Source organism: Halomonas denitrificans (assembly GCA_019800895.1).
Classification (GTDB): Bacteria; Pseudomonadota; Gammaproteobacteria; order Xanthomonadales; family Wenzhouxiangellaceae.
Genome location: JAHVKF010000001.1, coordinates 288,358 through 346,028, shown reverse-complemented (window position 1 = coordinate 346,028; position 57,671 = coordinate 288,358). Strand labels below are relative to the sequence as shown.

General features: G+C 65.7%; 51 protein-coding genes (1 of these 51 running past the window's edge). 30 read left to right on the top strand and 21 right to left on the bottom strand.

The annotated features are described in order from the left end of the window. The first annotated feature begins 164 nt into the window (after positions 1-164). The 5 genes from KUV67_01495 to KUV67_01475 all read left to right on the top strand — a co-directional run bounded on the left by KUV67_01495 (position 165) and on the right by KUV67_01475 (position 6,011). Positions 165-2,309 (top strand): adenosylcobalamin-dependent ribonucleoside-diphosphate reductase, encoded by a 2,145-nt coding sequence (locus tag KUV67_01495; protein MBY6203542.1) that lies wholly within the window; start codon positions 165-167, stop codon positions 2,307-2,309. A gap of 426 nt (positions 2,310-2,735) precedes the next feature. Further along, on the top strand, positions 2,736-2,888 hold the full coding sequence (locus KUV67_01490; protein ID MBY6203541.1) for a hypothetical protein: 153 nt from the start codon (positions 2,736-2,738) through the stop codon (positions 2,886-2,888). Between the two features lie 261 nt (positions 2,889-3,149). Continuing rightward, positions 3,150-3,905, top strand: coding sequence for an NrdJb (locus KUV67_01485; GenBank protein ID MBY6203540.1), 756 nt, complete (start codon positions 3,150-3,152; stop codon positions 3,903-3,905). Between the two features lie 15 nt (positions 3,906-3,920). Further along, positions 3,921-5,108, top strand: a complete 1,188-nt coding sequence (locus KUV67_01480) for a DNA cytosine methyltransferase (GenBank protein MBY6203539.1) — start codon at positions 3,921-3,923, stop codon at positions 5,106-5,108. 6 nt (positions 5,109-5,114) lie between these two features. Then, a complete protein-coding gene (locus tag KUV67_01475) occupies positions 5,115-6,011 on the top strand; it encodes a XamI family restriction endonuclease (GenBank protein ID MBY6203538.1) in 897 nt (298 codons plus the stop codon). Positions 6,012-6,137: 126 nt separating this feature from the next. Here the strand turns inward: KUV67_01475 and KUV67_01470 are convergent, their stop codons facing one another. The 4 genes from KUV67_01470 to KUV67_01455 all read right to left on the bottom strand — a co-directional run bounded on the left by KUV67_01470 (position 6,138) and on the right by KUV67_01455 (position 9,642). After that, on the bottom strand, positions 6,138-6,731 hold the full coding sequence (locus KUV67_01470) for a hypothetical protein (protein ID MBY6203537.1): 594 nt from the start codon (positions 6,729-6,731) through the stop codon (positions 6,138-6,140). A gap of 120 nt (positions 6,732-6,851) precedes the next feature. Further along, on the bottom strand, positions 6,852-6,992 hold the full coding sequence (locus KUV67_01465) for a hypothetical protein (protein MBY6203536.1): 141 nt from the start codon (positions 6,990-6,992) through the stop codon (positions 6,852-6,854). 233 nt (positions 6,993-7,225) lie between these two features. Further along, positions 7,226-8,596, bottom strand: coding sequence for a right-handed parallel beta-helix repeat-containing protein (locus KUV67_01460; GenBank protein ID MBY6203535.1), 1,371 nt, complete (start codon positions 8,594-8,596; stop codon positions 7,226-7,228). Positions 8,597-8,820: 224 nt separating this feature from the next. Beyond that, entirely contained in the window at positions 8,821-9,642 is an 822-nt protein-coding gene (locus tag KUV67_01455) for a class I SAM-dependent methyltransferase (protein MBY6203534.1), read from the bottom strand. Between the two features lie 183 nt (positions 9,643-9,825). Here KUV67_01455 and KUV67_01450 point away from each other — a divergent pair, with 183 nt between their 5' ends. Further along, on the top strand, positions 9,826-10,413 hold the full coding sequence (locus KUV67_01450) for a cold shock and DUF1294 domain-containing protein (GenBank protein MBY6203533.1): 588 nt from the start codon (positions 9,826-9,828) through the stop codon (positions 10,411-10,413). Positions 10,414-10,491: 78 nt separating this feature from the next. Further along, a complete protein-coding gene (locus KUV67_01445; protein MBY6203532.1) occupies positions 10,492-11,868 on the top strand; it encodes a TIGR00366 family protein in 1,377 nt (458 codons plus the stop codon). A gap of 36 nt (positions 11,869-11,904) precedes the next feature. On the opposite strand, the gene KUV67_01440 is transcribed toward KUV67_01445, so the two are convergent. Both KUV67_01440 and KUV67_01435 read right to left on the bottom strand, forming a co-directional pair. Further along, positions 11,905-12,198 carry a hypothetical protein gene (locus KUV67_01440; GenBank protein MBY6203531.1) on the bottom strand — a complete coding sequence of 98 codons (294 nt, stop codon included), beginning with the start codon at positions 12,196-12,198 and terminating at the stop codon, positions 11,905-11,907. Then, positions 12,195-13,838: a tail fiber domain-containing protein gene (locus KUV67_01435; protein MBY6203530.1), complete on the bottom strand. Its 1,644-nt coding sequence runs from the start codon at positions 13,836-13,838 to the stop codon at positions 12,195-12,197. Before KUV67_01435 ends, KUV67_01440 begins: the two co-directional genes overlap by 4 nt. Positions 13,839-14,049: 211 nt before the next feature. Here KUV67_01435 and KUV67_01430 point away from each other — a divergent pair, with 211 nt between their 5' ends. Next, on the top strand, positions 14,050-15,132 hold the full coding sequence (locus tag KUV67_01430) for an alpha/beta hydrolase (protein ID MBY6203529.1): 1,083 nt from the start codon (positions 14,050-14,052) through the stop codon (positions 15,130-15,132). Between the two features lie 54 nt (positions 15,133-15,186). Here the strand turns inward: KUV67_01430 and KUV67_01425 are convergent, their stop codons facing one another. The 4 genes from KUV67_01425 to KUV67_01410 all read right to left on the bottom strand — a co-directional run bounded on the left by KUV67_01425 (position 15,187) and on the right by KUV67_01410 (position 18,882). Continuing rightward, positions 15,187-16,107: a DUF808 domain-containing protein gene (locus tag KUV67_01425; protein MBY6203528.1), complete on the bottom strand. Its 921-nt coding sequence runs from the start codon at positions 16,105-16,107 to the stop codon at positions 15,187-15,189. Between the two features lie 71 nt (positions 16,108-16,178). Further along, the gene (locus tag KUV67_01420) at positions 16,179-16,583 is read right to left on the bottom strand and encodes a DUF1499 domain-containing protein (protein MBY6203527.1); all 405 of its coding nucleotides are present in this window, start codon (positions 16,581-16,583) and stop codon (positions 16,179-16,181) included. A 376-nt stretch (positions 16,584-16,959) separates the two neighbouring features. Next, a complete protein-coding gene (locus KUV67_01415) occupies positions 16,960-17,613 on the bottom strand; it encodes a hypothetical protein (protein ID MBY6203526.1) in 654 nt (217 codons plus the stop codon). Positions 17,614-17,868: 255 nt separating this feature from the next. Beyond that, a complete protein-coding gene (locus KUV67_01410) occupies positions 17,869-18,882 on the bottom strand; it encodes an endonuclease/exonuclease/phosphatase family protein (protein ID MBY6203525.1) in 1,014 nt (337 codons plus the stop codon). A 298-nt stretch (positions 18,883-19,180) separates the two neighbouring features. Here KUV67_01410 and KUV67_01405 point away from each other — a divergent pair, with 298 nt between their 5' ends. Further along, entirely contained in the window at positions 19,181-19,681 is a 501-nt protein-coding gene (locus KUV67_01405) for a hypothetical protein (GenBank protein ID MBY6203524.1), read from the top strand. A gap of 114 nt (positions 19,682-19,795) precedes the next feature. On the opposite strand, the gene KUV67_01400 is transcribed toward KUV67_01405, so the two are convergent. Beyond that, a complete protein-coding gene (locus KUV67_01400; protein ID MBY6203523.1) occupies positions 19,796-20,359 on the bottom strand; it encodes a high-potential iron-sulfur protein in 564 nt (187 codons plus the stop codon). A gap of 327 nt (positions 20,360-20,686) precedes the next feature. Beyond that, positions 20,687-23,518 (bottom strand): thrombospondin type 3 repeat-containing protein, encoded by a 2,832-nt coding sequence (locus KUV67_01395; GenBank protein MBY6203522.1) that lies wholly within the window; start codon positions 23,516-23,518, stop codon positions 20,687-20,689. A gap of 408 nt (positions 23,519-23,926) precedes the next feature. Here KUV67_01395 and KUV67_01390 point away from each other — a divergent pair, with 408 nt between their 5' ends. Together KUV67_01390 and KUV67_01385 are read left to right on the top strand one after the other, a co-directional pair. Next, entirely contained in the window at positions 23,927-24,196 is a 270-nt protein-coding gene (locus KUV67_01390) for a DUF4398 domain-containing protein (GenBank protein ID MBY6203521.1), read from the top strand. A 71-nt stretch (positions 24,197-24,267) separates the two neighbouring features. After that, entirely contained in the window at positions 24,268-25,275 is a 1,008-nt protein-coding gene (locus KUV67_01385; protein MBY6203520.1) for an OmpA family protein, read from the top strand. 166 nt (positions 25,276-25,441) lie between these two features. On the opposite strand, the gene KUV67_01380 is transcribed toward KUV67_01385, so the two are convergent. Then, positions 25,442-25,954 (bottom strand): hypothetical protein, encoded by a 513-nt coding sequence (locus tag KUV67_01380; protein MBY6203519.1) that lies wholly within the window; start codon positions 25,952-25,954, stop codon positions 25,442-25,444. 226 nt (positions 25,955-26,180) lie between these two features. On the opposite strand from KUV67_01380, the gene KUV67_01375 reads away from it, so the two are divergent. Both KUV67_01375 and KUV67_01370 read left to right on the top strand, forming a co-directional pair. Further along, positions 26,181-27,164 (top strand): hypothetical protein, encoded by a 984-nt coding sequence (locus tag KUV67_01375; GenBank protein MBY6203518.1) that lies wholly within the window; start codon positions 26,181-26,183, stop codon positions 27,162-27,164. A 196-nt stretch (positions 27,165-27,360) separates the two neighbouring features. After that, positions 27,361-29,091, top strand: coding sequence for a serine hydrolase (locus KUV67_01370; protein ID MBY6203517.1), 1,731 nt, complete (start codon positions 27,361-27,363; stop codon positions 29,089-29,091). Between the two features lie 84 nt (positions 29,092-29,175). Here KUV67_01370 and KUV67_01365 read toward each other — a convergent pair whose 3' ends face one another. Then, complete coding sequence (locus KUV67_01365; GenBank protein MBY6203516.1) at positions 29,176-30,840, bottom strand: PQQ-dependent sugar dehydrogenase; 1,665 nt, start codon at positions 30,838-30,840, stop codon at positions 29,176-29,178. Between the two features lie 275 nt (positions 30,841-31,115). Here KUV67_01365 and KUV67_01360 point away from each other — a divergent pair, with 275 nt between their 5' ends. From KUV67_01360 to KUV67_01330, 7 genes are all read left to right on the top strand, one after another. Next, positions 31,116-31,856, top strand: a complete 741-nt coding sequence (locus tag KUV67_01360) for a hypothetical protein (GenBank protein MBY6203515.1) — start codon at positions 31,116-31,118, stop codon at positions 31,854-31,856. Between the two features lie 65 nt (positions 31,857-31,921). Further along, entirely contained in the window at positions 31,922-33,040 is a 1,119-nt protein-coding gene (locus tag KUV67_01355) for a hypothetical protein (protein MBY6203514.1), read from the top strand. A 521-nt stretch (positions 33,041-33,561) separates the two neighbouring features. Beyond that, positions 33,562-34,275, top strand: coding sequence for a right-handed parallel beta-helix repeat-containing protein (locus tag KUV67_01350; protein MBY6203513.1), 714 nt, complete (start codon positions 33,562-33,564; stop codon positions 34,273-34,275). Continuing rightward, the gene (locus KUV67_01345; protein ID MBY6203512.1) at positions 34,272-34,994 is read left to right on the top strand and encodes a hypothetical protein; all 723 of its coding nucleotides are present in this window, start codon (positions 34,272-34,274) and stop codon (positions 34,992-34,994) included. The genes KUV67_01350 and KUV67_01345 overlap by 4 nt, the downstream gene beginning before the upstream one ends. Positions 34,995-35,145: 151 nt before the next feature. Continuing rightward, positions 35,146-35,841, top strand: a complete 696-nt coding sequence (locus KUV67_01340; GenBank protein ID MBY6203511.1) for a hypothetical protein — start codon at positions 35,146-35,148, stop codon at positions 35,839-35,841. Beyond that, complete coding sequence (locus tag KUV67_01335) at positions 35,841-36,962, top strand: hypothetical protein (GenBank protein ID MBY6203510.1); 1,122 nt, start codon at positions 35,841-35,843, stop codon at positions 36,960-36,962. Before KUV67_01340 ends, KUV67_01335 begins: the two co-directional genes overlap by 1 nt. A gap of 409 nt (positions 36,963-37,371) precedes the next feature. Continuing rightward, positions 37,372-38,703, top strand: a complete 1,332-nt coding sequence (locus KUV67_01330) for a GGDEF domain-containing protein (GenBank protein ID MBY6203509.1) — start codon at positions 37,372-37,374, stop codon at positions 38,701-38,703. Positions 38,704-38,721: 18 nt separating this feature from the next. Here the strand turns inward: KUV67_01330 and KUV67_01325 are convergent, their stop codons facing one another. Continuing rightward, a complete protein-coding gene (locus KUV67_01325; protein MBY6203508.1) occupies positions 38,722-39,813 on the bottom strand; it encodes a PA0069 family radical SAM protein in 1,092 nt (363 codons plus the stop codon). A gap of 196 nt (positions 39,814-40,009) precedes the next feature. On the opposite strand from KUV67_01325, the gene KUV67_01320 reads away from it, so the two are divergent. Next, positions 40,010-42,355 carry a hypothetical protein gene (locus KUV67_01320; protein MBY6203507.1) on the top strand — a complete coding sequence of 782 codons (2,346 nt, stop codon included), beginning with the start codon at positions 40,010-40,012 and terminating at the stop codon, positions 42,353-42,355. A gap of 4 nt (positions 42,356-42,359) precedes the next feature. Here KUV67_01320 and KUV67_01315 read toward each other — a convergent pair whose 3' ends face one another. The 3 genes from KUV67_01315 to KUV67_01305 all read right to left on the bottom strand — a co-directional run bounded on the left by KUV67_01315 (position 42,360) and on the right by KUV67_01305 (position 46,424). Beyond that, positions 42,360-44,663: a winged helix-turn-helix domain-containing protein gene (locus tag KUV67_01315; GenBank protein MBY6203506.1), complete on the bottom strand. Its 2,304-nt coding sequence runs from the start codon at positions 44,661-44,663 to the stop codon at positions 42,360-42,362. A gap of 88 nt (positions 44,664-44,751) precedes the next feature. Next, complete coding sequence (locus KUV67_01310) at positions 44,752-45,477, bottom strand: pseudouridylate synthase (protein MBY6203505.1); 726 nt, start codon at positions 45,475-45,477, stop codon at positions 44,752-44,754. Continuing rightward, positions 45,474-46,424, bottom strand: coding sequence for a polysaccharide deacetylase family protein (locus KUV67_01305; GenBank protein ID MBY6203504.1), 951 nt, complete (start codon positions 46,422-46,424; stop codon positions 45,474-45,476). The genes KUV67_01310 and KUV67_01305 overlap by 4 nt, the downstream gene beginning before the upstream one ends. A gap of 84 nt (positions 46,425-46,508) precedes the next feature. Here KUV67_01305 and KUV67_01300 point away from each other — a divergent pair, with 84 nt between their 5' ends. From KUV67_01300 to KUV67_01290, 3 genes are all read left to right on the top strand, one after another. Continuing rightward, the gene (locus tag KUV67_01300) at positions 46,509-47,369 is read left to right on the top strand and encodes a hypothetical protein (GenBank protein MBY6203503.1); all 861 of its coding nucleotides are present in this window, start codon (positions 46,509-46,511) and stop codon (positions 47,367-47,369) included. A gap of 94 nt (positions 47,370-47,463) precedes the next feature. After that, positions 47,464-48,159: an SDR family oxidoreductase gene (locus tag KUV67_01295; protein MBY6203502.1), complete on the top strand. Its 696-nt coding sequence runs from the start codon at positions 47,464-47,466 to the stop codon at positions 48,157-48,159. A gap of 193 nt (positions 48,160-48,352) precedes the next feature. After that, positions 48,353-49,915 (top strand): hydroxymethylglutaryl-CoA reductase, encoded by a 1,563-nt coding sequence (locus KUV67_01290; protein MBY6203501.1) that lies wholly within the window; start codon positions 48,353-48,355, stop codon positions 49,913-49,915. 39 nt (positions 49,916-49,954) lie between these two features. On the opposite strand, the gene KUV67_01285 is transcribed toward KUV67_01290, so the two are convergent. Beyond that, the gene (locus KUV67_01285; GenBank protein MBY6203500.1) at positions 49,955-50,344 is read right to left on the bottom strand and encodes a PAS domain-containing protein; all 390 of its coding nucleotides are present in this window, start codon (positions 50,342-50,344) and stop codon (positions 49,955-49,957) included. Between the two features lie 111 nt (positions 50,345-50,455). On the opposite strand from KUV67_01285, the gene KUV67_01280 reads away from it, so the two are divergent. Further along, on the top strand, positions 50,456-50,914 hold the full coding sequence (locus tag KUV67_01280) for a DUF2721 domain-containing protein (protein ID MBY6203499.1): 459 nt from the start codon (positions 50,456-50,458) through the stop codon (positions 50,912-50,914). Between the two features lie 61 nt (positions 50,915-50,975). Here the strand turns inward: KUV67_01280 and KUV67_01275 are convergent, their stop codons facing one another. Next, on the bottom strand, positions 50,976-51,869 hold the full coding sequence (locus KUV67_01275; protein ID MBY6203498.1) for a hypothetical protein: 894 nt from the start codon (positions 51,867-51,869) through the stop codon (positions 50,976-50,978). Between the two features lie 79 nt (positions 51,870-51,948). Continuing rightward, positions 51,949-52,896, bottom strand: coding sequence for a glutaminase (locus tag KUV67_01270; GenBank protein MBY6203497.1), 948 nt, complete (start codon positions 52,894-52,896; stop codon positions 51,949-51,951). A 107-nt stretch (positions 52,897-53,003) separates the two neighbouring features. On the opposite strand from KUV67_01270, the gene KUV67_01265 reads away from it, so the two are divergent. The 5 genes from KUV67_01265 to KUV67_01245 all read left to right on the top strand — a co-directional run. Further along, positions 53,004-53,669: a DUF2959 domain-containing protein gene (locus tag KUV67_01265; GenBank protein ID MBY6203496.1), complete on the top strand. Its 666-nt coding sequence runs from the start codon at positions 53,004-53,006 to the stop codon at positions 53,667-53,669. A 126-nt stretch (positions 53,670-53,795) separates the two neighbouring features. Then, a complete protein-coding gene (locus tag KUV67_01260; protein ID MBY6203495.1) occupies positions 53,796-55,055 on the top strand; it encodes a lytic murein transglycosylase in 1,260 nt (419 codons plus the stop codon). Then, the gene (locus KUV67_01255; GenBank protein MBY6203494.1) at positions 55,052-55,888 is read left to right on the top strand and encodes a glucosaminidase domain-containing protein; all 837 of its coding nucleotides are present in this window, start codon (positions 55,052-55,054) and stop codon (positions 55,886-55,888) included. Before KUV67_01260 ends, KUV67_01255 begins: the two co-directional genes overlap by 4 nt. Then, entirely contained in the window at positions 55,885-57,015 is a 1,131-nt protein-coding gene (locus KUV67_01250; protein MBY6203493.1) for a polysaccharide deacetylase family protein, read from the top strand. Before KUV67_01255 ends, KUV67_01250 begins: the two co-directional genes overlap by 4 nt. A 66-nt stretch (positions 57,016-57,081) precedes the next feature. After that, positions 57,082-57,671, top strand: partial view of a zinc metallopeptidase gene (locus KUV67_01245; GenBank protein ID MBY6203492.1) — the 5' portion only. Its footprint extends 268 nt past the window's final position; the window shows 590 of its 858 coding nt (coding positions 1-590); it begins with the start codon at positions 57,082-57,084; its stop codon lies off the right edge, out of view.

Here is a 57,671-nt window from a genome sequence, read left to right as displayed (position 1 = left end):
TGAAAGTGTGAACCGGAGCGCGTATCGTCGTAGCCCTGAAACACAACATCTTGTGTGCAAATTTTGCCCAGCGCACAAGGGTTTGTGGATAAAACGGCTCACAAGCTGTGGATAAGTCTTCGGCGCAAGGCCGGGGTAGAGAACAATTCCAAGAGGTTGCAGGCATGAGTGTATCGGCTGAAGCACTGAACGCAGCGCTCCCGGAGATCGAATTCCAGGAAGCGTCGCTGGACATCTGGGACAAGAAATATCGTCTCAAGTCCAAGTCGGGAGAAATCATCGACGAGACGATCGATGACACCTACAAGCGGGTTGCGCGGGCGCTGGCCGATGCGGAAGAGGGGACCGACGCCAAGGAGACCTGGTACCGGGAGTTCCTGTGGGCGCTGCGCCGCGGCGTGATCCCGGCCGGGCGGATCACGTCCAACGCCGGAGCCCAGGCCTACAAGCCGGCCACCTCGACCATCAACTGCACCGTGTCGGGCACGATCGGCGACTCGATGAACGACATTCTCGGCAAGGTCCACGAGGCCGGGCTGACGCTGAAGGCCGGCTGCGGCATCGGCTACGAGTTCTCGACCCTGCGGCCGAAGGGCGCCTACGTGTCCGGCGCCGGCGCCTACACTTCGGGCCCGATGTCGTTCATGGACATCTACGACAAGATGTGCTTCACCGTGAGCTCTGCCGGCGGCCGGCGCGGCGCGCAGATGGCCACTTTCGATGTCTCGCACCCGGACGTCATGGACTTCATCCGTGCCAAGCGCGAGAACGGCGTCCTGCGCCAGTTCAACTGCTCGCTGCTGATCACCGACGACTTCATCCGCGCCGTGCAGGACGAGGCCGACTGGCCGCTGGTCTTCCCGGTGCTCGAAACCGAAGCCGACGAGCTGGACCTGGACGACCCGAAGCAGGTGATCTGGCGCGAGTGGCCGATCCAGTCGGGCTACGTGTCCAACGAGGAAGGCCTGGTCGCCTGCAAGGTCTACAAGACCGTCCCGGCCAAGCGCCTGTGGAACATGATCATGTCGTCGACCTACGACTACGCCGAGCCGGGCTTCATCCTGGTCGACCGGATCAACGAGCAGAACAACAACTGGTTCGTCGAGACCATCCGCGCGACCAACCCCTGCGGCGAGCAGCCGCTGCCGCCCTACGGCGCCTGCCTGCTGGGCTCGGTCAACCTGACCCGCTTCGTCGAAAAACCCTTTACCGACGAGGCCTCGTTCAACTGGGACGAGTACCGCAAGGCGGTCAAGATCTTCACCCGCATGCTGGACAACGTGGTCGAAGTCAACGGCCTGCCGCTGGGCCAGCAGCGCCGCGAAATCGAATACAAGCGCCGCCACGGCATGGGCTTCCTGGGCCTGGGCTCGACGCTGACCATGCTGTGCAAGAAGTACGGCGACCCCGATTCCCTGGACTTTACCGAGAAGGTGGCCCGCGAGATGGCCGTGGCCGGTTGGGAGGCCGGCCTGGAGCTTGCGCAGGAGAAGGGACCGGCGCCGATCATGCTCGACGAGTTCGAGGTGACCGCCGAGATGCTGCGCAAGCGCCCCGAGATGGCGAAGGACGGCTACAAGGTCGGCGATCGCGTGCCCGGCAAGGTGCTGCACGCGCGCTACAGCCGCTACATGCAGAAGGTGGCCGAAGTGGCCCCCGAGCTGGTCGACCGCCTCGCCGAGACCGGCGCGCGCTTCACCCACCACACCTCGATCGCGCCGACCGGCACCATTTCGCTCTCGCTGGCCAACAACGCCTCGAACGGCATCGAGCCGAGCTTCGCGCACCACTACAACCGCAACGTGATCCGCGAGGGCCGCAAGTCGAAGGAAAAGGTCAGCGTCTATTCCTACGAACTGCTGGCCTACCGCACGCTGGTCAACCCGAAGGCCATGCCGTTCTCCGACGACCCGGAAGAACAGCTGCCGGACTACTTCCTGACCGCCGAGACGATCACGCCGAAGGAGCACGTCTCGATCCAGGCCGCGGCGCAGAAGTGGGTGGACTCGAGCATCTCCAAGACCGCCAACGTGCCGACCGACTATCCCTACGAGGACTTCAAGGACATCTACCTGTTCGCGTGGGAGCAGGGCCTGAAGGGCTGCACCACCTTCCGCTTCAACCCGGAAGCCTTCCAGGGCGTGCTCGTCACGGAGAAGGACCTGGAGAACACCACCTACGTGTTCGAGCTGGAGGGCGGCGAGCAGATCGAGCTGAAGGGCAACGAAGAGGTCGAGTACGACGGCGAGATGCATACGGCGGCCAACCTGTTTGATGCGCTCAAGGAAGGCTACTACGGCAAGTTTTAACTGCGTGGCGTCGCCAGGCGCCCGCATGCGGCGTTTTGCTTCGCCACCGGCATCCTCACGCACTTCAGTGCGCTCCGGTGTCCGATGACTTGCAAAGCCTTGCCTGCGAACGCCTGACTGTGCCACGCAGCCAAAACTGGGTCCCGATGGGGAAAGATAAAAACGACGCTGAGCAGGACCGTTCAGAGCAAGGTCCCGGTGCGAGTATTTTTCTGTCATCCCGGCCTTGAGCCGGGACCCAGCGACTTTGAACTGAAGGGTTGAACAGAAAAAAGGAACGCAGAGCAGGATCGTGTGCAACGTGAGCCCGGGAAAGGTTTATCTGTCGTCCCGGGCTTGACCCGGGATCCAGTGTCTTTGATTTGAGAGCAGGAGCAAGAGCAGGATCGTGTGCAACGTGAGCCCGGAACCGGGCGGGAGCGGTGGTTGAGCGATCGAGCGAAGTCCCGGCAGAAGCGGATCAAGCGGAGCCGGGCGGACAAGTGCAAGGAGTGGGGCCCCTCGGGGCGTGGCATCGGCGGACTTCGGATCATCGAGGTCGACCGCGAACGCAAGCCGGAAGAACAGACCCGGCACTAGGAGACTGGATCCAACGTCCCGGACTCGGTCCGGGATCCAGACAAAAGGCCTGTCGTCCCGGACTTGATCCGGGATCCAGTGACCTTCTTGCCGGTTTCCACTGAAGCCAGCAAGCACCCCCGGAACGCCGCGCGCCTCCGGGAGCAGCAGAGTCGCCGTCGGGAACGCTACGGATTCCCGCCGGCACGAAACGAATTCAACGAGGCGCACCAGGCGCCGAATCAGCGGAACGGGCAGAGACCCGGGGTAGGAGAACGCAGAATGACGGTCAAGATCAGCAAGAAGATCGTGGGGTACCAGGTCAAGGACAAGAGCAAGGCCGAAGAGGCCCCGCCCGCCGAGGCGGTCAAGGAGGACGGTGGTCGCGCCGGTCGCGGCAAGTCCGCTGACATCATCCGGATGCACGAGAAGCTCGAGCGCCCGGAAGGCATGGAGTGCCTCGAAGGCGCCACCTACAAGATCCGGACCCCGCTCGACGACCACGCGATGTACGTCACGATCAACGACATCGTGCTCAACGCCGGCACCGAGCACGAGCAGCGCCGGCCCTTCGAGATCTTCATCAACTCCAAGAACATGGACCACTTCCAGTGGATCGTGGCCCTGACCCGCGTCATGTCCGCCGTGTTCCGGAAGGGCGGTGACGTCACCTTCCTGTGCGAGGAGCTCCAGGCCGTGTTCGACCCCAAGGGCGGCTACTTCAAGCCCGGCGGCCGCTTCGTCCCCTCCATCGTCGCCGACATCGGCGCCGTGGTCGAAGTCCACCTCAAGCGCATCGGCCTGCTCGAGCCGGACGAGCTGTCCGAGCAGCAGCAGCTGATGCTGAAGGAAAAGCGCGCCGAACTCGAAGCGCGCGAAAGCGGCGGCGCAGTCGTCGACGCCTCGGCACCCGCAACCGCCGACGGCGAAGACTACCCGGCCTCCGCGACGCTGTGCCACAAGTGCAATACGAAGGCGCTGGTGCTGCTGGATGGGTGTCAAACCTGCTTGGCCTGCGGCTATTCGAAATGTGGATGAACTGGCAGCGTTCTGGTGGCTGAAGTGTTCAAAGCAGTATCTTTGTTTTCTGGTGCAGGTGGACTTGACATTGGTCTTGAGCAGGCAGGCTTTGAGTTGATTCGAGCCTCCGATTTTGATGGGTCGTGTGTCGAGACGCTGCGAGCTAATCAACTTGCTGGCATACGAATCAACGCGAAGCGAAAACGCCGGTATTTGGAAGGCGCAACGATTGGTCACGAAGATATTTCGGGCCTATCGTTAAAAGAAGAGCTTGGCGAGTCTCCTGATATTCTTGTTGGAGGGCCTCCCTGCCAACCATTTAGCTCCGCGGGTGCTCAGCGGTCTGTTGCTGACTCTAGGGGACGCTTGTTTGAAGACTTTGTGAGAATCGCTGACGAGATTAAGCCTCGTAGGATACTGTTCGAAAACGTCCGCGGACTGGTCACTGCCCGGGGGCCCGGTGGAATCCCAGGGGAGGCCCTTAATTTGGTGCGCTTGTCGTTTGAGCGTATAGGATACCGCACAAATTTTTCGGTGCTTAACGCGGCCGACTTTGGCGTACCTCAGAGAAGAGTTCGCCTTTTCATGCTTGCTTCTCTTGAAGAGCCACCTCCTGAGTTTCCCACGCCTTCGCACTCTAAGGACGAACGTGATGGTCTTCCGCCGTGGGTCACGATGGCGGCTGCACTCCAAGACATCATGGAGCCCGAGAACGAAATGCTAGTCCAACCTAGCGCCTCACTATTTAAGCAGCTTTCAGAGCTTAAACCCGGAACTGGACTTAAGAGTAGAGGGGTCAAAGAGCCGACACGGCCTGGGGGGCATTGGGGCTACAAGCAGGGCGCATTTGTGGCAGATCAAAATCTGCCGGCCCGAACTGTGACTGCGTCTTCGTCGCAAGATTGGATCTGGGATACTCGAAATCGATTGCGTCGAATTACCGTAGCAGAGGCCGCTGCATTACAGGGTTTTCCGAGTGAATGGGTTTTTACAGGTAGTAGAGCTGCACGGTATAGACAAATTGGCAATGCCGTCCCACCTCCGTTGGGGAAAGTGCTGGGGCGAGCTTTGATCGACTCACTGAGTGGAGCCCACGAAGGCGAAAACGTGTCAAAGCCATTTCCCGATTATATGACCGCAGCGGTCAGATATACGGAGAAAGAAGACAAGAGGAATGGTTCAGTAAGGGTTCGATCCCCCTACTACGCAGCTGGTAGGTGATTCTTCATGGTTGAAGAGGCAGCGAAATATTGTGAAGAAGCTAAAGCAATCTACATAGACTCGCAGATCAATGACTCTGCAGTAGACAGTTGGTATTCCGCCAAGCGCGCTGAGCGGCGACAAATTAGCGAAGCTCTACGTTTGTCCAATGGGCTTCTGAGTATTCCTCTTGCACTTGAAACAGATGGCCGGACGATGAGAGTGTTCCGTCATCTTTGTGCCCCTCCGATAAGCCAGGATCAGTTCCTCTTACTGTGTCCAACATGGAGCAAGGCAAGTGAAAAATCTGGTGTTGGACTTCAGCCTGATGTCGCGAAGGCTGCGGAATCAGTATTAATTCGAATTCTAGATAAGAGCCTCTGCCCGTGGGTGGAGCCGGGAATTGATCCCTCTTGGTCACAATTGAAGCGATTACAAGAAGTGGTTTGTGCATTGATGGCTAGTCAGTCAGTTGCTACCGAAAGGAGGAAGGCGTTGGCAAGTGAGCAGGAGCAGCTTGTTATTGAGGCGCTTATGGAGCTTGGTTGGTCTCAAATCCCCAGTAAGAAAATTGAGTCAAGAGGCGACGTGGATGCGAAAAAGTTCATGCACAAGACAAGATTTGCAACCAAAACCAGGCCCAAAGAAGTGGATGTTGCATGTGGGCTTGGAAACACTAAGATGCTCGCGCTTGAATGCAAAGTCACAAACGATGCTACCAATTCAGTCAAACGAATAAATGATGTGCTAACAAAGGCAACTTCTTGGAGAGAGCACTGGGGAAGTTTTGTTGTTACCGGCGCATTTTTGCAAGGTGTGATATCTGAGAAGGACGTTGAGAGGCTCGTCGAGGCGGACGTAGTGGTTTTTTGGTCACATCGCCTCCAAGAGTTTCGCGATTGGGTCGGCGAGAACTGCGAGTAAGATTCGCGTCTACTCTGCTGAACTTGACAAACGCCTATTCAATAGGCGCGGAGAGATGTGGGTAGGTCATGGTTCTTGCGCGAGAATCAATTCGCCTCTTTATTTGCTTTCGACTCGATCCTGACCCTAGCATCTGAGTTCTCGGAAGTCATCCGCTAGATCTCCGAGCCGATTGCGCATTCGTTTGATCTGGCGGTCGTCGGCAAGCTCGTAGACGTCGATCAGTGTGTCCAACATGTTGGCCCGGTTGTGGGGCGTGGCGCGTTGGGCGGGGCCGGACTCCCGTCGCGAGTCGAGCTGTGCGAGTTCGAACAGAACCTTCATCCGCCGTTCGAATTCCGCGGTATCGTTGCGCACGGCCAGGGCTTGAATGAACCGCTGGTGGCGGAGTTCGCGCCATTCTCGCTCGAATGCCGAATCGGGTTGGCGTGCTTGGGCCCATTGTCCGAGGCGTGCGCGTTGGTCGGCGTCAAGACGGCCCAGTAGTCTGCGGAGGCTCTGTTCCATGTCATCCATCATCGCTGCTTGCCGTTCTTCGGGGCTAAGCGCTTCGCTGTCCTTCTCGAGTTCTTCGTTTCGTTCCCGAATGTTATCGATGAGGTTTTCGACCTGCTGGTCGTCGAGGCTCGCCAGGAATTCGATGATCGTGGGCTGTGCGCGGTCCAGCAGGCGTGGGCCGAATTCGCCGATCTCCCGGCCGTAGCCGTCCAGGGCGTCCACGGTGATGTGGCCGGTTGCAACGTCCTGGTCGATGCGTTCGATCAGTGCAATGTAGTCCGGCAGCTCGTTCTCGCAGTGACAGGCCAGCTTGCGTTCGATGGCGCTCCGGGCCTGCAGCTCCTATTCTGCGCTGAGGTCGACTTGAGAATTCACCCAGCGAATGGCCAGCCAATCGAGGTTGTTGTAGGTGATGCGCACACCGCAGCCGGTCAACAGCGCGGCGAGGCAGGCGAGGACGAACGCGCGAATGCATGCATTCATGGGGAAAGAATACCTGCCGGAAATGGCTCCTTGACGAAGCCAATGCCCCGCTGGATACTCGCGACCAGTCCGCGCCCGACTCGCCCAGATTAACGAGAGTCCCACATGCGGAAGACAGCTAAATCAGCTGCTTAGGTTTCTCTCGGGGCCTCGTCGGAACGCGAGCGCCGCGCCAGGCTGCTCGGCAGTACTCTGATCCAATCGCCCGTCGCTTTCGTTTGCCCGGGTGCGATTCAGGCCTCAAATCCATCCGCGAACAGCACGTCGTCGGCCTCGTAAGCGCCGATATCGACGGCCGGGCCGAAGATGCGGGTTCGGCCGGCGAGGTCGATGGGGCCGAGGCCGCCGGGTGGGGTGTTGTCGCCGGCGTCGATGGCGGCGGAGCCGGGCGCGAGGCGGTAGTCGCCGATCAGCGGATCGATGAACAGGCCGGAGTCGTTGGTGAACAGGTTGCTGCCCTCGGTGACGGTGGGGTCGAGCTGGGCGTTGACGCCGTTGTTCACGGAAATGGAGTTGTACACCGAAAGCTGGCCGCCGCCGCTGGTGCCTGCGAGGATGCCGCGTTCCGTGAAATGGCCGGCGACCGTGAGGTTGGTGGCGCGCAGGGTGGCGCCGCTGTTGGCGTTGAGCTGCACACCGCGCGCGTTGCCGTCGACGACCAGGGTGTCGCTGAGGACCGCGGTGCCCGCGAAGGTGCTGAAGAAGGCTTGGGACCCGAAGCCGTTCGCGCTGTCGTCGATGTTGTTGGCGACCCGGTTCCGGCGGGCCACCCAGTTCGTGCCGCTGAGCATGAGCCCCGTGCCGGTGACGCCGCTGGCGTCGATCCGGTTGCCCCGGAATTCGTTGTCCGTCAGTTCGAAGAATGACCCGGCCTCGAACTGGATGATGTCCGCGCCGGCGCCGAGCCCGGCGCCGCTGCCGGCCACGGTGACGACGTTGTCCCGGATGCGGTTGCCGATGATGCGGGCGGTCGAGGTGTTGTTGAGTTCGACCGTCAAACCGCCGCCGCGTCCGTCGACGGTGCCGGTCGAGGTCACCGTGTTGTCGAGCAGGTCGCAATCGCGGACTTCGAGGTCGGCGCTGCCGATCAGGACCGCGTACAGGCCGCCCGAGGACGCCCGATCGGCGATCGCCAGGTTGTCGCGAATGGTCAGGTTGTAGAGCTCGACCGAGCTGGTGTCGCGCGCGAAGACCGCGACCCCGGCGCGCAGCGTGTCCTCGCCGTTGGCCAGCTCCATCCCGTGCAGCACGAACCGGTCGCTGCCCTCGGTCTGGATCTCGAACACCTTGCCCAGGCCGCCGCCGTCGATGACGGTGGTCCGGGCATCGCTGGCGCTCGTGAAGGTGGCATCCCAGCCGCCGCTCATTTCGATGAGATCACCGCTGCCGTCCAGGTCGACGAACAGGTTTTCCGGGAACACGCCGAAGCGGACCCGCACCTCGTCGTCGCCGGGGAGGGCGACGGCCGCGTCGAGGGCGTCCTGGACCGTCGCGTAGGTGCCGCCCGGGCCGGCCGTGAGCACGGCGCCCTGGGCTGCGCCGGCCAGGGCCAGCAGCATCAGCGAGGGCCCGGCGGCCCGTAGCGTGCGAATGGTGTGCGTCATGTTCCGTCCCCGTGCTGAAGTGTCGATGGGCCGCTAATGGCCTCCTTCTCCATCAATCGTAGTCCGGGCGCAAACCCCGCCATCGGGGGCTGTTCCCCGTTCAACGAAATCTTCTAGAGGCGCAATGAGAAAACGTGCGGGACACCCGATTGCGTAAAGGGGACAAGCGGCGATCGGGAAACCGGGTGGTTGGGGCGTTCGGAGCCCTGTTCGACCGACGTCGTTCAGGTGTGGCGCGATTCCAACGGCATGAACGCGCGCTGGTCTCGCTTCGGATCGCGCGGGTTCGAGGTCCAGCGTTTGCCGTATGTTTTGAAATCGAGAATTCGCCACCCGGTACGCTCGACGATCCGCTTCAGCCCGGCTTCAGAGAAGATCCAGTAGTTGGTCGAGTCGTTGTTGAATTCATCGGGTTCGAGCAGGTAGGCGATCGGGCGGTTCCTGATGCGACCTCGAAACTGCCACGGCCAGGGCCCCGAGTGCATCCAGGCGGCGACTCGGGTGCTGAGAATGCAGTACCGACTGGTATGTGCGAGCGTTTCCAGGGCGAGGTAGGGGTTCTGCAGGTGATAAAGAATGCCGAGAAAGATCACGGCGTCATAGCGATGAGGCAACTCGAACTGGCCGTTGATGTCGATCTCGTGGATCGGAACGCTTGAATCGAGCGCTTCTTTCAGTCGGTAGGCGGCTTCGAGCTGATTGAAATTGTAAGCGGCGAAATCCACGATCTCGGGGCGGAAGCCTTTCGTCTCGAGAAAGAACGAGAGGTCGCCGTCGGCTGCGCCGATGTCGGCGATTCGCCCTCCGGACAGTCTGCCGAACAAGTCGCGATTGCCGCCGGTCAGTAGCCCGCCGATTGCGTCGATGTTGCCGAGAATGTCGCCGAAGAACCAATCGACGTCCGGGCTTTCCTGCTTGATGCGGTCCAGATGAGTGCGAAACTCGCGTGCCGCCTGCTGCAGTTCCTCGATACGCATAAGCACCAACTGATCAATTCTTGCCCATTCCCCGATGCGAGGAAGAATACAGCAAGCCGAGCCCGCCATGGTGGCAGGGGTTCGAGGCACCCAGTTTCCCTCCGGCTCTGCGCCGTTACTTGGGTGCACCGCCCCATCGCGCGCGGACTTGGGGGCGCTGCGGAGCCGCGCTGTGAAACCTGCTGGAATCCGAGGCCACTCTACCGATTCGGTCCCCTATGATCGTGATCGAGCGCAGGCGGAGGTGCCGGAATGCGGGTGCAGGGCATAGTGGTGCAGTGGAACGACGCGCGGGGGTTCGGGTTCGTCGAGCCGCATGACGGTGGCGAGAGGGCGTTCGTCCACATCTCGGCGCTGGCGTTCGGAGCGCGGCGGCCAGCGACGGGTGACCTGGTCACGTATTCGCTCGAAAAGGACCCGAAGGGCCGGTGGCAGGCGTGCGATGTGCGTCCCATCGGAACGCGACGTGCCGGCGTTGAGGCTCCCGCAGCCGTTAGCGTGAGCCCGTTCGAGCGATTGTTTCTGTTTATCTTCATCGGGGTGTTGTTCGCAGCGTCCATCGAAGGCGCGCTCCACATCGCGATTCCGTTCATTGTCCTGCTGCTGTCGGTGGTGACGTTCATCGCCTACGGACTGGACAAGAGCGCGTCGCGACGGGGCTCGTGGCGAACCTCCGAAGCCACCCTTCATCTGCTTGCGCTGGTCGGTGGCTGGCCGGGCGCCCTGATGGCGCAGCGCCTGTTGCGCCACAAGACGCGCAAGGCCGAGTTCCAGGCGGTGTTCTGGACGACGGTGGTGCTGAACATGGTTCTGTTGGTGGTGCTTGCGCACTGGTTCTGAGCCGTAAACGGCCGGGCAGGGGAGTCGGCGGTCGCTCACGGGTAGAATCGCCCGAAGCCCCTTCGAGCGCTCGATACGATGACGCAGTCCCCCACGCTTCGCATCCCCCACACGCTGGCCCTGCTGTTCTTCCTGATGATCGCGGCGCTGGTCGCGGCGTGGCTGGTGCCGCAGGGGTTCTTTGCCGAGGACCTGGATTCCGGGCGGGTGGTGCCGGGGTCCTACGAGGTCGTGGCGGAGAAGGAGATGCTGTCGCCCCTGGCGCTGTTCACGGCGATTCCGCGCGCGTTCGTGGACGCCGGGCCGATCATCTTCTTCCTGTTCATCATCGGCGGCGTGCTGGCGATGATCCGCGCCACCGGTACGATCGATGCGCTGCTGGGGCGGCTGCTCGAGCGGTTCCGGGATCGGCCGAGGAGCCTGATCTTCGCGGTGATCTTCGTGTTTTCGCTGGCCTCGAGCGCGGTCGGCTCGTCGGGTGAGTACATTCCCTTCGTGCTGATCCTGGTCGCGCTGTGCCGGGCGATGCGGATGGACGCGATGACGGCGGTCGGGATGGTCGTCGCCGGCTATGGCGTGGGCTACGGGCTGGCGGCGTTCAACCAGTACACGGTGGTCGTGGCGCAGGAGATCGCCGAGCTGCCGACCTATTCCGGCTGGTGGCTGCGGCTGTCCCTGCTGGTCCCGTTCGTGCTGATCGCGGTGCACCACGTCTGGAGTTACGCGGAGAAGGTTCGGAACGACCCGTCGGCCAGCCTGGTTGCAGGCGACGCGGCGGCGGAGGTCGAGCCGCCGGCACACTACCCGGCGCTCAAGGGCAAACACGTGGCCATCGTGCTGGCGTTCCTTGCTGCGCTGGGCGTCGGCGTCTGGGGCATCGCGACGCGCGGCTGGTACCTGAACGAGCTCGGGGCCTGCTTCGTGGTGCTCGGGCTGGTGACCGCCGTGATCGGTCGCGTGGGGCCCAGCTTCGCCTCCGAGAAGTTCATCGAAGGTGCGAAGGAGCTGACCGAGACCGCGATCCTCGTCGGCATCGCCCGCGGCATCGCGCTGATCATGGAAGACGGCCAGATCCTCCACACGATCGTCCACTACCTGTCGCAGCCGCTGTCGCTGGTCGGCGCCGAGCTGGCCGCGGTCGGCATGATGTTGATCCAGGCCGTGCTGAACCTGTTCATCCCGTCCGGCTCCGGCCAGGCCTTCGTGACCATGCCGCTGATGACGCCGCTGTCCGACCTGCTCGACGTGCCGCGCCAGGTCGCCGTGATGGCCTACCAGATGGGCGACGGCTTCACCAACATGATCATCCCGACGAACGCCATCCTGATGGGCATCCTCGGCGTAGCGGGCATTTCCTACGCCAGCTGGTTCCGCTTCTGCCTTCCGCTGATCCTCAAGCTCTACGCCGCCGGTGCGGTGGTGCTGGTGCTGGCTGTGGTCTTCGACCTGTCCTGACGGGGCCCCGACGTCCGCCATCGCGGATCGGGAGCGCTATCGATCCGATCGAGACCTCGGATTCGGGCCCGTCTGGGCCTCGAAGCCATCCGAAAAGACCGACGCGCCCTCAAGGCCGGCCCAGAAGCCGCCGGAGAGCTGGAACGCGCCGGCGGTGCTGGTGGTAGTGCTCGGCTGGCCGAGGCTGGAAGAAAGCAGGAACGACGATCCGGGGGCCGTGGACTGGACCGTGTCGCCGCCAGCCGCGATGACGGACTTCCGCATCTCGAAGGGGCCGCCGGACTGCAGTCCGACGGACAGGGCGAACAGGCACGCGAGGAGGGTGCTCATTGCCGGTCCTCCCCTCGTTCCTCGCGCTCGAGCCGTTCGATACGCTCGATGGTCGCGGCCAGCGCGCGCTGGCTCTCCTGGTGCATCCGCTCCAGTTCGGCGATCCGCTGGTCCTTCTCCTCGAGCTGCTGGTGCAGGCCCTGGATCGCGGCAAGCGCGACGCCGTTGCGGTCCACGCCGGCGATGTACTGCTCCGTGTCACCGAGTCCGAACAGGGCGTGGAAGTCCTCGGCGATCGGGCCCAGATGGGTGCCCTCTTCGGAATCGCGGTAGCGCCAGCGCAGCACCGGTAGCCGCAGCACGCGCTGGAGGATGTCCTGCGGATCGATGGCCTGGAAGTCGGTCTTGAACAGACGGCTCGAGGCATCGGTCCACGTCCCGCCGGTGGTCAGGCGCGCGCCGTTGCCGTTCAGGGCGTTGTTGCCGACGTGCACCGGGAACTGCGCATCGGCCCGGTTGAATCCGAAGAAGCCGCCCGGTGACGTCACGACGCTGCCGTTGCCGACGAAGAACGCGCCGTTGACCGTGGTTTCGCCGTCGGCCAGGGTCAGGGTCGGCTGGAAGTCGATCGGATTGGCACCGCCGATCTCCGTGAACATCGTCGTCGTGCCGTCGGGCGCGACCTCCATCAGGAAGGCGCCGTTGTTGGTGTCGAAGCGCTGCCAGCCGGCGTCGAAGTAGGCGTTCTTGGCAAGGCTCGAATAGCCCGCCGGACCGGCGTGGAGTCCGATCGCGCTGCCGAATTGGCCGAGCGACTGGACGAGGACGCCGAAGTTGTCGCCGCCGGCCTCGACGGTAAGCGTCGATTCCGGGTCCAGCACCGGCGTGGCGCCCAGCGCGGCAGATCCGTCGGGCGCGAGGATGAAGCGCGTGTCGTTCTGGCTGTAGTCGGGATCGGTACCGTAGGTCCACCAGAGTTCGCTGTTGCCCAGGGCGGTTCGACGCACGATTCCCCAGGTGTCGAGCAGGCTGCCTGCGGTCAGCTCCGACAGGGTGATCGACGAGCCGTAGCCGCCGCCCCCGCTGCTGTACAGCCCGATGCTAGCGTCCGAGTCCTCGACGACGAGGTCGTCGTTGAACGTCTCCTGGTCGGTCAACGACAGATTGTTGGTCTGGACGTGCAGGGCCGCGAGCGGTGTGTCCTCTCCGACCCCGACCCGGCCGCCGGCGAAGTGGATGTCGCCGGCGACGAGCGTCCACTGCGAATCCCCGGGCGGTCCTTGGGGCCCCGGCGGTCCGGCCGGGCCTTGCGGTCCGGGGCTGCCGTCGAGCGCGAACAGGGCGTAGGGCGCAGGCGTGATCGGCGAGCGTGGTGCCAGCGTGTCGTAGGAGCCCGTGCTGGCGCCGTCCCGCACCGCCACCTCGACCCACACGGCGTCGCCGAAGAAGATCGATGCGCCGAAATCGAGTTCCGCATTGACCAGTCCGCCGTCAATCTGCAGGTCATCCAGCTGGACCGGCGCGGCGATGGGCGTGCCACCTGCGGCCTGGTCGAACAGGTTGAACACCAGGTCGAATTCCCCGTTGGCCGGCTCACCGGCACTCCAGAGCTCGCCCTGGTAGGTGAAGGCCGATCCTGCCGGATCCGCGGCGGCGGCAAGGGGCAGGAGGAGCACGAACGGAAGCAGGAACTTGCGCATGACGAACTCTCGATATCCATGGGTTCATTGCTTCCAATGCCGCACGGGGGATAATCCGCACGTCTTCGTCCCAACCGCGTCGCAGCGTGCGCTGCGCGGGTGAACCGGCGACCCGCTTTTTCCTGCTGGTCCTCGACGGGCAGCGGTGCTTGCATTTCACAAAAAGCCGGTGCTACCGTGACTTCAGGCGTAGTGGTAGCGGGAGATTGCGATGTTCATCATCACGAATCGCCGTGTCGATCCGGAGGCGTCCGGGTTGGACAAGCTGGGCAAGCGGCCGAACGAAAAAGGAAACAACGAGTTGCGCGTGGTCGAGGCCACGCGGCGGGGCAACGGGTTCTCGATCGAAGTCCTGCCGGACAAGATTTCCAAGGCCGAGGCCAAGGCGTACATCCAGGAATTTTCCCTGGACCTGGACCCGGACGCGCAACACTACGCGAGCCTTCGCGTGGCCTGTGAGCTGGTCAAGCGGCTGCGGGCGAAGAAGCGCCATCTACTCGTGCTCGTGCACGGCTACAACAACGAGATCAAGGACGTACTCCGAGCCGCCTTCGACCTGGAGAAGGCCTACGACGTGGAGGTGCTGCCGTTCTCCTGGCCGGCCAACGGCGGTGGAGTGCACGGCAAGTTGAGCTACCTGTCCGACAAGCGCGACGCGCGCGCCTCCGCCGGTGCGCTGGAGCGTGCGCTGAAGATGGTCCACTACTTCCTGATGAAGATCAGCGAATCGTCGCGCGAGCTCTGCCGGGCCAAGGCCTTCGAGAAGTTCCCGGACAATGCCGAGAAGCGCGACGCGCTCTACGCCCGACTTCTGCGCAAGGACTGCCCGTTCACGATCAATGCCATGTTCCACAGCATGGGCAACTACCTGTACAAGCAGATGCTGAAGAGCACGATCAGCGAAGGCAACGAGTTGATCTTCGACAACGTCGTGCTGTGCCAGGCCGACACGAACAATGAGGGTCACCCCGAGTGGGTGGACCGGATCCGCCACAACCGCCGGGTGTTCATCACCATCAACGAGAACGATTACGCGCTCCGACTCTCGCGCATCAAGCCGGGCGATGCCCAGCGAGCGCGCCTGGGCCATTTCGTCAAGCGACTGGACAGCCGGATCGCGTACTACGTCAACCTGACCGACGCCTCCTGGGTCAAGGAATCGCACTCGCCGTTCGGCGAGCCGGCCGAGAAGAACAAGGAGCTGGCGAAGTTCTTCCGGCGGGCATTCGCGGGCGAGCCCGCGGAAGATCGGCTGATCTACAGGGAACAGGGCAACTGGTACGAGCTGCGCTAGCCCCCGCACGGCTTCGCGGCGCCCGATCGTTCGGGACGCCGACGAACGGCGCGATCAGTCTGCGGCAGGTTCGTTCTTGCCGAACACCTTCGAGAAGGCCGAGATCGCCGCGACCAGGATCGCGCCCAGCACGACACCCACCAGGCCGGTCCAGGCCATGCCGGTGAGCGTGGCCCAGGGCTGGGCCATGCCCTCGACCAGGGCTTCGTTGAAGTGGTGCAGGGCGGGGATGCCGTGGGAGATGATGCCGCCGCCGACCAGGAACATCGCAGCGGTACCGGCGATGGACAGGAAGCGCATCAGCCACGGGGCGAAGGCCAGGATGGCACTGCCGGCCTTCTGCGCGAAGGTGCTGGTTCGCTGCGCCAGCGCCCGGCCGGCGTCGTCGAGCTTGACGATGCCGGCGACCAGGCCGTAGATACCGACGGTCATCAGGACGGCGATCGCGATCAGCACGCCGAGGCGGGTCAGGAAGGGCTCGTCGGTGACCGTGCCGAGCGAGATGACGATGATCTCGGCCGACAGGATGAAATCGGTGCGGATTGCGCCCTTGATCTTGTCGCGCTCGACGACCTTCATGTCGGCCTGCGGGTCCCGCAGCGCCTGCTTGATCTTCGCCTTGTCCTGCTCGGCCTCCTCCTTGTGCAGGAACTTGTGCGCCAGCTTGTGCGCGCCTTCGTAGCAGAGGTAGGCGCCGCCGAGCATCAGCAGCAAGGTGACGGCCCAGGGCGCGACGGCGCTGATGAGCAGGGCGGCGGGCACCAGGATGCACTTGTTGCGGGCCGACCCCTTCGCGACCGCCCAGACCACCGGCAGTTCGCGGCTGGCCTTGACACCCGAGACCTGCTCGGCGTTCAGCGCCAGGTCGTCGCCCAGCACGCCGGCGGTCTTCTTGACCGCCACCTTGGTCATGACCGATACGTCGTCGAGAACGGTCGCGATATCGTCGAGAAGGAGGATCAGGCTTCCGGCCATGTGTGCTTCGTCCTGGGGTCTGGGTTCCGGTGGGTCTGGCTTCCGGTCGTGCGGAACGGGAACTGTCGCGCCTAGGACGCGGACGCCGCACGCGCTTCGACCATTCTCTCTCGAATGGACTCCATCCGCTTGCGGTTCTTGCCGAAGTCCGAGTAGCCGATACGCGAAGCGGAGCGGAGGTGGATCATCCCGGCGCCGCGGTCCAGCAGGAACTCGACGTCGTCCTTGAAGCGCAGGATGCGCGTCGTGGCTACCGCACGGATGTAACGGTCGTTCGAGCCGCCGATGTCGATGCTGTCGTCGTCTTCGAGAATCCTCGACAGCGTCGACCAGGCCCGGGCCGGGTCGCCCGCGATGCGGATCGGCTCGATGTAGTGCGAATCGTCCGCCGGTGCGCAGCTGCAGACGCAGTTCGGGCTGGACGGGCAGCCTGCCAGTTCGGTGACGGTGGCGGGATCTCGTGCAGGTTCGGGCATTTCGGAGCATCCTGTGAGTAGCACCGTGCCGAGCAGAATTCCCGGCAGCAGTTTTAAATGCGATCGGCTCATGGTTCACAACGTCCGTGGGTGTCGGACGGGCACCGTCTTCGGGCCTCGGCCAGCCGTCACTCTACTGCATCCGCGGGATCTCGGCCGCGGCATGTGCCGGTCGGGCCGGCACGGGGCCGTGACGAATGGAACGGACGGGGTGCTCCCACGTCGTGGCGAGGGTCGGACCCGGCCAAAAGAAAACCGGACCTCGCGGCCCGGTCATCGATCCTTCAACGCAGTCGCGCGGTTGTTGTTGTGGTCACGCAAGCGCGTACCGCGGTTGCCGCTGTAGCCCCGAGGGGGCGCAGCCCGATTGCGTGGCTCAGGAACCGACGCGGATGACGTTGACGCTGTTGGCCTCGATTTCGCGGCCTTCCAGCCAGTCGTCGTCGATCTCACCCACGACGCGGACCGTGTCGCCCACGCGGACCTGCAGATAGTCTTCGTCGTCGAACAGGTCGTCGTCGAGCTCGTCGACTTCGACGGTGAAGCTGCCCAGGTCGCCCTGCAGGCGAAACTCCTCGTCGTCGTCGCTCACGGTCGTCACGGTGCCGGTCACTTCGACGTATTCGCCGAGGTTCCGGCCCACGACCATGCCGTGGTCGCCGGCGTAGTCCTCGTCGACGACGAAGGTGGTGCCGAGCTTCTCGATGTACAGGGCAGTGGCTTCGAGCTCCTTGCCCTCGAAGAAGTCGTCGTCGACGGTGCCGGTGGTGGTGACCCGGTCGCCGGAGGCGAGCGTGTAGGCGCCGCCGTCGCGGATATCGTCGTCGATTTCGACGGTCAACCGCTCGTTGCCGACGAGCAGGTCGAATTCGTCCTCACGTGCTTCGATCACCGTTCCGGAGACCGTGATCGAGGTATCGTCCTCGAGGCCCTTCAGGGCGGAGGCATGTTCGTCGGCAAGGGCGGGCGAAACCGCGGTTCCGGCGGCCAATGCCGATGCGATCCCGATTGCAAGTGGAAGTTTTCTCATGGATTCTTCCTCTTTCGGTTCGAGTTGGATGTGGCGCGTTCAGCGCCATCGGGTCAAGCATGAAGGCTGAGCCCGGAAGGATCATTAACCTAGGTAAACAGCTGAGGATCTGCGGACAGGATCCGAACGATGCATGGGCGTATCCTGGACTCGTCGAGAGCCAGGGAGGACTTGGGGTAAGGCCCCGGGCAACGGCTGCACAGTCTCGAGCACGCGCATCATGCCCGCCATGGTGGGTCGAGGTCGAGCCGCTATTCAGTCCGGCACCCCGGAGAAGGGGTCGGGCATGTTCGCGTCGACGCCGAGCACGCCGGCCAGGGCCTCGGTGCTGCGGTCCGTGCTGAATTCGCACCACAGCGGGAAGTGGTCGCTGACCCGGAAGGTCATCTGGAATGCGGTCAGCTCCTGGAACACGGCGCCGGCGAAGTCGACCACGCCGGCCCGGCCCGTGGGCATCAGGGTCATGTCGTCGCGGAACCAGCCGATCTGGTCGTAGTGCTTGGCTTCCTGGCCGTAGGTGGTCTTCAGGTCGCGCAGCTCTTCCGGCACCCACAGGCCCTTTTCGAGAAAGACCTCGAACAGGTCGTTGTCCTCGTCGCGATCGGTGTTGAAATCGCCGAGCACGATGAGGTTGGCTTCCTCGGCATGCGCGAAGCGCGAGCGGTCGCGGATTTCCTCGGCCGTGTACTTCGCCAGCCGTCGTAGTTCGGGAATCCGGTCGCTCAGGTCCTCGCCGTAGCGGATGTGTGCGGTCAGCAGCGCGAAGCGCTCGCCGCCGGCGACGAAACCGACCAGATAGGGCGTGCGATCGAACTGTTCCTGTGGGTCGCCCATGTCCGTCGGCGGGAGCACGATCTCGCCGGCCAGGCCGGAGGGCTTCACGCGACGGGTGTCGTACAGGTAGGCCGCACGTTCGGTGTTTCCCTTGTCGCCGGCGGTCACGTCGCTCATCATCACGCCCCAGTCGGGGCCGAGGAAGTCTTCGGCCAACAGGCGAAGCGCGCTCGTGTCGCGCTTGACTTCCTGGATGGCGACGACGTCGAAGCGACGGATGACCTCGGCGATCAAGGCCAGGCCGCGCAGGTTCCGCTTCGGCGAATCGGGGTTCTCGCCCCAGTCGTCGAAGTAGCCGCCGAGGCTGCGGATGTTCCAGGTGCCGAGGATGAAGTTGTGGTCGGTTCGGCGCGGAGGCACGGAAACAAGATCGAGGCGCCGGCGCAGCCGGACGATGTCCTCGACCACGAAATCGGGATAATCGCCGTAGTTCACGTGCGCTTGCCCATGTTGCCCTCCGTCGACCGGCGGGACCGAAGCCGCGCGCCGGACGATGCCAACCCCCCAATCGAGTATGCACCTGCGCCTTGCACCGATGCAAATGCGATGCGCACCGTCGATCGATCGCGTTCGGCAGTCGGAGCGCTCACGTTGCCGTTGCTGCTGGGTTAAGGTGAACAGGAGCGTGCAGACCGGGCCGCGCCGGTCGATGAGCGCCAGCGACCGGTCGGCCGTTCGCGAAACGGCTCGCGCATGGCGGAATGCTCGCATGGGTTCGATCGAGGACGACTTGATGAAAATCCTGCTGAAGCACAAGAACACGCTGGTCGGCTTCGGCTGCATCCTGGTTCTCGGCGTTGCGGCCCGCTGGCTGAGCGGTGTGGTCTACTCTGCCGCCGAGGCGCAGGACCTGATCGCCTCGCTGTCGCGTTCGGCGCTCTACCTCGGGTCGGCGATCGCGACCAGTTCGGCGACCACCATCGCGCTGATGCTGACCATCGTCGGCCTGGTCAATCGACTCGACCAGGACTTCGACATCGAGTTCTTCCAGCGCATCACCCTGATTTCCAAGGCCTGCGCGGTCAACCTGATGGGCGCCATCGCCCTGCTGATGATCGTGACCATGCCGGTGGGCGAGTTCGATCGCTTGCCCGACAACTGGTACTCGATCCTCTACGACCTGATCTTCTGGATGGTCGTCCTGCTGTGCGCGCTCAGCGTGAGCATCGTGCTGATCCTGTTGCGGACCATCGTGGAACTGATCGGCCAGTTCGCGCCGAGCCTCGAAGACTGAGCGCAGTCCTGGAAACCGGCCATTCGCGGCGATTCATTGCCATAGCCGGGTCGTCCGAGTCGAATCGGACGGCACCGGCGAAGGGCCGGGGAACGGTGCGACGACGCGGTCCGGTCAGGCCTTCGGCGTGTAGCCGCTGCACCAGCCGTTGGCGTTGACGACCTTGCCGGGAAACAGCGAGCATCCGCCCCAGCCGTTGCCGTTGTCACCCTGGAACAGCGTGCAGTTGGCGCAGACCTGACCCGGTTCGTACGAGGGGTAGGCGCTGGCGTCGATCTCGTCGGCGTCGTGCCTGTAGCCCAGGGCCTTCGCCGTCGGATCATCGAGGCTGACCTGTGGCATGTCGCCGGACCCCGTGGACTCGGAAGTCGAGGACATCGACTCCTGTGCGGCCGGTTCGGGATCGGTTTGCTCGGCGGATGAACGCTGCGCTGGCGTTGCTTCCGGTGCTTCGGTCTGCGGCTCGGCATCCGTTTGCGAGGCCGAACGGGCAGGCGGCGATGCGGAATCGTCGGAGCAGCCGATGATTGCGGTTATCGGCAGCAGCGCTGCCGCGGTGCCGAACAACCGGATGACGCGACGTCGGTGCTTCGAGTCGACCTGGTCGACGGGGTCGGTTCGCTTGGTCATTCGGGCATCCTTGGTGTGGGTTGGGTGGCCGGATCGTCGGCCGGGCACCGCTGCTCCGGACCGTTGACCTGGCCCATCGAAGCGGGCCGCGGGACCGATGCAGCCTGCAGCCAGTATAGGACCACGCCCTGTCGCCGCACAAACGGGTATCTCGGCGCCTGGTGGATGCGATGGCCTGTCGCCTCGATCCCTGACGGGCAAGCAACGACGGTTCGGCGCACGCGCAGTATCCCTGCGCGCGATGGGTCGGCGACGACTTGCGCATAAATCCCTGCCCGCGCGCTGGTTCGCCCGGCCGGGAACGCTCGGTCCGCCCTCCTGGAGCCCGAGCGTCCGGTCCGTGCGCTCGGCATTGCTGGACAGCCGGGCTCTTGGTCAAGGGCGGAACTCGAAGCCGTCGTCGAACAGCACTTCGCAGGGCCCGGGCGCGCTGTCGTCGCATCGATCGCAGGCGTTGCCGAAGCCGTCGCGGTCGTCGTCGCGCTGGTCCGCGTTGGGCGTCAACGGGCAGTTGTCGAGCGCGTTCGGCTGCAGGTCACGGTCGAAATCCGGGATCGCAACAGGCGCCGGGTGTCCGGCACCGGGCGTGCCCCACGGGTACGGCGCGTTCGGCTGTGTATCCAGCAGATCGAGAAGGACATCGACGCCGGGCGTCAGATCCTGAACCAGGGCCGCTTCGAGTCGGTACTCGTTCCGGCAATCGACGGTGAACCAGAGACCCCGCATGCCGCCGATCGCCGGGCCGAGGCGCGCGACCCGGGTGCCGATCTGGTCGGTGATCGTGACGTCGACCGAATCGGGCAGGCCGCGCGTGACCAGCTCGACCCGCTGTCCCGGGCGCAGCGTCGCCAGGTCGTCGCCGCACACGGAGATCGGGACGGACAGGGTGGAACCGGCCGGGCCCTCGATGTGCATTGGCCGCGAACGGTCGCCGCGGATCGGCGGGGCGATCGGATTGTAGGGGGAGCCGTCGAAGGCCAGGGCGAGCGTATCGAAGGCCGTATCGTCGCAGGCATCGGGAATGCCGTCGCCGTCGCTGTCGGGTTGATAGGGCTCGGGATCGATCCCGAGCGCAGGCAGGCCGGGCGTGTAGGCGAGCAGGTTGTCGGCGACGTCGGGGCAGTCGTCGCAGGCATCGCCGATGCCGTCACCGTCGGTGTCGGCCTGGTCGGCGTTGGCAACGAAGGTGCAGTTGTCGGCATCGTTGTACAGTCCATCGCCGTCGTGGTCCGGGTCGCAGGCGTCGCCCTGGCCGTTGTCGTCGCCGTCGAACTGGTCGGGGTTCGGGTCGCCGGGGCAATTGTCGTCGACATCGAGCACCCCGTCGTTGTCATCGTCCTCGTCGCAGGCATTGCCGACGCCGTCGCCATCGGAGTCCGGCGAACCGACGTAGGTTCCGGTGCAGGGCAGGTAGACGCCGGGGCAGTTGTCGAGACTGTCCGGACAGGTGTCGCCGTCATCGTCGTCGTCGCACGCGTCTCCCAGGCCGTCCATGTCCCAATCCCACTGGATGACGTTGGCCACGGTCGGGCAGTTGTCCGCTTCGTCGTAGTGGCCGTCTCCGTCCGTGTCGACGGTTCCGTCCAGAACCAGGTCGCAATTCACATCGCTCGGGCCGACGCCGACGGCGGCCCAGGCATTGGTGATCGAGCAGACGTCGATGTTGTTGAAGCCGTAGATGCCTTGCTGCGCCCAGGACATGGCGACGCTGCGCTCGGTCAGTCGCGCATCCATGAACGTCGCGCCCGGCGGCAGGATCTGGAAGGTGTGATAGAGCAGGCGCGCCATCTTCAGCCGGTTCCTTGCGATGACCGGAATGCCGCCGTGCGTCCCGCCTTCGGCGAACAGGTAGTGCGCCTTGTTCGGGATGCCGCTGTTGGTGTGGACGCCGCCGTTGTCGCCGGTGAAATTGCAGTCGTCGTCCGATAGGCAGTAGATCGACATGTGATCCGGGTCGCCGCATGCGACCGGGCTGCTCGGCATGCCGCAGTCGCCGTTGAGGGGATCGGCGATGTTCCGGATCGCGCCCAGGCCGCTGGTCCGGTCTTCGGCAAGCAGCCAGTCCTCGGCGTCGGCGATCACGCCCATCAGGTCGGCGAAGCTTTCGTTCAGGGCGCCGGACTGGTTGGCGTAGATCAGTCCGGAGCTGTAATGGATCACGCCGTGCGCGAATTCGTGCGCCGCAACGTCGAAACTGACCCAGCCGGGCATGAACTCGAAGCCGCAGGTCGCGAGATAGCGCGCGCCGTAGCCGTTCGATGGATCGCTCGGCAACGAGTAGATGTAGGACTCGATCTCCTCGCCATCGCCGTCGAAGGATTCTCGCCCGAACACATTCTCGAAGAAGCCGTAGGTCTTTCTCCATTCCCACCACATGCGCGAGGCTTCGGGGTCGTTCAGGTACGCGGGAACGATGCCGGTTTCGTCGCCGACGAAGTCATCGAGGGTCGTCGGGTTGAAGCAGTTCGTGTCGATGATGTTCCCACCGTTCGCGTCCTGCAGGTAGAGATCGTAGTTGTCGAGGAACCGGGTGCCGCTGAAGCCGACCGGCATGATCTGCAGAACGCGTCCGTCCAGGGCGTCGATCAGGACCCGGGCGGCTTCGCCCGTGACGACCACGACCGACCAGGCCAGGCGCAGATCGCTCGGTTCACCAAAGATCAGCGGGTCGAAGACGACGCGATGGGTCCGTCCAGCGACGCTTGCCTGCGGGTCGTCCAGCGCGTTCCGAGCGGCGTCTTCGGCCTCCTGCCGGGTCAACCAGGGCGCCAGGGCGAGCGGGCGGCGCGGGAGCAGGACGCCGGACGCGCTGCGCAGATGACCGTCGGGCCAGACCGAGACGGCCAGGTTGGCGCCCACCACCGGAAGCCCCCCGATGGTCTGGCTGAACTCGACCACGATCTCGCTGCCCATGTCGCGCATCGCACGTACGGGAAGGTGCGATTCCGGGACCGCGTCGTAGCCCTCGTTCGTGCGGGGCGGTCCCTGGAGGAACAGGTCGGCATAGTCGGCGATGAAATTACGGGCCATTTCGACCTCGTCGCTGCCCCGACCGCGCAGGTCGAAGCGGAGCGAGCGGGCCGCGCCCTCGTCGAAATGCACGTCGACGGGCACCAGCGAGTCCGCGCGAAGTCGTTCGAGGGCATCGAACTGGGGGTCGGGTGACGGTTGCGCCGAAAGCAGGATCGGCAGCAGCGCGACGGCCACGGCGGCGATCGTCGGCGCGAGCGATCGGCGTGGGAATCGGCGTAGGAATCGGCGCGGAAGGGTGCTCGGGCGCGGGGCGGCGGTGTTGATCATGGTGGTGGTCGGCTCCGGCAGGTTCACCCCCTTCAATGCAGGTGGAAGCCGCAACCGCACATCCGGCCGGGCCTCCGGATTCTCCGATCGACCGGGCGAACGCACCGGATCGTTGGCGATGAGCGTCTTAACACGGGTTAGAGCCGGCCCGGAAAGCCCGCCTTATGCTGGCCCGAACTCCGCAATGAAAAAAGGACCTTCACGATGTCGACAACGCATGGAGCAGTCAGAGTTCTCGGGTTCTCGGCCATTGCCCTGCTGGTTTCCGCATGCGCCAGTACGCCGTCGGTCGAACCGGCGAGCGAGCGCCTGGGCATGGCGAAATCCGCTCTGGAGCAGGCGCGCGTCAGCGACGCCGACGATCTGGTGCCGGCGCTGTATCGCCAGGCCCGTTCGAAGATCGAGCGCGCCGAGCAGGCCATCCGCGATGACAACGGTCTGATCGGTGAACGGCTGGCCCACGAGGCAACGCTCGACGCCCGCCTCGCCCGCCTCCAGGCCGATCGGATCGAACAGCAGCAGCTCCTGGCCGAAATCGAGGCTGCCATCGAAGCACTCGAACAGGAGCTCGCACCGCGAGGTTGAGTCCGTTCGATGGACCGACCTTCAAGGCTCGGCTCTGGATTCCTGACCAACGATTTCAAGGAGACGCCACGATGATTCGTACCCTTCTGACGGCATTGACCGCGGCAGCGCTGCTGGCGGCCTGTGCCTCCACCCCGGAAATCAATGAAGACCTCGCCGCTGTCGAGCAACGTCTCGACGTCGTCGAGAACGACGACAGCGTCCAGCGATACGCTGCAGAAGAAGTCGATGAAGCGCGCGACGCGGTCGAACGGGCCGCCCGTGCCTGGGAAGAGGACGGCGCGACGCCCCGCTTCGAACATCTGCTGTATGTCGCCGAGCGCCTGCTCGACATCGCCGAGACCCAGGCTTCGGTCGAGCGGATCGGCGTCCAGGCGCGTGAACTGTCCGAAGAGCGCGAACGCCTGAGGCTCGAAGCCCGCGTCACGCGTGCGGAGATGGCGGAAATGGCCGCCAGGGCGCGCGCAGCGGAATCCGAAGCCGAAGCGCAGGCGGCCGCTGCCGTGGCACTGCGCGAGCGGGCCGAGCGGGAACGCGCAATGACCGAACGGGAGCAGGCCGAGCGGGAACGCCGGCTGGCCGAAGAGCGTCGGGCCGAGGCCGAAATCGAGGCACGGGCCGCGCGCGAAGACGCCGAGCGCGCCCGGGAGCAACTGGCCGAGCTGCGCAACCAGTTTGCAGAGCTCCAGGCGGAGCAGACCGAACGCGGACTGCTGCTGACGCTTCGTGACGTCCTCTTCGACTTCAACGAAGCCGACCTCAAGTCCGGCGCGCAGCGGCAGATGGCCGAGCTCGCGACCTATCTCCAGACCTACTCCGATCGACCCATCCGGATCGAGGGCTTTACCGACAGCACCGGCAGCGACGACTATAACCAGGCGCTGTCCGAACGCCGCGCCGAGGCCGTGGAAGCCGCATTGGTCGCCAACGGCGTCGACCCCGACCGGATCGTGACCCAGGGCTACGGTGAACAGTATCCGGTGGCCGGCAACGACACCGATACCGGCCGGGCGCAGAATCGCCGGGTCGAGATCATCATCTCCTATGACGAAGAGCCGGTCACCGAACGCGAAGGCTGATTCGGGAGAGCGTCAAAACGACCTGAAACAGGCCCCGCCGGCGCGGGGCCTTTTTCGTGAGGAGCATCGACCCAAGCCAATGCGTCCTGCGGCAGGCCGGATAGCGCCGGCCGCCGCCATGCTCCCGGCCAGGTCATTCGGCCGCCTTTGCCGAAGCGATCCCGGATCAGTGCTGCGCCAGCCAGACGGCGCCGTAGACGAGGACCGAGCCGCCGATGTACAGCGCGTCGATGACCCGTCGTCGCGCCGTGTCGTTCCGGGCGTGGAACACGTCGATGATCATCTGGTGCAGCAGGAAGGTGTAGAGGACGTAGTAGAAGAACGGGATGAAGTGGACCCAGGCCGAGAAGTCCGACGCCTGTTTGCCGAACAGCGAGAGGATCCAGTCGATCTGGGCGTAGATGCCGAACAGGCCGAGCGCTGCGTTGATGAACATCCACCGGACCCGGTCGACGCCGAAGATAGTCACGTAGAAGATCAGGTAGACCAGGCAGGCGAAGCCGCCGTGCAGGTAGAGGAAGGCCAGCGGCGGTCCGTCGCCCATGTAGGCCATGAGAAAGCCCGATCCGCCGAACATGCCCATGTGAAGCAGGAAGAATGGGTAGACCTTGTACCAGGGAATGAAATCGCCCTTGTCGAACTTCTTCCCGTTGATCGTGATGCTGCCCTGGAGCTCCAAGCGCCGAATCCCGGTAACGACCCGAGTCGAGTCTAGCGCTTCGGGCCGACTCGCGGTTCGACCGACGGCGATGGCCGGATTCGGGGCCGGTTCCCGTTTGTGGAAGAAAGAGTGGTTCGATCGTTCACCAAGCGGGAGCAGCGCCATGAGTAAATCACGTTCCGATTCGTTGTCTGGAAATCGTCGCCGAGGGCCGGCCCTCGCGCGATGGGCAGGGTGGGTCCTGGTGGCCTGGACCGGCCTGGGGCATGCCGCGGTCGAGCTGGACCAGTATGTCTTCGGGTGGAGCCCGGACGTGCCCCTGGCGGTCGGCGGTTCCTCGGAACAGATGCTTGCGATGAGCTACGACGCCGGCCGTTCCGGGACGCTGGCCCGGATCGACCTGGTGCTCGGTTGCAGCGAAGGATCTCCGGGAACCGTGACGGTAGAGCTGCAGGAGCTCGCCGCCGACGGCACGCCCGCGGGCGTCGCGCTGTCCAGCCTGTCCCGAGCGGCCGACGGAATCTCCCTGGATGCCGGCATCACCGAGTTCGACATGCCTCCGGTCGCGGTGTCGGCAGGCACCGGCTACGCGGTGGTACTGAGCGCGACCGACGATGCCTCCTGCGCCACGCGGCGAGGCGGTGGGCCGATGTGGCACAGCAGCGGGGTTCGTGATGCGTTCTTCGATGCGCGTCCGAACCCGCCGGGCTGGGAACCGCTGACGATCGGCGGTTCGACGGCCTGGGTGCCGTTCTGGGTCTACGTCGAAACCGGCGGAGGCAGCCCGGACGGTCCGCGGTTCTGTGATTTCGAGACGGCCGACGGCGTGCCCAACGACTGGGTCCCGAACGACGTTCCCCTGTGCAGCTGCGCCCGTGACCCTGGCCTGGTCGCTCACCGCTGCTGGTTCGTGACGCCCGACTTCATGCTGTGGCGGTCCCTGGGCCTGCCGCTGGGATCCCCGAGGGCGCGTGCCGAGTGGACGCTGGTGCCGATGGTGCCGGACCTGCCGGCCGTGACGATCGAGGAATTCGATCCGGACGGCCAGTTCGGAAGCGAGCCCATCGATTTCCGTGCCGGCGGTCGGCCCGGCAAGGCCGTGTCGAGGCGGGCACGCTATTTCGGTGAAGCGGAGGTCTCGGAAATCCTGATCCGGGTCGATCACGCCGACCAGCCCCAGGTGATCCTGTTCCGTTCCACGATCGAGATTCCCGAGCCGCAGCAATAGCCGGTTTTCGGGACTGCAGGCGAACCTGCACGCGGACCGACCCCTGCGTCGGTCCGCGTCGTTCTGCACTTCGCCCTCGCACGGCGTCTCGACTCTCCGTCACGTCGCCAATGACTTCTGCCACTCCCGCTCATCGACGGTGCCGGGTAGGCTGCGACTCCTACGTTTCCGATGGAGTTGCTCGATGTTGCAAGGCATGACGATTGAAGCGAAGAAGCGGTCGATCGCAGACCCCTCGACCCCGGTCGCGAAGTTCCGCATCGTGTCGTTGGCGCTGCTGTTCGCCGCGATGGCGATCGCTGGCCCGGCGCTGGCCGACGAGCACTTCGCCGACCAGGCGAAGAAGGTGCTGCAGTCCGCATACTCGAGCGATGCGCCCGGCGCGGTCGTGGTGGTCAGCCGGGACGGCGATGTCGTTCTCGAACACGCCGTCGGCATGGCGGACCTCGAGCTCGACGTCCCGCTTCGCCCCGACCACGTGTTCCGGCTGGCGTCCGTTTCGAAACAGTATGCGGCGGCCGGTCTGCTCAAGCTGGTCGAGCAGGGCAGGGTGGCGCTGGACGACCCCCTGTCTGCGTACCTGCCCGAATTTCCGGTAGGCGACGTGACGATCGCGCAACTGCTGAACCACACCTCGGGCATCAAGAGCTACACCAGCATCGAGGGGTACATGACCTCGGACCGCATTCGTGCCGACCTGGACACGGACGAATTGATCGCCGTATTCGCCGAAGAACCCGTCGACTTCGCGCCGGGGGAGAAATACGCCTACAACAACTCGGGCTATGTCCTGGTCGGCGCGGTCATCGAGGCCGTCACCGATCGTCCCTGGAACGAGTATCTCCGCGAGGAGCTTCTCCTGCCCAACGGGATCGAGAACACCGATGCCTACAGCGACTACGAGATCGTCCCGGGCCGGGTCGAGGGCTACGACGGGACGCCGGACGAGATCACGAGGACGTCGTATCTGTCGATGACCCAGCCCCATGCGGCCGGCGCGTTGATGGCCACCGCCGGGGACGTCGACCGCTGGCAGGTCGCGCTGCACAACGGAAAGATCCTCGGCGAAGAGATGTACACGCGAATGATCACGCCCGAAGGCGCTGCCGCCGAGGAAGACTACGGGTTCGGCATCCTCTCGGGCACCTGGTTCGGCCAGCCCGCACTCTCTCACGGGGGCGGCATCTTCGGCTTCGTGACCCATGCCCTGTACCTGCCCGAAGAACGGTTGTCGGTGGTGGTGCTGAGCAACCGCGCGATGCCGGGCTGGGGGCCCCAGGACGTCGCGCTGCGCCTGGCCGGCCTGGCGACGGGACGTTCCTATCCGATCGAGGCGCCGCGCGTCGATTGGACGGAAGACGAGTCCGTCGCGGTGCAGGGAACGTATCGGATCGATGAGGAAGAGAATCGGACGATCCGCTACGAGGACGGCCGATTGATCAGCCAGCGTGCGGGCGGCCCCGAGTTCGAGGTCTATCCGGTCGAAGGCGATCGGCTTGCCTTCGAGCAGTCGTTGAGCTGGTTCTCGATCGAGCGCGACGAGTCGGGCACGGTCGTCGCCGTCGCCTTGCACAATGCCTGGGGCGGGGACCCCGAGCGCGCCGAGCGGATCAGCGACGAGGTCCAGGTGCGCGAGGGCATCGACGTCCCCGTCGAGCAGCTCGAACGCCTGGTCGGGCGCTACGAACTGCAGCCGGGCTTCGTGATGACGGTCCGCCTCAACGAGGGCCGCCTGGAGGTCCAGGCCACGGGGCAACTGGCCATTCCCGTGGAAGCCGAATCGCCCACGCGCTTCTTCAGCAATCTCGTCGGTGCGGACATCGAGTTCAGCGTGCCCGAGTCGGGGCCGGCCGAGTCCCTGACCCTTTTCCAGCGCGGACAGGAACTCCACGCCCCGCGGGTCGGCGACGCGGACGAGGCCGAGTAGGAGAGTAGATCCGGGGAAGTGCCGGGGCCGGTCGGGAGAATCCCGGCCGGCCCCCCCCGGTTCATCGCCGGGGTCGAAGCTCGCTCAGTCCGGGCGATCCGGCTCCGCGGGATCGATCCGGAGCAGCTGTCCCGGGTCGTGATCGGTCAGCAGGTAGAGTTCGCCGTCGTCTCCGACCATGACGTCGCGGATTCGCTTGTCGAGTGCGTGGAAGAGTCGACGATCGGAGGTCACCCGGCCGTCCTCCAGTTCGAGGTGGAACAGGCCCTTGCCGGCCAGCCCGCTGACCAGCAGGTCGCCGTCGAGTTCCGGGAAGGCATCGCCGCGATAGAGCGCGATGCCCGACGGGGCGATCGAGGGCGTCCAGTGATTCAACGGGCCGCGGACCTCGTCGAGGTCGTCGTGGGGTGAAATGCTCGAGCCCGGATAGTTGACTCCCTCGGTGGCGAGCGGCCAGCCGTAGTTCACGCCGGGCTCGATCCGGTTGACTTCGTCGCCGCCGTAGGGGCCGTGCTCGCTCTCGTAGATCGCGCCGGTGCGTTCGTCCCGCACCAGGCCCTGGGGATTGCGGTGGCCGTAGCTGTAGATTTCCGGCAGCACGTCGTCGCGTCCGATGAAGGGATTGTCGTCGGGCACCGAGCCATCGGGGTTCAGGCGGACGAGCTTGCCGATGTGCGAGCCCAGGTCCTGCGCGTCCTCGCGCAGGTCGAAGCCGTCGCCGACGCTGGCCAGCAAGGTCCCGTCGGGCAGGAACAGGATGCGCGAGCCGAACTGGACCCCCGTGGCCTTCAGGGGGCGACCCTGGAAGATCCGTTCGAAGTTGTCCAGCCGGTCGTCGTTGAAGGTTCCGCGACCGATGCAGGTGTGGTTTTCTTCCGCCGTGCCGCAGGCGTAGCTGAGGAAGACGAGACGGTCCCGCTCGAAGTCCGGCGAGAGTTCGATATCGAGCAGGCCCGCCTGCTTGCCAGGGATGACCTCCGGAACACCGGCGACCGGCTCGCGCAGCAGGGCGCCATCGCGATCCACGATCCGCAGGCGGCCGACGCGCTCGACGATCAACCAGCGACCGTCCGGCAGGCGCGCCATGCTGAACGGGTGGACCAGCCCGTCGACGAGCACCGCGACCTCGAAGCCGTCCATCGGGACGTCCTCGATCTCCAGCGAGCGCTCCGGTTTCATCGCGACGTGCAGACCGAACGCCCCGCCAAGGACCAGCACCGGAACCGAGAGGTACGCCAGCGAGACACCCGGCCTGGAGCGGAGCTCTTCCGTGGCGCTCGCACGATGGAAGACCCATCCGCCCACGGCCCCGCAGGCCAGCATCGCCACGTAGCCGGTCACGTCCCGCGTGGCCGCGATCAGCGTGGGGATCGGCGCGGCCGTGTCGGCAACGAAGAACGCGACCGCCAGGCTGACGGCGCCGGCCAGGGCCAGCAAACCGGCTCGGTGGTCCGGCCACTTCTCCTTGCTGATCCACAGTGCCACCGGAAAGGCCAGCAGGAACGCGACGCCGACCAGCAACGCGAAGAAGGGCATGAAGGTGAGCAGGTCGTGGACCATCGAGCGCTGCCAGTCTTCGAGCGTCCAGTAGGCGCCCATCTCGAGCAGGTTGACGAGGTTGACGTGCGTCTGGACCAGGGAGCCCAGCACCGACGTGGTCAGCACGGCGAGCAGCCAGGGCACGAGGTTGCGTACGAGCGCGCCGAGGATGACGCGAGGCGTGCCGGAAACGAACTGGGCGTCGGACATGGGCGATTCTTCCCGATGGCATGAGGTACAGCCCTTCAAGCTACAGCGCGGTGTCGGGCCGGTCAACGGTGCTGATCGTCTCTTCGCTTCGCACGACGATCCGGCCCGACGGTCGTGAACCGGCGGAGCGAACGCCGGGCGACCGGGGCGCCGCCCTCGAACTGGATTTGACCGTGGCCTTGGTGTAGCGTTTGCGGCGCGTCGCCGAGGGCTCCCCGATCGCGTGGGGTCGCCCGGGGTCGCCCATACAGAATCCGATCGAGAGGACCTGAACGATGTTTCGAAACCGCCTTCCTTCGACCCTTGCCGCCGCCACACTGGTGCTGGCGCTTTCCACCGCCGCGCTCGACTCCCCGGCGGTCGCCGGCGAGGGCGCGATCGAAATCAACCAACTCTGCGTGGCCACAGGTTGCTTCGACGGGGACTCGCCCGGGTGGCCGGTGCGGATTACCGAACCGGGCAGCTACGTGCTGACCTCGAACCTCGACGTGCCGAGTTCCAGCGAAGGCGTGGAGATCCAGGCCTCCCAGGTCGTGCTCGACCTCGGCGGGCACGCGATCCGTAGCGGGCACGTGTGCACCGGCGACGGCCCGACCTGTAGCGGCGCGGCGGGCATTCGGGGCATCGGCTTCGGGGTCATGAACTTTCCCTCCAGCATCACGATCCGGAACGGCACGGTGCAGGGCTTCGAGTTCGAGTGCATGCGGGTCTCGGGCGCCGGCGTCGTGGTTCGTGATCTGCAGGTATCGGACTGCGGCGCGAACGGCATCATTCATTTCGGCCAGGGCCTGATCGAAGACACGGTCGTCCGCAACGCCGGCGCTACCGGCATCACCGGGAACGGGTTGGTCACTGTCCGGAACAGCTATCTTCTGAACAATTTCTCCTACGGCGTGCAGGACGCCAATTGCAGCGGCAATACGCTGTGGTCGAACGCGACGAACCTGGCGATCACGGAGGAGAACTGCGCCAACGACATCGACATCAGCATCTGCAGCGGTGCGCCGTGTCCCTGAAGGCCATTGCGAGCTCGGGAGGCCACGGGGATCGTCGGCAGCCCGCGCGGGCATTTCCCCTGGCCGTGGCATTACTCGCATCCACATCGGCTGCGCTGATCGATGCGCCGGCTTCCCGGGCGGCCACCGCACTGGATGAAATCCATCTTTCGGCCGATATCCACACCCGGTTTCCGGCCGACGGCGGCGCGGTCCTGGTCGTCGGTGACGATGACATCATTCTCTACGACACCGCGCTCGGGGAGGCCGAGGCGACGGCGTTCCTCGGCGCCATCGACCGCTCGGACGTCGACGCCTATCACGCGGCCGATGCCTGCGGCGGAGCCCTGTTTTCCTTGAGTGCGACCGCGGAGATCGGTGGGACCTTGCTGCGACCCGTGGACGTCTTCGGAACGACGGGCGTCAAGTTTCTCGATGGCATCGCCGAAGGGATCGCCGACGGCGTCGATCTTGACGCCGTGACGCGCGATCCCGGCACCTGCGACCTGGTCGTTTCCTTCGATGTCACGGTCTTACTCGATGGGCAGGTGTTCCGCCCCGATGACCTGGTTCGCTTTTCCGGTGGCGCGTTCAGCCTGTTTCGCGCCGGCCCGGGCAGCGGCAACCTCGATGCGGCCCACGTGCTCGATACGGGCGCCGTGCTGGCAAGTTTCGCCGCTCCCGTTCCGGACCTCGGTACCGCCTTCGCCGACCAGGACGTGGTCGAGCAGGCCTCACCCGGAAGTCCCTGGGAGGTCGCATTCCAGCCGGCCGCGATCGATACGAGCTGGGCGGGCGCCGATACGGACGCGCTGTACGTGGTGCGGGCGCCGATTCCCGGCGACCTGCGCTGGAGCCGGGCCGACATCGACGTGCTCGAAGGCCAGGGCAGCGTGGACCTGGTCATCGATCGGGTCGGCCCGAACGAGGGCCCCGTCTCGGTCAGCTGGACGACGGTGGACGGCACGGCCACATCGGGAATCGACTTCGGCGGTGCGTCCGGGTCCGCCGCGTTCTCCGACGGGCAGGCGAGCGGAACCGTGCCGATCACCCTGTTCGACGACGGGGTCGTTGACGGCGACAAGACCTTCTTCGTCGACCTCGTGCAGGCCAGCAACGGTGCGCAGGTGATCCACCCGAGCCGAATCACCGTCCGAATCCGCGACGACGAGGACTTCCTGTTCGCCGACGGCTTCGAAAGCTGAATTCGAGGCGGGTTGTTGCCGGGAGCGCTGCCGCGCTACTTGCGGGCAAAGTCACACCGGCCAACGACCGAGACAGTTGAGGAACCGCTCGACGGTCCCCGACTTCCGGAGCCGATGGTCAGTGCTCGATCCACGGTGCTCACTGGGCCGGTCCGCTCCCCGTCGTCCCCCGCTCCTCGGGCTTGGCAGGTGTCCATGGGCGAGCCGCCCTCACTCGCGTTGCTTGCCTGCTCGGGGTACGCGTTTCACGCCTGATCAGGCAAACAGGCCGTAGACGTCGGCCAGTCGGCCCGACCGGCAGGCTCCTGCCGTAGCGTCACCCTTACCGTCTCCATCGCACGAACCCGTTCCGCCGCCCGGTCCGGGCGGTTCCCCGGTCGCCGTGCAACTATCGCCCGACCCTATTGCCTTCTCGGCTCGCCGCGCGGCCCGGATCCGCGTGTGCGGTTGCAGTGCTCGACGGCATTCAAGGTGGTGAGCGGTACCGCAGAGGCGGTGTGGCGAGACAAGGAGATGCACGAATGGAACGAACACGGTGGACATGGGGCCTGGCGTTCGCGCTGCTTTCGAAGGGCGCGATCGCCGGGGGCGTGATCGAAATCCATCAGCTCTGTGTGGCAGATGGATGCTTCGACGGCGACTTTCCCGGCTACCCGGTGACGGTCTTACACCCGGGAAGCTACCGATTGAGCTCCAATCTGGCGGTCGACCCGGGCGAAACAGCGATCTTCATCGATTCGGACCAGGTCGACCTGGATTTGAACGGCTTCACCCTGCGCGGAGGATTCGGTTGCAGCGGACCCCTCCCACTGTGTTCGGCCGATACCGGAGAGACCGGAATCTGGGTCGACAGCGGTCGCGTCGGCGTCTCGATTCATGGGGGTGCGGTCCGGGGAATGGGCAGCGTCGGCATCCGTGCATCGAGCGTGCTGAATCTCGGCATTCGGAACGTCTCGATCCACGACTGCGGCAACGGCATCGTCGCCAACGCGTCCGGCGGCTACGGCGTCGTGGACTCGGTCATGGTCGGCCGAAGCGGCTTTGCCGGAATCCGGGCAACCGAAGCGATCCAGATCCGGGACAGCCAGTTCATCAACAACTACAGCGAGGGAGCGGATGGAGGGACCTGCATCCGCAACGTATTCCGGGACAACGGGGACGGCCAGGGGCTCCCGGAAGAAAGCTGCGACGTGCAGATCGACGGCAATCTCTGCAATGGAGGGTTCTGTCCATGAGGTGTTTGGCTGTCTTCTGCCTTTTTGCCGTGCTGCAACCGGCCACCGCAGTGGCCGGTGGGCGCTATGAAATCAATCAGCTTTGCGTTTCGAGCGGTTGCTTTGCGGGAGATGCGCCGGGCTTTCCGATCGAAATCTCCCAGTCCGGCAGCTATCGCCTGACGTCCAACCTGGTTACTTCCGGAGGACAAGCACTTGACGCCGTGATCGACATTCAAGCACCGCAAGTCTCCCTCGACCTCAGCGGATTCACCGTGGGCGGACCCACCAATTGCTCCGGGTCTCCGCCTGTTTGTCTCGGCACGTTGGTCGATTCCGGAATCCGCGTGACCGGCGCCGCGCGAGTCGATCACGTGATGATCGAGAACGGGACCGTCGAAGGGTTCAACGAGAGTTGTGTTTCGATCGAAGCGGAGGTTCTTTCCATGATCGTGCGCGACCTTGGAATTAGCCATTGTCGAGAGCACGGCGTGAGTTCACTCGCCCCAGGCCGAGTCGAAGGCGTCAATGTGAACGTGATCGGGGAATCGGGCATTTTCGCACCGAACGCTCTGGTGCTCTACAGCGTGGTCAACGAAACCGGGTCAACTGGAATCTTTGCAGAAAGCTGCACTGGAAACCAGCTCAACAGAAACGGAAACGGGTCGACCATTGACCTGCTCTGTCCTGTTCAGATTGGCGGCAACTCCTGCTCCGGTGCATTGTGTCCGGACATCTGATCGAGCCGCGCACGCATGCTGAGGTGGGGTCCAGGGCCCTACTGTGGAGCAAAGGCATGGTTCGGGTCTACCCGGACTGGATCTCTATATGTCCGTGACTGCGACGTCTCGAACTATACAGCCCGTTTACAAATAGATCTGGAGACAGAACATGAGAATCGCTTGGTGCATGGCCATCTTGTTTTGGTCGATCGGGCAATCGGCCTTTGCCGATGGCCGGTTCGAAATTCATCAACTGTGCGTCCCGATCGGATGCTTCGAGGGGGACGCCCCGGGGTTTCCCGTCACGATCGATCGATCGGGAAGCTATCGTCTGACCTCGAACATCGAGGTTCCGCTGGGCGCGAACGGGATCCTGATTCCGCCGGGGTCGTTCGAAGTTTCACTGGATTTCGGTGGACACGCCCTGATCGGTCCGACCCGGTGCACGGGCAACCTGCCGTCGTGCGATCCACTCAGTGTGGGTGAGGGGATCATCGCAATCGACAGCGGGCAGCTGACCGTCTTCAATGGCGCCGTGACGGGATTCCCGGAAAACGGAATCGTTGCGACGAACTTGTGGCTGACTGACATGCGCATCGCGCACAACGGTCTGAGGGGCGCGCGCGTGTACGGCGATGGCCAAATCGATTCGGCGCTGTTCCTGAACAATGGAGGCACGGGGGCGTGGACCAACACGAGCTTCGTGATCCGCAACAGCGTGTTCGCCAACAACGGCGGTACCGGTGTGTCGAGCGGGGTCTGCAGCGGGAATTCCTTTCGATCGAACGGGTCCGGCGGGATGATCCCGGAGCAGCTCTGCTCGAACTTCGGGGACACCAATTTCTGCAATGGGAGTGCCTGCTGATGAATGCCGCCAGGACTTTTCTCGCCCTGGCGTCGCTGGTACCGGCTCCGGCGTTTTCCAGCACGCCGCTCGAAGAGATCTACCTGTCTTCGGACATTCACACGAACGTGCCCGGAGCCGGCGGCGGGGACTCGATCGCGAGCGATGATGCGATCACGATTCATCGGAATTCGACGGGAATTTCCGATTCCGTCCTGTTTCTCGGCGCCCTGGATCGATCGGACGTCGATGCCTTTCACGCGGCCGACGCGTGCGGTCCCGCGCTGTTCTCGGTTTCCAGCACGGTGGAAATCGGGGGGGTGGTCATGCGGCCTGCCGATGTGTTCCAGAGTGATGGTGGAAAGGCACTTGATGCGTTGGCCGTACAAGTCGCCGACGGGGTGGGCCTGGATGCGGTCAGTCGAGTTCCCGGCACCTGCGACCTGGTGGTCTCGTTCGACGCCACCGTCGAGCTCGATGGGGCGGTGTTCCGGCCAGACGACCTGGTGCGATTTGCGGGCGGCGTGTTCAACCTGTTCCGTGCGGGGCCGGGCAGCGGCAACATCGATGCAGTGCACGTGCTGGATACGGGCTCGGTCCTGGCCAGCTTTTCCTCGCCGACACCGGCGTTGGGGTTCGCCTTTTCCGATCAGGACATCGTCGAACAGACAGCGGCCGGCAGGCCCTGGTCCCTGGCCTTCGAGCCCGCCGCGATCGACGCCAGCTGGGAGCCGGCCGATACGGATGCAGTCTTCGCCGTCCGGGCGCCGATTCCCGGCGACCTGCGCTGGAGCCGGGCCGACATCGACGTGCTCGAAGGGCAGGGCAGCGTTAACCTGATCATCGATCGGGTCGGCCCGAACGAGGGCCCCGTCTCGGTCAGCTGGACGACGGTGGACGGCACGGCCACGTCGGGAATCGACTTCGGCGGTGCGTCCGGGTCCGCCGCGTTCTCCGACGGGCAGGCGAGCGGAACCGTGCCGATCACCCTGTTCGACGACGGGGTCGTGGACGGCGACAAGGTCTTCTTCGTCGACCTGGTGCAGGCCAGCAACGGCGCGCAGGTGATCAACCCGAGCCGGGTCACCGTCCGGATCCGCGACGACGAGGACTTCCTGTTCGCCGACGGCTTCGAAAGCTGAAGCATCGCACCGCGCTGCGGCCGGATCGGGAAACGTGTCGCAGCGTTGCTCCGTCCGCCGACGACTCGCCGGCAACTTGCCGAGAGCGGGGCGAGCGCCTGCCGGGCCTTCGCTCTGCCCGGAACGTCTCGCCTTCGCAGCCTTCACCGGCTAAGATGCAGGGGATTGCCGGCACCTTGGGGGGGTAAGGGCGCGTAGATCGAGCGAGGCCTGGTCGTGATCGGATCGAATTCCGAAGCCCGCAACGCCCGGTTCGGGCTTCGGGCCGTCATCGCAAGGGAGCGGACCTCCGAAAGGTTCCCTTTCGGCGGTGGAACCGGGTTGCTGTTCGTGCGGGCCGGTTGCGACCGACCGGACGTCCGTTGTCGCTGTCACCGAAACCCATCCGACCGCATCGGAGCCGATTCCCTTGTTTCCATCTGAAACCGCATGGCAACTGACGTTGATGGCGGCGGAGATCCTTGTGGTCTCCGGCCTGCTGCTGGGCCTGATCGCGCTGAGAAACGTCTTCGGTCTGGCAATGCTCTACCTTGCGCTGGGTGTGCTGCAGCACATGCAGACGCTGATGGCGGTCGCGGTGTACGTCGAAGTCGCGCCGGGGCTGATGATCAGCCCGGGCTCTGCCGTCCTGTTCACCGCGACGCTGTTCGCGGTCCTCGTGGTGTATGTCGAAGAGGGCGCGTTCGAGGTCCGGCGGCTGCTGTACGGATTGATCGGCGCAAATTTCGCGCTCAGCCTCCTGATGGTGCTGTTCGGCCAGCACCTCGAGAGCAGCGGCGCCTTGAACCTCTATGAAATGCCGCCGGAATTCTTCGACGTGAATCTGCGGGTCTTCGTCGTCGGGACCATTGTCCTGTTTCTCGACGTGTTCCTGATCATCCTGCTGTTCGACGCGCTCGGTCGCTGGATGCCGCGGTCGGCCTTGCTGCGGGTGATGCTGACCATGTTGATCGTGGTCAGCTTCGACTCCCTGCTGTTCACGTTCGGTGGCTTCTTCGGCTCGCCGGGCTTCTACGACATCCTGGTCTCGAACCTGGTCGGAAAGGTGGCAAGTTCCCTGCTGTACTCGATCGTCGTCGCTGCTTTCCTGCTGCGCTCACGGCGACGGTCCGCAGCCCTGGATGGCACCGTGGCGGCCGGCGAGGTCTTCGGCTTGCTGACCTATCGTCAGCGCTTCGAACACCTGCGTGAAATGGCGGACCGCGACGCATTGACCAGGTGCTTCAATCGGGGCTATTTCGAACGGCACTCGGTTGCGTTCCTGGACCGCAGGCTCGGCACTGGCCAGTCGGTGGTCCTGGCGCTGCTCGATCTGGATCACTTCAAGAGCATCAACGACCGCTACGGCCATAGCGTCGGCGACGAGGTGCTGCGCAAGGTGATCGATCGAATCGAACGACAACTGCGGACCGATGACCTCCTGTGCCGCTACGGCGGCGAGGAATTCGTCATGTTGCTGCCGAGTTCCGACCCGGAACACGCAGAAGCGGTACTTGAGCGCATCCGGCGACTGGTGGAGGACAGCTCGGTCACCGAAGGCTGGTTGCCGGGCGGTCTCCCCGTGACGATGACGATCGGAGCGATGCTGATCCCCCCTCGAGCCGCCGGCGAGACCGTTGCGAAGTTTCTCGAGCAAGCCGATCGCTGCCTGTACGAAGGCAAACGCCGGGGACGCAACCGGGTGATATTCCGACCGGTCGACGAAGCCGTCGAGGAGTCCAGCGCGATCCAGCCGGTCTGAGCGCTTCGACGCCGGGATCTAGAGCAGAGAGAGTTGATCGCCGCTGCGTGTCGGGCACCGGAAGCGGGTCGCGTCGAGTTCGACTCGGTCGTCGCCGGTCAGACCGAGCCGGCGCTGGGCCCTGCGGAAACGATTACGGATCAAGGTGGCGAACGGCCCGGTGCCCGACATCCGCGTGCCGAAAGCGCTGTCGTAATCCTTCCCGCCGCGCATCTGCCGGACCAGGCTCATGACGTGCTTCGCGCGGTCGGGGTAGTGCTGGGTCAGCCAGTCGCGGAACACGGTCTTCAGTTCGTGCGGCAGTCGCAGCAGGACGTAGCCGGCCGAGCCTGCCCCGGCGTCCGCTGCGGCCTCGAGCATGGCCTCGATCTCGCGGTCGTTGATCTGCGGGATGACCGGGGCGATCAGCACACCCGGCTTCAGGCCGAGTTCGGCCATCGCACGAAGGACCTTCAGCCGGCCCGCCGGTGAGGCGGTCCGCGGTTCCAGCGTTCGCTTCAGTTCATTGTCCAGCGTGGTCAGGCTCACCGAGACCGACAGCAGGTTGCGGTCGGCCAGTTCACCGAGCACGTCGAGGTCGCGCAGGATCGTGATGCCCTTGGTCAGGATCGACACCGGATGTCGATATTCCAGAAGCAATTCAAGCAATTGTCGGGTAATTCCCAGTTTCCGCTCGATCGGCTGGTAGGCATCGGTGTTGATGCCGAGCACGATCGGCTTCGGCTGGTAGTTCGGCCTGCGCAGTTCGGCTTCGAGAAGCTCCAGCGCATTCCGCTTGAAGAACAGCTTCGTCTCGAAATCCAGCCCCGGCGACAGGTACAGGTAGCTGTGCGAAGGGCGGGCGAAGCAGTACACGCAGCCGTGCTCGCAGCCCCGATAGGGGTTGATCGACTGCTCGAAGGGCACGTCCGGCGACTGGTTGCGGCTGATGATCGACCTCGCCGTTTCCTCAGTGACCGTGGTCTGGACGGGAGGCAGGTCGTCGATCTCTCGAGGCCAGCCGTCGTCAGCGATTTCCGACGAGGTCCGGGTAAAACGGTGGTCCGGATTGCCGGTGCTGCCGCGTCCTCGGGCGAGAGGGGGGCGAGGGATGGGTGCCTGGGCTGACATACTGTATAAATTAACACCCTTCCGGCTCCAGCGCAATGCATCCGGTACCGCACCGCGCTTTCGCCACGTGGAATCGCACGGGATTCACCATCTTTCACGAGGTCTGGAGGATTGACGTCGGGACTCTCGCTAGGGTCAGAGCTGCTCGCTCCGGAGGTGGCCCATGCTCGTTTCGAATCGATTCAGTTCTTGCACCTTGCTTGCGGTTGCAATGCTCAGCGTCGGATCGACGGCGGTTCGTGCCGCCGTGATCCCCGTCGGCGAAGTGGTGGAGGTGGCCGAGGACGGTCGGTGTTCGTTGCTCGAAGCCTTCGAGAATGCTGCGTTCGATCGGGCGGTATATGCCGATTGCCCGGCCGGTACCGGCGCGGACCAGCTCTGGCTGGCGCCCGGCCATGTCTATCTGCTCGACCAGCCGTGGACGGGCGCCGACAGCGCGGTTCGGCCGATCACGGGAGAGCTCGACATTCTCGGCAACGGTGCGCGGATCGAGCGCGCGACGCAGGCTCCCGAGGGCTTCCGCATGCTGGACGTCGTCGGCGGTCGGGTCCTTCTGGACGATGTCGAACTCAGCAACTTCCGGTCCGATGGACTGATGGTCGGCGGTGGTGCGATTCGTGTGTACCAGGCGGAAATGACGATCAGGAACTCCCGCTTGAGACAGAACCTGGCGCGCGGCCTGTTCCGCTTCGGAGGGGCCATCCGGATGGACGAGGCGACGGTCCTCATCGAGGATTCCTACTTGATCGGCAATTCCGCCAGCTCGACCGATCCGGAGCAAGGCGGAGGTGCCATCGCGCAATTCGACGGCGAGTTGACCATCCGTCGCAGCAGCCTGGTCGACAATTCGGCCGACATCGTCTGCGCGCCCGGCCGCGGCGACACGCTGGCCGGAACCGGGGGCGCACTGAGAATCGAAGCCGTGGGGCCGACCGGTGCCCGGGCCTACATCTACGACAGCACGCTTGCCGACAATATCGCCCGCGTGGGCGGCGGGATCCACCTGGTCGCGATCGCCGATACGGGCGTTGCCGGCATCGAGGACGTGTTCGTCCAGTTGATGCGGTCGACGCTGGTTCGAAATCGGGCCGAGTCCTGCGGCAGCCTGACCGGGCTCGGCGACGGAATCCATGTCCAGGAAGCCTTCGGCGGATCGGGTCGCGTCGCGTTCGGAAATACCATCCTGCACGGAAACGGCCGCCCGGTCGGCGGCGATATTCTCGGGCTGGACTGCAGCGCCAATGACCCGAACGTGAGCTTCTATTCCCAGGATGGAAACGTCATCGACCCCGACGACCAATGCCCATCTTTCGGTTTCGATGCGTTCGAACCCGACCTCGATGCGATCATCGATGACGACAGGGTCAACGGCGATAGCGCCCATTACCTGCCGCTGGCCGCCGGGCCGGCAGTGGACCTGCCGGAGGCCGGAATTCACTGCGAAGCCACGCCGGACCAGCTTGGCAACCCGCGGGCCGGAGGGGCGGGCGCCGGCGGATCCCTGTGCGACAGTGGTGCGGTCGAGCTGCAGCCGATCGGCGCGGTCTACACCCTGACCGTGGAAGTGATCGGCCCGGGATCCGGACGGGTAGTCAGTTCGCCGGCCGGCATCGACTGTCCAGGAACATGCAGCGTCCCCCTCGCCGGAGGGACGGTGGTCGAATTGACCGCCATCCCAGATCCCGGGCACACCTTCGCCAGCTGGTTCAACGGCGGCTGCTCGGGAGATCAATCGTGCTCCTTGCTGATGGATTCGGATCGCAGCACCCTGGCCGGCTTCTTTCCGCCGCAGCGGTACCCGCTCGAGGTGCTGATCCAGGGTGGCAGCGGGCAGGTCCTGAGTTCTCCGGACGGCATCGATTGCCCCGGTGTCTGCCTTGCTGAATTCGACACCGACTCGACCGTAGAGCTCACCCAGGTCCCGGCCCCGGGCTTCGTCTTCGAAGGATGGTCGGGGCCCTGTTCCGGAACCGGGAGCTGCAGCGTTCCGATGACTCAGGCGCAAAGCGTGACGGCGTCCTACGGTACGGAAAACCCGCTCACGGTCATCGTCGATGGGCCGGGACGGGTGACGAGTTCACCGATCGGAATCGACTGCCCGGGCAACTGCAGCGAGAGTTTCGCGTCGGGCGAAACGGTGACCTTGCTGTGGCAGGCGGACCCGGGCTCGGCGTTTCTTGCCTGGACCGGCGACTGCAGCGGCAACGGCGGGTGCCAGCTCTCGATGGACCAGCCACGCTCCGTAGGCGCCGAGTTCGGCCCCGCGGGCTACGAGCTGAGGGTCATCATGGAGGGCGCCGGCAGCGGACGAGTGTTCGATCTGCCGGCGGCAGAACGGATCGATTGCCCGGGACTTTGCTCGGCGACGTTCGACGCGGGCACGGTGGTGACCTTGCAGGTAACGGTTGACGCCGGTTCGAGTTTCCAGTCCTTCGCCGGCGACTGTAGCGGGCCGAGTTGCAGCGTATCCCTCGACCGCGATCGGGAGGTGCGAGCGATCATCCGCTCGCCTGAACAGGTCTTCCTCGACTCCTTCGAGTAGGCGTTCAGGGCCGAGTTTGCGCCGACCAGTCGGCGAGCCGTTCCTGGTCGGCAGGGCTCCACCAGTCGCCGATGGTAGACCGGGCCAGCCCGGCCGTTTCCAGCGCTTCGATCCGGTCACCGCGGGCCGCCTGAAGCCGGGCCCGAAGCATCAACAAGGGATGAGGCGCGGCCCGCAGGCTCTCCAGTTCGGTCAATGCGCGATCGGCCTCGTCGAGGGCGGACCGAGCGAGCGCCAGTCGGGCGCGCTCGGCCTCGACCTCGACGCCGAGCGTGCGGTCTTCGCCGGCCAGCTCGGCCGCGCGCTGCAGAATCCGTCGAGCGTCGTCGAATCGCTGCTGACCCCGGTAATAGCTGGCTGCCAGCACCCGCGCGCGGACCGACACCGCAAGGTCTTCGACCTCGTCGGCGCCGCGGATCAAGTCGTCTGTAGCGGCAAGACCGGCGTCCGACGGCTGTTCCCCTGCACTCCGTTCGATCTCCAGCAGGCCAAGCCGTATCAGGCGCTGATCGCCTTCGCGGCCGGTCTGCTCGGCGATGCGCATGGCTTCGAGACCATAGCTTCGCGCCTGGTCGAAGCGACGCTCCGCGAGCGCCACGGCCGCGAGCTCCCGATAGCCGTCGATGACGAGATCATCCTCGCCGATCGTCTGCGCCTTCTCGAGACCGGTGCGGGCGAGCCTGCGGGCGGGTCCGAATTTTCCGGCGTAGCGATGCAGGCGGGCCAGCCGGATCCGCAGGTCCGCCACGCCGTCCTCATCGCCCAGCTGCTCGCGGATGCCGATCGTTAACTGAAGCAAGGTCTCGCTGTCGGAGTACTCGCCGCGGGCTTCGCGCAGCGCCGCGGTGCGACTCAGCACGGCAGCGTAGCCGGCCTGGTCCCCGCGTTCGTAGAAACATTCCCGCGCCCGATCCAGATGTTCAAGAGCCTCGTCATCGCGGTCGAGCCGGAGCAGGATCGACGCGAGGGTGCTTCGAGCCGAGCCCTCCAGGCGCAGTGCGTCCGTGCGTTCCGCGATGCGTATCGCCTCCCGGCTGCTGGCCTCGGCCCGTTCGAGTTGACCGAGGTCACGCTCGATCAGGCTGATATTGTTCAACAGGATGCCGCGAATCGACGGCGACCGGGCCCGTTCCGCCGCACGACGAAAGGCGTCGAGCGCATCGTCGGGGCGACCGAGCTGCCACAGCGCGATCCCGATCGCATTGTTGATCCGGTGGCTCCAGAAATCGCTGTCGAGGCGCTCTCGCATCGGGACCAGGATCGCGAGGGAGCGCTCGCGATCGCCCAGCCTCCGTACTGCAATGGCCAATTCGTAGCGCGCGAATTCGAACGCCGGATCCTCGGCCAGTGCGGCCTCGAAGAGTTCGGCTGCTCGTGGCACGTCGCCGGCCAGCTGAGCTGCCATCCCCCGAAGCAGTGTCTCGATCGCGAAACTTGACTGGGAGACCAGGCCGGCATCGAGGCGGATCTCTTCGTCCGCCTGACCCCGCACCCGGACCAGTAGCGCATCGAGTCCTCGCCGGACCAGTTCGTCGGCTTCGGCAAATCGTGCCTGGTAGCGCGGGCCATGTATCGAATCTCCATCGATCACCAGGGCCAAGCGGCGGTCGCCATCCTGTTCCTCAGCCGCCATTCGCACGCGGATTTCCCTGTCGTCTGGTGGCGAGGCCGAATCGGCCACTCGGATACGGTCTGCGCCGAGTTCGTTCCCCAGGAGCATGGCCAGGTAATCGACCAGCGGCGACGACAGGGATTCGCCGCTTTCGGCGGCCACCGCGCGCAGCGTCACCGCTTCGCCGCCGTCGGCACGCGGTTCGGAAGAATTGCCGCGAAACGCCTGCCAGGCCAGCATTGCAGCCGCTACGACCAGGATCGCGGCAATGACGCGGGGTAGTGGGTGCGTCCGCTCGGAGCGGGTGCGCACGGCTCGGGTCGCTCCGCCCGCATCGTGGCGGTGACGCACCACCTCGCCGACAAACTGGTAACCGCGTCCGTAGCGCGTCGCGACCAGCGCGGGACGGCGGGCGGAATCGCCGAGCGCGTTGCGAATGTCCCGGACGACCTGCGCGATGGAGCTGTCGGACAGCGCTTGATGGCCCCATACGTGATCGAGAATGTCGTCTCGACTCACGGTAGCGGGCGCGCGTTCGACCAGCAGGATCAGCACCCGAAGAGCGTGGTCACGAAGCGCCACCGGGCCATCGGCGTCGTGCAGGGTTTCACGCACCGGATCGAGTTCGAAACCGGCGAAGCGGTAGACGAATTCGATGCCTCCGGAATCGCGATCGAGTGCTCCGCGATTGCTCATGACCATCGGTTCCGTTCCGAGAACTCCGGTCGGAGTATAGCGTTGCATCCGGCCGCGCCAGACTTCCGGAACGCCGGAGAGGGTCGGCTCAACGTCCGGTCTCGCGCGAAGACTCACTCCAGCCCAGTGCGGTCTGGACGCGTCGGATGTCGTCCGGCAGCGGGGCATGGAAGGCCAGCCGGTCTGCGGTTGCCGGGTGCTCGAAGGCGAGCCGTTCGGCGTGGAGCAACAGCCGGTGGCTGGCGAACTTCATCCGGAACAGGCGGTTGTGGCGACGGTCGCCGTGGTTGACGTCACCGATGATCGGATGGGCCAGGCCGTTCAGGTGGCGGCGCAGCTGGTGGCGGCGACCGGTTTCGGGCCTCAGCTCGACGAGGCTGTAGCGCGACGTGGGGTGGGGCGCGACGGGTTCGTCGATCTCGGCGCGAGCCAGGCAGCGGAACCGGGTCATCGCTTCCTGGTCCCCGCGCTGCTCGTGCTTCAGCGGCCTGTCGATCAGGCCCTCGTCGTCGATCCAGCCGCGCACGATCGCCAGGTAGCGTTTCTCGACGGTGCCGGCCATGAACTGCTTGCCGAGAATGGCCGCGGCCTCGACGTCGAGGGCGCAGACCAGCACCCCGGAGGTCGCCCGATCGAGCCGGTGGACGGTCCAGACGCGCTGACCCAGCCGCTCCCGCAGGATTTCGGACAGGAACACCCGGTCGCGCGAGATGTTCGTCCGGTGGACCATCAGGCCGGACGGCTTGGCGACCACGACGATCCGGTCGTCGCGGTGCAGGACCTCGATCGGCGTGTCGGCCCAGGCGTGCGTCATTCGGCGTCGAGCCCCGCGGCCTCGAGCACCCAGGGCGGTGTCCGCGGCTCGTCGGCGAACTGCGATCGATCGCCGACGGCGAGCAGCCATCGGTGCAGCCAGCTGATGCCGCCGGGTCCGGTCCAGAGGTCGCGGCTCTCGTAGGCGGGGTCGGCCAGCGCGGCCTCGAGCGGGAGGAACGTGTGCCCTTCGCTCGTCAGTCGGGCCGCCAGCGCATCGAACCAGTCCGCGTTGAGCAGATTGACGTGAAGGAGGAGCACCTGGGCGATCTCGCGACCGAACAAGTGTCGCCCGTTTGCGACGAAGTAGGCGGTCTTGTCGGCCATGTAGTCGACATAGGATTCGCCGAGGCGCTGCTTGAGGGCCTCGTCGCCGTTCCGGTCCGCGTGGTAGTAGGCCGCCGCGAAAATCCACTCGGAGTTGTCGATCGTGACCGGGGCGACGGTGTAGCCGTGGTCGGCCAGCCAGCGGAAAACCGTGTCGCGCACCTCGATCGATCGACCGGTACGCAGGAAGGGGTGACGGAAGTAGCGCACCGACGATCCATGCCGTTCGGCCAGCGGACGGATGATCGTATCGCCCCGGGCGATGTCGGCGAGGTACTCGGCGACCGGGGTGGCGTGCAGGTCCGGGTGCGAATAGCTGTGGTTACCGAGTTCGTGACCCGCCGCCAGCCATGCGCTCAGGACGTCGACGCGGCCCGGATCGACGGTTCCTTCGACTTCGAGCTTGACCTCGTTGACGAAGCCGACCGCCTTGATGCCGTGCTTGCCGAGCGCCGCGAGCAGGCGCTCGTTGATGGCTGCGATGTCGGCGGTGCCGCGGTCGCGGACCGCCTGGAGCGGAAGGTCGTCGATGGTGACCGCGATCGGCGCGGGCAGGGCGCGCCCGCACAGGCCGACGGCGAGCGTCGCGAGGACGAGGAACGAGGGTCGGAGCGAGTGCATGCGCGATCCGTTCGGGGAGGGATACCCAGTCTAGCCCGGTCCGCTGCGTGCTAGTCTGCCCGCATCCAGTCCGGGAGGAATCGCATGGTCCGGCATCGCTTGCACGCGGGATGCGCCGCAGCGCTGCTGCTTCTTGCCGCCGCGTGCGCAAGACCGGTGGCCGAGGACGCGACGAAACCGGACCCGCTGTTCGGGCTCGGCGATCGGGAGATCTTCACGGTCACGGCCGAGCAGCTGCAGCGGGACTTCCACGTCCTTGTGCGGCTGCCGCGCAGCTACCGAGAATCCGATCGCGCCTACCCGATGGTCTTCCTGCTCGACGGCGGCATCCTGTTTCCCATGCTCAGTCCCTTCCAGCTGATGATGGAAGCGGAGCGAAGCGCGGGCGAGGTAATCGTCGTCGGCATCTCCTACGGCGGGCTGGGCTATTCGAACGGCAACCTGCGCGGTACGGACTACACGGCACCGTCGGACGAGGTCGAGTATTTCGGCGGTGTCCACGCCTACCAGGACTTCCTCGCCGACGAGCTGTTGCCGCGCCTGCAGCGCGACTACCGGATCGACCCGGCCCGGCGAGTGCTCCTGGGCCAGTCGCTGGGCGGTCAGTTCGCGATCCACGCGGCGCTGACCCGGCCCGAGCTGTTCACGACCTACGTGGCCGTGAACCCCGCGATCCATGCGAACCCGGCGTATTTCATGGACCTCGAAACCGTGCGCGGTGATCCGCCGACGCGCCTGGTGCTGGCCATCGGCAGCGAGGATGACCCCCGATACAGCGGTCCGGCAGCGGAATGGATCGATGCCCGACAGGAATCCGATGACCCGGGCCTCGAGCTCGAGGTCCTGCCGTTGCCGGGCGCGCACCACGCCACCAGCGCACCGCGGGCGTACTTCGACGTCGTTCGCCGCATCGCACCGCCCGAGGAGGCGACTCCGGAGTCCTGAGCCGGTCTTCGCGGCCGGCCGGTAGGCTTTGCGGGAGATCGATCGGTCGAACCCTTCGGCCGGTCCGAGTCCATCCGAACGCGAGGAGAACATCATGTCCGAATCCGAGAAGGTCCTGCTCATTACCGGCGCTTCGACCGGTATCGGCGCGGCGACCGCGCGCGCAGCCGTCGACGCCGGCTATCGACTGGCGTTGACCGCACGCAGCACCGACAAGCTCGATGCGCTGGTCAAGGAGTTCGGCCGGGAGCGCGCCTTCGCGGTGCCCTGCGACGTGTCGCGCTTCGAGGCCCAGCAGCGCATGGTGGAAACGGTGGTCAACCACTACGGCCGGATCGACGCGGTGTTCGCCAATGCGGGCGTCGGCGGCGGCCCCGGGGGCTTCTCCGGCGCACCGGTCGACGGCTGGCGGACCATGGCCGAGGTCAACATTCTCGGCGCTGCCTACACGCTGCGCGCCACCCTCGAGCACGTCAAGAAGGCGCGCGGCCACGTCCTGCTGACGGGTTCCGTGGCAGGCCGCCGTACCCTGAGCGGGTCGTTCTATTCGGCGACCAAGTGGGCGGTCTCGGCCATCGGCTACGGCCTCCGCGAGGAGCTGCGCGGCACCGGGGTCCGGGTCACGCTGATCGAGCCCGGCATGGTCGATACACCGTTCTTCGATGAACCGAAGCCGGACGCGCTGAAGCCGGAGGACGTCGCCCGCTCGGTGGTCTACGCGCTGAGCCAGCCGGAGCACGTCGACGTGCACGAGTTGATGGTGCTGCCGACGCCGCCGATCGAGGACTGATCGGCGATCGATCGCAGGCCAGTCTCCTGAAACGGTTCCGCTGCTTTCCGGAGATGCCTGAAGAAGGGCTCCGAAGAAGGCATCTGTCGCCGACGCTCGCCGATGAGGCAGAGCGCGCCATTTGATCCAGATCATCCGCTGGGGCGTCGGGCGCTGCCATGATCGGACCTGGTCCGTCGGCCGGAGAACTGCCGTGCGATTCATCCCCAGGGCACTGCTGAAGAAGACCTACAACCGCGGAAGCCTGAAGAACGACGATCGCGGCGTTCGATTCTCGCTGAAGAACCGCCTTGCACCAGCGGCGCTGGTGGCCATCGACCGGATCGTGATCGACGGCGAAACGATCGACGCGTCCACGGTTCGCGTCTCGCTCGACGGGGGCGATCCGATTCCGTTGAACGACCTGGCGGTCGGCTCGACGGTCGACTTCCCGCTCGGTGCGCTTCTGACCCTCTCGATCGACCGGTCCGCGCTCGACGAAGGCGAGCACGAGATCGTCCTGGAGTTCACCGCGCAACCGTTCGGAAGCCTGGCTTTCGATGTGCGTGATTCGCTGGCCACGGGACGCCGGGACCCGGACGCGGTCCCGCGCTCGGCCGACGACGATCATGCAGTCGGGATCATCGAGCAGCGCCAGCGCTTCGTTCGCGAACGCACGGGTAGTTCGCTCGAACACGCCGCGAAGCTCTCGTTCGACCCGGAAATCACCAAGGGCAACATCGAGCACCTGACCGGTGTTGCGCAGGTGCCGCTCGGCATCGCTGGACCGCTCCACGTGCACGGCGAGCATGCAAAGGGCGCGTTCTACGTCCCGTTGGCGACCACCGAAGGCACGTTGGTGGCCTCGTACAACCGCGGCATGAAGGTCATTGCCGCGTCCGGCGGCGTGAAGTGCGCGGTGGTCGGGGACAACATGCAGCGAGCGCCGGTCTTCGAGTTCGATGACGCCGCGACGGCGCGGCACTTCGCCGACTGGCTGGTCGAGCACATGGACGCGATTCGCCGGGTCTGTACCGAGTCGGACCCGTTCGTCACGCTCAAGCACGTCGATTACTACCTGGCGGCACGCTTCGTGTTCACGCGATTCAACTTCACAACGGGCGACGCGGCCGGGATGAACATGGTCGGCAAGGCCACCTTCGCGGCCTGCAACTGGATTCTCCGGCAGGCGAGCGACTTCGGGGTCCGAAACTTCTTTCTCGAATCGAACTTCGCGACCGACAAGAAAGCGTCGCAGATCAACAGCATGCGAACGCGGGGGAAGCGGGTCGTGGCCGAGTGCACGGTCAAGCGGGACGTGCTGCGCGACGTGATGGATGCGGACACGGAACAACTGGCACACCACGCCCGGGTGGCCAACGTCGGCAGCATGCTGTCGGGCGCGAACAACAACGGCTGCCATGCGGCCAATGCGATCACGGCGATGTTCATCGCGACGGGGCAGGACGTCGCGAACGTGGCCGAAGCATCGGCGGGTATTCTCTACACCGAGCTGACGCCCGAGAAGGACCTGTACATCTCGATCACGCTCCCGTCCCTGATCGTGGCAACCGTCGGCGGCGGAACGGGGCTGCCGACCCAGCGCGAATGCCTCGCGATGATGGGGTGCGACGGGGCCGGTAAGGTGATGAAGCTGGCCGAGATCGTCGCCGGCACGGTACTCGCGGGCGAAATCTCCCTCGCTGCCGCGATCTCCTCGCTGGACTGGGTGTCCAGCCACGATCGCTACGGCCGCAACGACCCGACCCGTGAGTGACGAAGCCCGGGCCGGGCGTTCCCGGCCCGGTGGGGACGCTCAGGCATCGCCGGCCTTGCGCTGGACCGCGACGTAGAAGCTCTCGCCGTCGATCTCCGCGACGCGCTGGACGGTCCATTCCATGACGAACGCTTCGCCGTCCTTGCGGTAGTTGATCGCCTGGCCGAGGAACGGCCGCCCGGCCTGGAGGTCGGCCTCGAGCCGTTCGAGTTCCGCGCGATCGGTCTTCTCGCCCTGGAGGAAACCCGGCGTGCGGCCGAGGACCTCGTCGCGGCCGTAGCCGGTGAGATCGGTGAAGGCGTCGTTGACGAACACGATTTCCGACGCACCGTGTTCATCGGTGGCACGAGTGACCATGACCGAGTCGAAGCTTCGGTCGGCCAGGGCCTTGAACAGGGGCGATGCGATGGAAAGGGTCTGCTGGCTCATGGAGTCGAGTCCGGTTTCGAGTGAGCAGGGACCGTAACGCGTCGGCGTCAACGCGGTCTGTCGCTTGAAGCGCGTGCGTCGGCGCGCCATCTGTAGACTCGAGATCCCTGAATGTTCCACGAACCCGGTGCCCTGATGAATGCCGTTCCCTCGATCGAAGCCGTTGCCGCCGTAATCCAGGCCGCGCTGACGCCGGTCTTCCTGCTGGTTGCGATCGGCGGCTTCCTCAACATGCTTTCCGCGCGGCTGGGGCGGATCATCGACCGCAAGCGCGCCGTCGATGCCGGGCTTGGCGACAGGCCGAGCAACGCGGAGGCGCTTCGTGCGGAGACGGACCGGCTGCGCCGGCGGGTACGCTTCGTCAACGGTTCGATCCGTCTGTGCGTTGCCAGCGCGGTGCTGGTCTGCCTGGTGGTGGTGACGCTGTTCGTCGGCGAATTGACCGCGCTGGAAATCGGCGTCTGGGTGGCCGGGCTGTTCATGGCCGCGATGCTGCTGATCACCGGCGGGCTGGTCTGCCTGCTGCTGGAAATCGGGATCGCTGCCCGGCAGGTGGCCGAGCGGCGCTGAGACGGGCGTCGCCGAGACGCGTGGGACCTCGATTGCCGTCTCCGGACGCTTCGTCCCGATCCTATTCGTCGGACGCGGCCCGTTGAGCCCGCTCCTTGCGTGCCTTCGAGCGACGCTTCTCCGGAGCTTCGGCCATGGTTTCCAGTTCCTGGAGAATGTCGACGTCGCCTTCCGCGAGCAGCTTGGGGAAGGCCCGGCGGCACGCGGTCCAGGTGCCGCCGATGATCGCCAGGTAGATGATCGAAACGAGTAGCGCATAGCTCAGCTGGTCGACGAAGTCGCCGAGCCAGTCGGGCACGTCGATACCCAGCACGCCTTCCACGAAGCCTCCGAGGATCGGTCCCACGATGCCGATCTCGACGAACACCAGCACCATCACCCAGACCATGATCTTGAACGCGATCAGGCGCCGGACCAGGGCACCCAGCGCATCGCGCCAGGCCTTGCTGTAGCACAGCGCGGCCACGGCAATCGTCAGGCCGGCGGCGACGCCGAGCGAATCGGCGAGCGCGTCGAGGACCCCACCGATCGACGTCCACGCCGGGGCACCGGCGAGCGTGCCGGTGCCGTCGAGCAAGCGGCCGATGAACTCGACCAGGACCAGGGCGATCGCGCCCGGAATCAGTGCGCCGGCGAGCCAGGGGAAATCCTCTTCGCCTGCCAGCGGGTCGCTGAACAGGTATTGGCGGTAGAGCAGGGCATACGACGCGCCGAGCAGTACCGCGGCCAGGTTGATGAACCGGATGCCTGCGATCGGGTTCAGCACGCCCTGGAGTGCATAACCGAACAGCAGGCCGACCGCGACGAGCACCAGGACGGCCGGGCGCGGCCAGGGACCGAAGATCCGATCGAGGCGGTCGTCGTCGCTGCGGCCGTTGAAGGCCTGTCGCAAGGCCGGCAGCATGTCGGCAAATCCGCGCCGGGCGACGCGGAACAGGTGGCGTGGGTTGTACACGGAAAGGGATTCGGGCCGGACCAGCGACGAGCATCGCCCGGTTGCGGCATCGGGTCAATGGGTCACAAGTCCCGAACGTTCAGAAGATCGACAGCTCCAGGCGTTCCGTGAGTTCGTGGAGGGCTACGCGACCGGCCACGGAATTGCCCATGGCGTCGAGCGGCGGCGACCACACGCAGATTCCCGAGTGGTCGGGCGCCACGGCGAGGATGCCGCCGGCCACGCCGCTCTTGCACGGCAGGCCGACCGAGAAGGCGAAGTCGCCCGCGGCATCGTAGGTGCCGCAGGTCAGCATCACGGCCATCACCCGGCGAGCGAGACTGCCCGAGAGCACGGTCCGGCCGCTTGCCGGATCCACGCCATCGTCAGCCAGGAAACGCACCGAACGAGCGATCTGCCGGGCGCTCATCGTGATCGCGCACTGCCGGTTGTAGACATCGAGCACCGCGTCGATGTCGTTGGTGAGATTGCCGAAGGAGGCCATCAGGTTGCCCATTGCCCTGTTCCGCTGCGAGGTGGCGTCCTCTGCAGCGGCCACCTCCGGATCGATCCGCACCGGTTCGCCGGCCAGCTCGCCGATCAGGCCGGTCAGCGAATCCAGTGGATCGCTGCAGTGCTCGATCAGGAGGTCCGCGATGACCAGCGCGCCCGCGTTGATCATGGGGTTTCGAGGGATCCCGCGCTCGTGTTCGAGCTGGACCAGGGAATTGAACGGGTCGCCGGAGGGCTCGCGCCCGACGCGGGTCCAGATCTCCTCGCTGACGCCGCGGTCGCTACCCAGGCGCTGCATGGCCAGAACCAGTGCGAACAGCTTCGACATCGACTGGATCGGGAAGCATTCGTCGGCGTCGCCGACCACGTGCTCGCGTCCGTCGAGCTCGACCAGGGCCAGGCCGAAGCGGTCCGGATCGAGTTCGGCCAGCTGCGGAATGTAGTCGGCCACCTCTCCCTTCCGTGCGTGCGGACGGGCAGCGTCGGCCGAGTCTCGGATCGCCTGCTCGATGTTCGTCGGGTCGATGCGGGCCATGGGTCTGCTCCTGGGCAACGGAGCGGCAGGGTAGCAAAGTCCGGCCGGCGGTCGAACTCCGCTCTCGGTAGACTGTCGCATCGAATCATCAGAACGAGGAATGCGCCATGACGACGAAGCCGGATCGATTCGCCCGATGGCTGCCGATCGCAGCCAGTCTCCTGTTGCTGGCCGGCTGCCAGGCCGCGAAGTACCGCACGCTCGAATCCTTCGGCATCGAGAAGCGCGACATCCTTGGAAGCCGCGTGGAGGCTGCACGCGATGCCCAGGACGATGCGCGCGAGCAGTTTTCCTCGGCGCTGGAGCAGTTCCGGGCCACGGTCGAGTTCGACGGCGGCGACCTGGAGGATCTCTACGACCGGCTCGACCGGGAGTACACGCGCAGCGTCGATGACGCCGAACGGGTGCGGGATCGGATCGACTCGATCCGCGACGTCGCCGAGGACCTGTTCGACGAATGGGAAGACGAGCTCGACGCTTACGAGAACGCGAATCTGCGCGATCGATCCGCCGAACTCCTGCGCGATACGCGGTCGCGCTACGGCCGGATGATCGTTGCGATGCAGCGCGCCGAGGCCACCATGGATCCCGTGCTGGAAGCCTTCGAGGACCAGGTGCTGTTCCTGAAGCACAACCTGAACGCCCGCGCGATCGCGGCGCTGCGTTCCGAGCTCGACGGTATCGAAGACGACACGGAGGCGCTGGTCGAGGCGATGAACGCATCGATTGCCGAGGCCGACGCGTTCATCCAGAGCCTCGAAGGGTCGTCGTGACGCATCCGCTCCGGGTCGCGTCCTTGTCGATCGGGCATCGACCGGGGAACCACTTCGGGGTGCGATCCTCCAAGCCCTGCTCGTAATCGCAATCGGTATCGTGATCGTGACGGAGACGCAGCTTCGATGATGGCATTCGCAGCACGCCGGCCTTCCCCGCTTCCGGGAGCGTTCGCGCTGGTCGCCGCACTGAGCATGCTCTCGGCCGGGGGTCTTCGTGCCCAGGAGGTCGACGCGGAGACGCCCGCAGCCGCCTTTTCCGCGTGCCGGGTGGGCCTGATGGATACGGCCCGCCAGCGCGGCGTGGCCGATTCGCTGGTCGATGGCGCCCTGGCCGAGGTCGAGTACCAGCCCCGGGTGATCGAGCTCGATCGGGCCCAGCCCGAATTCAGGCAGTCGTTCGCCGCGTATCTGCGGGCCCGGGTGACCGCATCGCGAATCACGACCGGGCGCCTGATGCTTGCGAGCTATCCGGAGCTGCTGGCGCGCCTGACCCGCGAGTACGGCGTCCCCGGCCGCTACCTGGTGGCGTTCTGGGGCCTGGAGACCAACTTCGGCGGCTTCCTCGGCGGCATGCCCACGCTCGACGTGCTGGCCACGCTGGCCTGCGACGAGCGCCGCTCGGCGTTCTTCACCGAGGAGCTGATGATCGCGCTGGAGCTGATGGAGCGGGAGTCGCTGGAGGCGGACACGCTGCGCGGTTCCTGGGCCGGTGCCATGGGGCACACGCAGTTCATGCCCTCGACCTGGCAGCGGCACGCGGTCGACGGCGACGACGACGGCCGCATCGACCTCTGGAACAGCGTTCCCGATGCCCTGGCCTCGGCGGCCAACTACCTCGCGGCCCTCGGCTGGCAGCGTGGGGAGCGGTGGGGTCGGGAGGTCCGCTTGCCGGAGGCGTTTCCCTACGAGCAGACCGGACTGGACAACCGTCGGCCGCTGGATCACTGGCGCGGGCTCGGCGTTCGTACCGCCACGGGCACCGAACTGCCGGCGGCCGAGATCGAGGCCGCCGTCCTGGTGCCGATGGGGCACCGCGGGCCGGCGTTCCTGGTCTACCCGAACTTCGATGCGATCGTGGCCTGGAACCGCTCCCAGTCCTATGCGATCGCGGTCGGGCACCTCGCCGACCGGATCGCCGGCGGCGGCGACCTGGTCGCCGGCCTGCCCGACATCGAGCGGGCGCCGTCGGTACAGACGATCCGCGATGTGCAGACCCGCCTGCTCGACCTCGGCTTCGATCCCGGGGAGCCGGACGGCCTCATGGGCCCGGCGACCCGCAGCGCGTTGCGCGACTGGCAGGCGGCCGAGGGCCTGGTCGCCGACGGCTACCCCGACGAGCGAACGCTCGAACGCCTGACCAACGGGGGAGAATCGAAGCGATGAACGCACCGCCGACGGAGACGAAGCGCGAAACGACGTTGCCGTCCGCCGACGGGGGGCTCCACCTCGGCCACGGCCTGGTCGCCTTCGCCGCGCTGCTGCTGGTCACCGGCGCACTGGTTCTCGGCCTGCGTCCGGCCCCCGGCCCGCTGCCCGATTTCGACCTCGATGGACCGGCCGACGCGCGCAAGCAGGCCTTCTTCGAATTCCTGGCACCGCTGGTGCGCGAAGAGAATGCGCGGGTCGCGGCGCAGCGCGAGCGCCTGCTCGCGCTCGAGGCCCGACTCGAGGCAGGGCAGGCGCCGGGTTGGTGGGCCGGGCGATGGCTGCGCGCGCGTGCGATCGAATACGAACTCGAAGCGGACCCGGAGCGCACGGTCGAGGAGACCGTGGCCGCCCTGAAACTGCGGATCGACACCGTGCCGCCGGCGCTGGCGATGGTGCAGGCCGCTGCCGAGTCGGCCTGGGGCCGGTCGCGCTTCGCGCGCCAGGCGAACAACCTGTTCGGCCAGTGGTGCTACGAACCGGGCTGCGGCATGGTTCCTCGTCGTCGTTCGAAGGGCGCACGCCACGAGGTCGCGGCCTTCGAGTCGCCACGGCAGTCGGTCCGGCGCTACCTGCACAACCTGAACACGCACCCGGCCTACGCACCACTGCGCCGGATCCGTGCCGGCCTGCGCGAGGCCGGCGAGCCGCCACGGGCCCTGGCCCTCGCCGACGGCCTGATCCGCTACTCGGAGCGTCGCCAGGCCTACGTCGACGAGATCAAGGCGGTCATCCGGACCAACCGCCCGCTGATCGACGAGGCGCTGGCGCGGGTCGAGGCCGGACAATGACGGGGTGCGATTCGACCAGGCCGTCGACGCTGCAACGCGGCGCGGCTTCGCGTTGGGGCGGGTTCCTCGCGGCCCCGGCCCTGGCCCTGCTGTTCTCGGCGATCGGCGACGCGCATGCCGATCAGCGCCCGCCCGCCGATCATGCCGTGGTCCTGCTTTATCACCATGTGGCCGACGATACGCCCGCCTCGACCAGCGTCACGCCCGAACGGTTCGAGGCCCACCTCGACTGGTTGGCCGACGAGGGCTACGCGGTGCGGCCGCTGCTTGATCTGCTTGAGGCGCTCAGCAAGGGCGAGGCCGTCCCCGAGCGTTCGGTCGCGATCACCTTCGATGACGCCTGGGTCTCGGTGCACGACACGGCGGCCCCGATGCTCGCCGAGCGCGGCTGGCCCTACACGGTGTTCGTCAATACCGATGCGGTCGACGCCGGGGAAGGGCCCGTCATGAGCTGGGACCAGCTGCGGGCCCTGGCCGAGGCCGGCGCCTCGCTGGAAAGCCATTCGGCCAGCCACGCACACCTTGCCGGTCCGCGCGACGGCGAGACCCGGGCCGACTGGACCGAGCGAATCGATGCCGATCTGGCGCGAGCGGCCCGGCGGCTGGAGGAAGAAACGGGACGGAGTCCGCGCGCGTTCGCCTACCCGTACGGCGAGGACAGCCGAGCGCTGGCCCGGCGCGTCGCTCGGCATCACGAATTCGGCCTGGTCCAGCGATCCGGGGCGGTCGGTGCCGGCACCGATCTTCTCGCCGTGCCGCGTTTTCCCTTCGCGACCGGTTTCGATGGGCTCGACCGCCTCGAACGTGCCGTGCGTTCGCGGCCGTTGCCGGTTTCCGCGGCCGAGCCGCATCCGCCCGGGGACGGTCCCAGGGAGCCGCTCGAGCGCCTGGTGCTGTCGATCGACGAGGGCGCCTATCGCGTCGACGCCGTGGCCTGTTACGGCTCCTCGGGCACGACTCTTGCGGTCGAAGCGCTGGACCCGGGGCCGCCGCTCCGGCTCGCGATCGACGTCTCCGGCATCGATTCGGCCGGGCGCAACAAGGTCAATTGCACGGCGCCTGCCGCCGACGGCAGCGGCGATTGGTTCTGGTACGCCTACCAGTGGCTGCGGCCGCCGCTGGAATGAGGGGACGGGGCCGCGCGTGCCCGGAATCGATCCGGGCGGAACGGATTGTTCGATGAGGGACGGACCATGAAATGGAAGCGCGCGCGAAGGAGCAGCAACGTCGAGGATCGCCGCGGCCGACGCGTGGCCGCCGGCGGCGGGCTCGGCCTCGTGGGCATCGGCATCGTGCTGGTGGTCGGCCTGTTGCTGGGCAAGAGCCCGATGGAGATGCTCGGCCTGGTGCAGCAGTTGAACCAGGGTGCACCGGGCGCGGACACGCGATCCGACGCGCCGCCGGATGACGAGTCGAGGGCGTTCATCGAAGCGATTCTCGGCGAAACCGAGGACGTGTGGAGCGAGCTGTTCGCCGAGCGCGGCGCCCGCTACCCGGCTCCGACGCTGGTGTTGTTCAGCGGGCAGGTCCAGTCGGCCTGCGGTCGGGCCAGCAGTGCGATGGGGCCGTTCTACTGCCCGGGCGACAACCAGGTCTACATCGACACCTCGTTCTTCGACCAGATGGAGCGCCGACTCGGAGGCGGCGGGGACTTCGCCGAGGCCTATGTCATCGCGCACGAAGTCGGACATCACGTGCAGACCGTGACCGGAACGACGGACGTGGTTTCGCAGGCGCGGCGGCGCGGCGAGAACGTCGAGGGCGCCCAAGGGCTGCTGGTGCG

Bases quoted from the DNA above. Each gene is read 5' to 3' on its own strand.
- KUV67_01495 (MBY6203542.1), top strand. From the start codon at position 165: ATGAGTGTATCGGCTGAAGCACTGAACGCAGCGCTCCCGGAGATCGAA.
- KUV67_01485 (MBY6203540.1), top strand. From the start codon at position 3,150: ATGACGGTCAAGATCAGCAAGAAGATCGTGGGGTACCAGGTCAAGGAC.
- KUV67_01475 (MBY6203538.1), top strand. From the start codon at position 5,115: ATGGTTGAAGAGGCAGCGAAATATTGTGAAGAAGCTAAAGCAATCTAC.
- KUV67_01465 (MBY6203536.1), bottom strand. From the start codon at position 6,992: ATGAATGCATGCATTCGCGCGTTCGTCCTCGCCTGCCTCGCCGCGCTG.
- KUV67_01460 (MBY6203535.1), bottom strand. From the start codon at position 8,596: ATGACGCACACCATTCGCACGCTACGGGCCGCCGGGCCCTCGCTGATG.
- KUV67_01455 (MBY6203534.1), bottom strand. From the start codon at position 9,642: ATGGCGGGCTCGGCTTGCTGTATTCTTCCTCGCATCGGGGAATGGGCA.
- KUV67_01450 (MBY6203533.1), top strand. From the start codon at position 9,826: ATGCGGGTGCAGGGCATAGTGGTGCAGTGGAACGACGCGCGGGGGTTC.
- KUV67_01445 (MBY6203532.1), top strand. From the start codon at position 10,492: ATGACGCAGTCCCCCACGCTTCGCATCCCCCACACGCTGGCCCTGCTG.
- KUV67_01440 (MBY6203531.1), bottom strand. From the start codon at position 12,198: ATGAGCACCCTCCTCGCGTGCCTGTTCGCCCTGTCCGTCGGACTGCAG.
- KUV67_01435 (MBY6203530.1), bottom strand. From the start codon at position 13,838: ATGCGCAAGTTCCTGCTTCCGTTCGTGCTCCTCCTGCCCCTTGCCGCC.
- KUV67_01430 (MBY6203529.1), top strand. From the start codon at position 14,050: ATGTTCATCATCACGAATCGCCGTGTCGATCCGGAGGCGTCCGGGTTG.
- KUV67_01425 (MBY6203528.1), bottom strand. From the start codon at position 16,107: ATGGCCGGAAGCCTGATCCTCCTTCTCGACGATATCGCGACCGTTCTC.
- KUV67_01420 (MBY6203527.1), bottom strand. From the start codon at position 16,583: ATGCCCGAACCTGCACGAGATCCCGCCACCGTCACCGAACTGGCAGGC.
- KUV67_01415 (MBY6203526.1), bottom strand. From the start codon at position 17,613: ATGAGAAAACTTCCACTTGCAATCGGGATCGCATCGGCATTGGCCGCC.
- KUV67_01405 (MBY6203524.1), top strand. From the start codon at position 19,181: ATGAAAATCCTGCTGAAGCACAAGAACACGCTGGTCGGCTTCGGCTGC.
- KUV67_01390 (MBY6203521.1), top strand. From the start codon at position 23,927: ATGGCGAAATCCGCTCTGGAGCAGGCGCGCGTCAGCGACGCCGACGAT.
- KUV67_01385 (MBY6203520.1), top strand. From the start codon at position 24,268: ATGATTCGTACCCTTCTGACGGCATTGACCGCGGCAGCGCTGCTGGCG.
- KUV67_01370 (MBY6203517.1), top strand. From the start codon at position 27,361: ATGACGATTGAAGCGAAGAAGCGGTCGATCGCAGACCCCTCGACCCCG.
- KUV67_01365 (MBY6203516.1), bottom strand. From the start codon at position 30,840: ATGTCCGACGCCCAGTTCGTTTCCGGCACGCCTCGCGTCATCCTCGGC.
- KUV67_01360 (MBY6203515.1), top strand. From the start codon at position 31,116: ATGTTTCGAAACCGCCTTCCTTCGACCCTTGCCGCCGCCACACTGGTG.
- KUV67_01350 (MBY6203513.1), top strand. From the start codon at position 33,562: ATGGAACGAACACGGTGGACATGGGGCCTGGCGTTCGCGCTGCTTTCG.
- KUV67_01345 (MBY6203512.1), top strand. From the start codon at position 34,272: ATGAGGTGTTTGGCTGTCTTCTGCCTTTTTGCCGTGCTGCAACCGGCC.
- KUV67_01340 (MBY6203511.1), top strand. From the start codon at position 35,146: ATGAGAATCGCTTGGTGCATGGCCATCTTGTTTTGGTCGATCGGGCAA.
- KUV67_01335 (MBY6203510.1), top strand. From the start codon at position 35,841: ATGAATGCCGCCAGGACTTTTCTCGCCCTGGCGTCGCTGGTACCGGCT.
- KUV67_01325 (MBY6203508.1), bottom strand. From the start codon at position 39,813: ATGTCAGCCCAGGCACCCATCCCTCGCCCCCCTCTCGCCCGAGGACGC.
- KUV67_01315 (MBY6203506.1), bottom strand. From the start codon at position 44,663: ATGAGCAATCGCGGAGCACTCGATCGCGATTCCGGAGGCATCGAATTC.
- KUV67_01310 (MBY6203505.1), bottom strand. From the start codon at position 45,477: ATGACGCACGCCTGGGCCGACACGCCGATCGAGGTCCTGCACCGCGAC.
- KUV67_01305 (MBY6203504.1), bottom strand. From the start codon at position 46,424: ATGCACTCGCTCCGACCCTCGTTCCTCGTCCTCGCGACGCTCGCCGTC.
- KUV67_01300 (MBY6203503.1), top strand. From the start codon at position 46,509: ATGGTCCGGCATCGCTTGCACGCGGGATGCGCCGCAGCGCTGCTGCTT.
- KUV67_01295 (MBY6203502.1), top strand. From the start codon at position 47,464: ATGTCCGAATCCGAGAAGGTCCTGCTCATTACCGGCGCTTCGACCGGT.
- KUV67_01285 (MBY6203500.1), bottom strand. From the start codon at position 50,344: ATGAGCCAGCAGACCCTTTCCATCGCATCGCCCCTGTTCAAGGCCCTG.
- KUV67_01280 (MBY6203499.1), top strand. From the start codon at position 50,456: ATGTTCCACGAACCCGGTGCCCTGATGAATGCCGTTCCCTCGATCGAA.
- KUV67_01270 (MBY6203497.1), bottom strand. From the start codon at position 52,896: ATGGCCCGCATCGACCCGACGAACATCGAGCAGGCGATCCGAGACTCG.
- KUV67_01265 (MBY6203496.1), top strand. From the start codon at position 53,004: ATGACGACGAAGCCGGATCGATTCGCCCGATGGCTGCCGATCGCAGCC.
- KUV67_01260 (MBY6203495.1), top strand. From the start codon at position 53,796: ATGATGGCATTCGCAGCACGCCGGCCTTCCCCGCTTCCGGGAGCGTTC.
- KUV67_01255 (MBY6203494.1), top strand. From the start codon at position 55,052: ATGAACGCACCGCCGACGGAGACGAAGCGCGAAACGACGTTGCCGTCC.
- KUV67_01250 (MBY6203493.1), top strand. From the start codon at position 55,885: ATGACGGGGTGCGATTCGACCAGGCCGTCGACGCTGCAACGCGGCGCG.